The 46141-nt window shown below is 69.0% G+C and carries 39 protein-coding genes, 2 tRNA genes and 1 pseudogene; 15 read left to right on the top strand and 27 right to left on the bottom strand.

The window, feature by feature from the left end; all coding sequences use genetic code 11:
* Positions 1–16: 16 nt before the first annotated feature.
* The 11 genes from ABD298_RS02530 to ABD298_RS02480 all read right to left on the bottom strand — a co-directional run bounded on the left by ABD298_RS02530 (position 17) and on the right by ABD298_RS02480 (position 11236).
* Positions 17–412 carry an FKBP-type peptidyl-prolyl cis-trans isomerase gene (locus ABD298_RS02530; RefSeq protein WP_208712543.1) on the bottom strand — a complete coding sequence of 132 codons (396 nt, stop codon included), beginning with the start codon at positions 410–412 and terminating at the stop codon, positions 17–19.
* A gap of 45 nt (positions 413–457) precedes the next feature.
* Positions 458–1408: an FKBP-type peptidyl-prolyl cis-trans isomerase gene (locus ABD298_RS02525; RefSeq protein WP_344298117.1), complete on the bottom strand. Its 951-nt coding sequence runs from the start codon at positions 1406–1408 to the stop codon at positions 458–460.
* 79 nt (positions 1409–1487) lie between these two features.
* Complete coding sequence (pafA, locus tag ABD298_RS02520) at positions 1488–2864, bottom strand: Pup--protein ligase (protein ID WP_344298116.1); 1377 nt, start codon at positions 2862–2864, stop codon at positions 1488–1490.
* Positions 2865–2867: 3 nt separating this feature from the next.
* Positions 2868–3587: a proteasome subunit alpha gene (gene prcA / locus ABD298_RS02515; RefSeq protein WP_344298115.1), complete on the bottom strand. Its 720-nt coding sequence runs from the start codon at positions 3585–3587 to the stop codon at positions 2868–2870.
* 1 nt (position 3588) lies between these two features.
* The gene (prcB, locus tag ABD298_RS02510) at positions 3589–4398 is read right to left on the bottom strand and encodes a proteasome subunit beta (RefSeq protein ID WP_344298114.1); all 810 of its coding nucleotides are present in this window, start codon (positions 4396–4398) and stop codon (positions 3589–3591) included.
* A gap of 8 nt (positions 4399–4406) precedes the next feature.
* Positions 4407–4613 carry a ubiquitin-like protein Pup gene (locus tag ABD298_RS02505; RefSeq protein ID WP_208712538.1) on the bottom strand — a complete coding sequence of 69 codons (207 nt, stop codon included), beginning with the start codon at positions 4611–4613 and terminating at the stop codon, positions 4407–4409.
* 125 nt (positions 4614–4738) lie between these two features.
* Positions 4739–6385, bottom strand: coding sequence for a depupylase/deamidase Dop (dop, locus tag ABD298_RS02500; protein ID WP_344298113.1), 1647 nt, complete (start codon positions 6383–6385; stop codon positions 4739–4741).
* Positions 6386–6393: 8 nt separating this feature from the next.
* A complete protein-coding gene (gene arc / locus ABD298_RS02495) occupies positions 6394–8145 on the bottom strand; it encodes a proteasome ATPase (RefSeq protein WP_344298112.1) in 1752 nt (583 codons plus the stop codon).
* A 177-nt stretch (positions 8146–8322) separates the two neighbouring features.
* Entirely contained in the window at positions 8323–9327 is a 1005-nt protein-coding gene (locus ABD298_RS02490; RefSeq protein WP_344298111.1) for a tRNA (adenine-N1)-methyltransferase, read from the bottom strand.
* Positions 9328–9353: 26 nt separating this feature from the next.
* On the bottom strand, positions 9354–10493 hold the full coding sequence (locus ABD298_RS02485) for a site-2 protease family protein (protein WP_344298110.1): 1140 nt from the start codon (positions 10491–10493) through the stop codon (positions 9354–9356).
* The gene (locus ABD298_RS02480; protein WP_344298109.1) at positions 10490–11236 is read right to left on the bottom strand and encodes an HAD family hydrolase; all 747 of its coding nucleotides are present in this window, start codon (positions 11234–11236) and stop codon (positions 10490–10492) included. Before ABD298_RS02480 ends, ABD298_RS02485 begins: the two co-directional genes overlap by 4 nt.
* A gap of 59 nt (positions 11237–11295) precedes the next feature.
* On the opposite strand from ABD298_RS02480, the gene ABD298_RS02475 reads away from it, so the two are divergent.
* Positions 11296–12201 carry a PAC2 family protein gene (locus ABD298_RS02475; protein WP_344298108.1) on the top strand — a complete coding sequence of 302 codons (906 nt, stop codon included), beginning with the start codon at positions 11296–11298 and terminating at the stop codon, positions 12199–12201.
* 21 nt (positions 12202–12222) lie between these two features.
* Here ABD298_RS02475 and mshC read toward each other — a convergent pair whose 3' ends face one another.
* The 3 genes from mshC to ABD298_RS02460 form a co-directional block, all read right to left on the bottom strand.
* Entirely contained in the window at positions 12223–13503 is a 1281-nt protein-coding gene (mshC, locus tag ABD298_RS02470) for a cysteine--1-D-myo-inosityl 2-amino-2-deoxy-alpha-D-glucopyranoside ligase (RefSeq protein ID WP_344298107.1), read from the bottom strand.
* Between the two features lie 9 nt (positions 13504–13512).
* On the bottom strand, positions 13513–14352 hold the full coding sequence (locus tag ABD298_RS02465; protein WP_208712530.1) for an undecaprenyl-diphosphate phosphatase: 840 nt from the start codon (positions 14350–14352) through the stop codon (positions 13513–13515).
* Positions 14353–14416: 64 nt separating this feature from the next.
* Complete coding sequence (locus tag ABD298_RS02460) at positions 14417–14725, bottom strand: hypothetical protein (protein ID WP_344298106.1); 309 nt, start codon at positions 14723–14725, stop codon at positions 14417–14419.
* 111 nt (positions 14726–14836) lie between these two features.
* Here ABD298_RS02460 and ABD298_RS02455 point away from each other — a divergent pair, with 111 nt between their 5' ends.
* The gene (locus ABD298_RS02455) at positions 14837–15070 is read left to right on the top strand and encodes a DUF5703 family protein (RefSeq protein ID WP_344298105.1); all 234 of its coding nucleotides are present in this window, start codon (positions 14837–14839) and stop codon (positions 15068–15070) included.
* A gap of 31 nt (positions 15071–15101) precedes the next feature.
* Here ABD298_RS02455 and ABD298_RS02450 read toward each other — a convergent pair whose 3' ends face one another.
* Complete coding sequence (locus ABD298_RS02450) at positions 15102–16256, bottom strand: acyl-CoA dehydrogenase family protein (RefSeq protein WP_344298164.1); 1155 nt, start codon at positions 16254–16256, stop codon at positions 15102–15104.
* 28 nt (positions 16257–16284) lie between these two features.
* Entirely contained in the window at positions 16285–17625 is a 1341-nt protein-coding gene (locus tag ABD298_RS02445) for a M20/M25/M40 family metallo-hydrolase (protein ID WP_344298104.1), read from the bottom strand.
* Positions 17626–17770: 145 nt separating this feature from the next.
* Between ABD298_RS02445 and ABD298_RS02440 the strand changes: the two genes are divergently transcribed.
* The 3 genes from ABD298_RS02440 (at position 17771) to ABD298_RS02430 (ending at position 19183) form a co-directional block, all read left to right on the top strand.
* A tRNA-Leu gene (locus ABD298_RS02440) sits at positions 17771–17854 on the top strand.
* Positions 17855–18019: 165 nt separating this feature from the next.
* A tRNA-Leu gene (locus ABD298_RS02435) sits at positions 18020–18103 on the top strand.
* 126 nt (positions 18104–18229) lie between these two features.
* The gene (locus ABD298_RS02430) at positions 18230–19183 is read left to right on the top strand and encodes a zinc-binding dehydrogenase (protein WP_344298103.1); all 954 of its coding nucleotides are present in this window, start codon (positions 18230–18232) and stop codon (positions 19181–19183) included.
* A 116-nt stretch (positions 19184–19299) separates the two neighbouring features.
* On the opposite strand, the gene ABD298_RS02425 is transcribed toward ABD298_RS02430, so the two are convergent.
* The 3 genes from ABD298_RS02425 to ABD298_RS02415 form a co-directional block, all read right to left on the bottom strand.
* A complete protein-coding gene (locus ABD298_RS02425; protein WP_344298102.1) occupies positions 19300–20796 on the bottom strand; it encodes an HNH endonuclease in 1497 nt (498 codons plus the stop codon).
* Between the two features lie 120 nt (positions 20797–20916).
* Positions 20917–21537 carry a DUF4352 domain-containing protein gene (locus ABD298_RS02420; protein WP_344298101.1) on the bottom strand — a complete coding sequence of 207 codons (621 nt, stop codon included), beginning with the start codon at positions 21535–21537 and terminating at the stop codon, positions 20917–20919.
* A gap of 99 nt (positions 21538–21636) precedes the next feature.
* Complete coding sequence (locus ABD298_RS02415) at positions 21637–22149, bottom strand: hypothetical protein (protein WP_344298100.1); 513 nt, start codon at positions 22147–22149, stop codon at positions 21637–21639.
* A gap of 170 nt (positions 22150–22319) precedes the next feature.
* Between ABD298_RS02415 and ABD298_RS02410 the strand changes: the two genes are divergently transcribed.
* The 5 genes from ABD298_RS02410 to ABD298_RS02390 all read left to right on the top strand — a co-directional run bounded on the left by ABD298_RS02410 (position 22320) and on the right by ABD298_RS02390 (position 32082).
* On the top strand, positions 22320–24317 hold the full coding sequence (locus ABD298_RS02410) for a hypothetical protein (protein WP_344298099.1): 1998 nt from the start codon (positions 22320–22322) through the stop codon (positions 24315–24317).
* Positions 24317–25954, top strand: a complete 1638-nt coding sequence (locus tag ABD298_RS02405; RefSeq protein ID WP_344298098.1) for a class I SAM-dependent DNA methyltransferase — start codon at positions 24317–24319, stop codon at positions 25952–25954. Before ABD298_RS02410 ends, ABD298_RS02405 begins: the two co-directional genes overlap by 1 nt.
* Positions 25951–27102, top strand: a complete 1152-nt coding sequence (locus ABD298_RS02400) for a restriction endonuclease subunit S (protein ID WP_344298097.1) — start codon at positions 25951–25953, stop codon at positions 27100–27102. The genes ABD298_RS02405 and ABD298_RS02400 overlap by 4 nt, the downstream gene beginning before the upstream one ends.
* Positions 27103–27252: 150 nt before the next feature.
* A complete protein-coding gene (locus tag ABD298_RS02395; protein ID WP_344298096.1) occupies positions 27253–30417 on the top strand; it encodes a type I restriction endonuclease subunit R in 3165 nt (1054 codons plus the stop codon).
* Positions 30418–30450: 33 nt separating this feature from the next.
* Positions 30451–32082, top strand: coding sequence for a DUF6119 family protein (locus ABD298_RS02390; protein ID WP_344298095.1), 1632 nt, complete (start codon positions 30451–30453; stop codon positions 32080–32082).
* Between the two features lie 106 nt (positions 32083–32188).
* Here the strand turns inward: ABD298_RS02390 and ABD298_RS02385 are convergent, their stop codons facing one another.
* Both ABD298_RS02385 and ABD298_RS02380 read right to left on the bottom strand, forming a co-directional pair.
* On the bottom strand, positions 32189–33313 hold the full coding sequence (locus tag ABD298_RS02385) for an ISAs1 family transposase (RefSeq protein ID WP_344298094.1): 1125 nt from the start codon (positions 33311–33313) through the stop codon (positions 32189–32191).
* Positions 33314–33373: 60 nt separating this feature from the next.
* Entirely contained in the window at positions 33374–34681 is a 1308-nt protein-coding gene (locus ABD298_RS02380) for an ISL3 family transposase (protein ID WP_344298093.1), read from the bottom strand.
* Between the two features lie 327 nt (positions 34682–35008).
* Here ABD298_RS02380 and ABD298_RS02375 point away from each other — a divergent pair, with 327 nt between their 5' ends.
* Complete coding sequence (locus tag ABD298_RS02375) at positions 35009–35323, top strand: hypothetical protein (protein ID WP_344298092.1); 315 nt, start codon at positions 35009–35011, stop codon at positions 35321–35323.
* Positions 35324–35346: 23 nt separating this feature from the next.
* Here ABD298_RS02375 and ABD298_RS02370 read toward each other — a convergent pair.
* From ABD298_RS02370 to ABD298_RS02360, 3 genes and pseudogenes are all read right to left on the bottom strand, one after another.
* Positions 35347–36123, bottom strand: a pseudogene (locus tag ABD298_RS02370) (IS1634 family transposase); the annotation flags it as partial.
* A gap of 457 nt (positions 36124–36580) precedes the next feature.
* Positions 36581–36805, bottom strand: coding sequence for a hypothetical protein (locus ABD298_RS02365; RefSeq protein ID WP_344298090.1), 225 nt, complete (start codon positions 36803–36805; stop codon positions 36581–36583).
* A 23-nt stretch (positions 36806–36828) separates the two neighbouring features.
* A complete protein-coding gene (locus ABD298_RS02360; protein WP_344298089.1) occupies positions 36829–38151 on the bottom strand; it encodes a hypothetical protein in 1323 nt (440 codons plus the stop codon).
* 139 nt (positions 38152–38290) lie between these two features.
* Here ABD298_RS02360 and ABD298_RS02355 point away from each other — a divergent pair, with 139 nt between their 5' ends.
* Complete coding sequence (locus tag ABD298_RS02355) at positions 38291–38899, top strand: dihydrofolate reductase family protein (RefSeq protein WP_344298088.1); 609 nt, start codon at positions 38291–38293, stop codon at positions 38897–38899.
* A 103-nt stretch (positions 38900–39002) separates the two neighbouring features.
* Here ABD298_RS02355 and ABD298_RS02350 read toward each other — a convergent pair whose 3' ends face one another.
* From ABD298_RS02350 to ABD298_RS02340, 3 genes are read right to left on the bottom strand one after another with little or no spacing between them, the layout of a single operon-like run.
* Complete coding sequence (locus ABD298_RS02350) at positions 39003–39929, bottom strand: MaoC/PaaZ C-terminal domain-containing protein (protein ID WP_344298087.1); 927 nt, start codon at positions 39927–39929, stop codon at positions 39003–39005.
* The gene (locus ABD298_RS02345; protein ID WP_344298085.1) at positions 39926–41335 is read right to left on the bottom strand and encodes a 3-oxoacyl-ACP reductase; all 1410 of its coding nucleotides are present in this window, start codon (positions 41333–41335) and stop codon (positions 39926–39928) included. Before ABD298_RS02345 ends, ABD298_RS02350 begins: the two co-directional genes overlap by 4 nt.
* Before the next feature lie 26 nt (positions 41336–41361).
* Complete coding sequence (locus tag ABD298_RS02340; protein ID WP_344298083.1) at positions 41362–42699, bottom strand: acetyl-CoA C-acetyltransferase; 1338 nt, start codon at positions 42697–42699, stop codon at positions 41362–41364.
* Between the two features lie 63 nt (positions 42700–42762).
* On the opposite strand from ABD298_RS02340, the gene ABD298_RS02335 reads away from it, so the two are divergent.
* The 3 genes from ABD298_RS02335 (at position 42763) to ABD298_RS02325 (ending at position 46140) form a co-directional block, all read left to right on the top strand.
* Positions 42763–43500: a TetR/AcrR family transcriptional regulator gene (locus tag ABD298_RS02335; RefSeq protein WP_344298081.1), complete on the top strand. Its 738-nt coding sequence runs from the start codon at positions 42763–42765 to the stop codon at positions 43498–43500.
* A complete protein-coding gene (locus ABD298_RS02330) occupies positions 43497–45614 on the top strand; it encodes an acyl-CoA dehydrogenase family protein (RefSeq protein WP_344298079.1) in 2118 nt (705 codons plus the stop codon). Before ABD298_RS02335 ends, ABD298_RS02330 begins: the two co-directional genes overlap by 4 nt.
* A gap of 85 nt (positions 45615–45699) precedes the next feature.
* A complete protein-coding gene (locus ABD298_RS02325; protein WP_255405652.1) occupies positions 45700–46140 on the top strand; it encodes an Hsp20/alpha crystallin family protein in 441 nt (146 codons plus the stop codon).
* Position 46141: the final 1 nt, after the last annotated feature.

Genomic DNA, 46141 nt, shown 5'->3' with positions numbered 1-46141 from the left:
CGTGCGGTGCCGCGCCTCAGCGCACGCCGACGAGGTCCACGACGAAGATGAGCGCCTCGTTCGGCTTGATCGCGCCGCCGGCCCCACGGGAGCCGTAGGCGAGCTCGGAGGGGATCTCGAGGCGGCGGCGGCCGCCGACCTTCATCCCGAGGAGGCCCTGGTCCCAGCCCTGGATGACCTGGCCGACGCCGACGCGGAAGTCGAGCGGGGTGCCGCGGTTCCAGGACGAGTCGAACTCCTCGCCGGTGGACCAGGCGACGCCCACGTAGTGGGTCGAGACGGTGTCGCCCGCGGTGGCCTCGCGGCCGTCGCCCTCGATGAGGTCGACGATCTTGAGCTCGGTCGGGACGTCGCCCTCTGGGAACTCGATCTCGGGCTTCTGGCGGTCGTACTGGCGCTGTCCGAAGGACATGGTGCCTCCCTGGTGTAGGTGCTGGGTCGGGTGATGCGCTGAAGGCTACTTGATGCCCAGGATGTCCACGACGAACACGAGGTCACCCTTGGCCTGGCCCTGTCCCTGATCACCATAGGCGAGGGCGGCCGGGATGACGAGGAGCACGCGGGAGCCGACGGTCTTGCCGGCGAGGCCCTTGGTCCAGCCCTGGATGACTCCCTGGAGGCTGAAGGTCGCGCTCTGGCCGCGGTCGTAGCTCGAGTCGAACTTGGTGCCGTCGGAGAGGTTCACGCCGACGTAGTTCGCGACGATGGAGTCGGTCTCCTTGACGGTGTCGCCGTGGCCCTTGATGAGGTCCTGCGAGACGAGCGCGGTCGGCTTCGCTGCCCCGGCGACGTCGACCTGCGGGACGCCCTTGTCGTCCTGGGTGACCTTGGGGAGGCCGGCGGGGAGGTCGGTGACGGTGTCGCCCTCGGGCTTGGACAGCGGCTGGGGGGTGTCCTTCGCGGAGATGACCTTGATGACCAGCAGCGTGGACGACGGCGCGGCGGACGGGGAGGCCGACGGCGACGCGCCGGCCTGCGCCTGGCTCGCCTGGGCGGGGGTCGCGTAGGCGAGGTAGGAGCCCACCTTGGCCCCGACGAACCCGTTGTACACGGCTGCGTTGCCGGACTTGAGCTCGTCGGAGAGCTCGAGCTTCTCCGTATTCCCGGAGGAGAACGTGTCCTCGTAGACGGTGCCGTCGGCGCCGCTGAGCGCCACGTAGCCGATCTCGACCGTCTGGCCTGCCTTGACGGCGTCGCCGTCGCCGTCCTGGACGACCTTGATCGTCTCCTCGTTGACGGCGAGCGGCTTGGCGAAGTCCACGGCCGGAGCCTTGTCCCCGGGGGTGACCTTGAGCGAGTCGAGGGCTGCGACCTGCCCGGCGCTGGACGGCGTGGGGGCGGACGGGGTACTCGCGCAGCCGGCCACGAGCAGGGCAAGCGGCAGCAGCAGGGCGATGATTCGGCGCACTGATCAACTTCCTGTGGGGGTTCCCGCCACGCCACGGTGGCGGCGGACAGGCCGATACGGCCTGTCCAAGCCTACCGTTTCAGCCTGTGAAGGGCCTGAGCGTGTCCAGGAGCTCGTCCACGCGCGGGTCCTCGTTGGCGAACGGATCCTTGCAGAGGATCGTGTGGTGGGCCCTGTCGTTGAGCTTGAGGTGGACCCAGTCGACGGTGTAGTCGACGCCGGCTGCCTGCGCCGCCTTGACGAACCTCCCCCGCAGCCGAGCCCGCGTGGACTGCGGTGGGTTCTGGACCGCGTTGGCGATCGCCGCCTCGTCGACGACGCGCGCCGCTGCCCCGCGCCTCTGCAGGAGGAAGAACAGCCCGCGGTCCGGGCTGATGTCATGGTAGGTCAAATCCAGCTGTGCGACCCGCGCTGAGTCGAGGTCTACGCCGTGGCTTTCGCAGTACCGGTCGATGAGCTTCTTCTTGATGGCCCAGTCAACTTCGGTGTCGATGCCCCGCGTGTCCTGGCTCTCGATCGCGTCGAGCGTGCGCTCCCAGAGTCCGAGGATGCGCTCGACGTGCGGGGTGTGCGCCCCGTTCTCGACGACGAACTTCTGGGCCTTCTCCAGATAGGTCCGCTGCATCGCGAGGGCCGTGGTCTGCTGCCCGTTCGCGAGGCGGATCGGCGCCGCCCCGGTGACGTCATGGGAGATCTCGCGGATGCTGCGGATGGGATTCTCCATGCGCATGTCCCGCATGATCGTGCCCGCTTCGATCATGCGGAGCACCAGGTCCACAGTGCCGAGCTTCATCATGGTCGTGGTCTCGGACATCGTCGAGTCACCGACGATCACGTGGAGCCTGCGGTAGTGCTCTGCGTCGGCGTGCGGCTCGTCCCGGGTGTTGATGATGGGGCGGGACCGGGTGGTGGCCGACGACAGGCCTTCCCAGATGTGGTCTGCGCGCTGGGAGAACGCGTACACAGGGCCCTGGGCGGTGCGGAGGACCTTGCCGGCGCCGCACAGCAGCTGCCGCGTGACGAGGAACGGGATGAGCACCTCGGCAAGGCGTGAGAACTCGGTGCGGCGCGGGATGAGGTAGTTCTCGTGGCTCCCGTAGGAGTTCCCGGCAGTGTCCGTGTTGTTCTTGAAGAGGTAGACGTGGCCGTCGAAGCCCTCCTCGGCCAGCCGCGACTCGGCCTCCTGGATCAGGTCGACCAGGATGCGCTCCCCCGCGCGGTCGTGCGCGATGAGCTGCGCGATGTCGTCGCACTCGGCAGTGGCGTACTCGGGGTGCGAGCCCACGTCGAGGTACAGGCGCGAGCCGTTGCCGAGGAAGACGTTGGAGGACCTGCCCCAGCTCACGACCTTGCGGAACAGGTACCGTGCCACCTCCTCCGGCGCCAGCGGCCGGCCCTGGGGACTCGAGTAGGCGATCCCGAACTCTGTTTCGACGCCGTAGATCCTGCGGTCCACGGCTCAGGCCCGTCCCGGCGCGCCGAGCGCGTCGTCGCCGTCGAGTATCCCGGCCAGCTCGTCCGGGAAGACCCGGCGGAAGGCGCGCCGCGAGCCGCGCGCGGTTTCGGAGTCGCGGTCCAGCACCGCTACCTCGAAGGTCAGCGGCTCGGTACGGTCCTCGCGGAGCGCGCGGGCCGCGAGCCTGATCGCCTCCCCGAAGGAGGCCTCGGAAGTCCACCCGCCGATCACAGCCTCGGCGACCCGCTCGGCGGCGCCGCCCATGACGACGAAGCGGCGCTCATCGGCAATCGAGCCGTCGAATGTGAGCCTGAAGAGGTGGTCGTGGTCGACATCGCTGCCGACCTCGGCAACGGTGAGCTCGACCTCGAAGGGCTTCTGCTCCGCCGTGAAGACGGCGCCGAGGCTCTGCGCGTACACGCTCGCGAGCCCGCGTCCCGTGACATCCTCGCGGTCGTAGGAGTACCCGCGGACGTCCGCGTACCGCACGCCGGCCTGGCGCAGGCTCTCGAACTCGTTGTACTTGCCGACCGCAGCGAAGGCGATCTTGTCATAGATCTCGCCGATCTTGTGCAGGGACGGCGATGGGTTCTCGGCGACGAGGGCGATGCCGTCGCGGCAGCTGACGACGACGACGGAGCGGCCCCGGGCGATGCCCTTGCGGGCGAAGTCTGCCCGGTCCTTCATGAGCTGCTCGGGCGAGACGTAGAACGGCTGGGTCATGTCAGGCCTCCCGTCCTGCGGTGCTCCGCTGGGCAATGACGTCTGCCGCGACGGCCGCGAGCTCCCGTTCGCTGACACGCCGGCTTCCCGAGCGCGTCACGGTGTAGACCACGGGCCACAGCTGGCGCACGGGGTCGGGTCCGCCGGTGGCGGAGTCGTCGTCCGCCGCATCGTAGAGCGACTCGACGGCCACGTGGACGGCGTCCTCCTCGGACAGCCCCGGCCGCCAGAGCTTCTTGAGAGCGCCGCGGGCGAACATCGAGCCGGAGCCCACCGAGTGGTGCTCGATCTCCTCGTACCGTCCGCCGGTGACGTCGTAGGAAAAGAGGCGCCCCACACCGCTCTCGAGGTCGAAGCCGGCGAAGAGCGGGACGGCGGCAAGGCCCTGAAGCGCGAGCGGGAGGTTTCCACGGACCATCGCCCCGAGGCGGGTGGCCTTGCCCTCGAGGCTCAGGAGCGTGCCCTCGATCTTCTCGTAGTGCTCGAGTTCGACCTGGAAGAGGCGGGCGATGTCGATGGCGATCCCGGCAGTCCCCGCGATCCCGAGCACGGAGAACCGGTCGGCGGGGAAGACCTTCTCGATGTGCCGGCTCGCGATGATGTTGCCCATGGTTGCGCGCCGGTCACCGCCCATCAGGACTCCCCCGGCGAACGCGAGCGCGACGATCGTGGTGGCATGGGGGGCCACCGCCGAGGCGTCGACGGGCAGGCTGCGGGTGAAGGGAAGGAGATCTGGTCTTGTTGCCGCCAGATGCTCGGTGAATGACGAGGTCGCGCCTGCAACAACGCGTTCAGCGAGGAAGTCGTTCATACCGGGGCCTACTGGCCGCCCTTCTGGACGAAGCCGCGGACGAACTCTTCGGCGTTGGTCTCGAGGACGTTGTCGATCTCGTCCAGAAGGTCATCCACGCCCTGGGTGCTCGCGGTGTCCTGCGCGCCAGCGGGAGCGGCGGGTGCGGGCGCGTCGGTGTCGACAGCCTCTTCCTCGCCGCGTGGCTGCGTGCTCTTCTGCTCCTGACCGGCCATGGCCGCCTCCTTGCGTTGTGGCGCTGCCGGGGCGGCGGCGCCTCGGTCCCGAAAGACCCCTTCTGCTCCCTATACTGTCACTTTTCCGGCGCGTGTCACGGAGCGGCGCGGACCGGGTCAGTGGCCTACGTCCGGCGGTCCCCGAGCAGCGCGGCGAGGAAGTCCTCGATGCTCTCGTGCTCGTCGAAGAGCCGGTGCGTGAGGGCCTTCGTTCCCCGCAGCGGCTCGCGCGTGGGCACCCTCTGGAGCCGGTAGCTGCCGGGCGGGGCGAACACCACGGAGTCCCAGCTCGCGCTCACGACGCTGCGGGGGAACCTCTTGATGCTCGTGCCGCGGAACCACGCGCGCGTGTCGACGGGGGGTTCGACGACGGCGGCAGCTACGGCAGCGGCGTCCGCCATCGTCTCGAGGGAGCCGCGCGCGGCGAGCCTCAGGGCGATGCCGCGTTCGGGCCGTACATCCGACCACTGGATGTCGACGAGCCCCAGCCGGGCGTCCCCCCATTCGAGGCCGTCGCGGTTCCTGTAGCCCTCGAGGACGCGGAGCTTGGCGAGCCATTCGACGTACCGCGCTGCGGCGTCCTGGTCGCCGCCGAGGTCCGTCAGTGCCCGCTCCCAGTGCCTGAGGACTTCCGCGGTGTGACCGTCGCCGCCCTCTTCGGAGGCCACGCCCTGGTCCACGGCCAGCTTCGCTGCCGCTTCGAAGTAGGCCCACTGGAGTTCGAGGCCGGTCAGGCGGCGCCCGTCGATGAGCCGGACCGTCTCCGTGAGGGACGTGTCGTGGCTGAGGCGGTGCATGGCGTCGACCGGCTCGTGCACGTCGATCTTCGGCGCGCGGCCCGCCTCGATGAGGCTGAGCACGAGGGCCGTCGTGCCGAACTTGAGGTAGTTGGCCACATGGCTCACGTTCGCGTCGCCGACGATGACGTGGAGGCGGCGGTACTTGTCCGCGACAGCGTGGGGCTCGTCGCGGGTGTTGATGATGGGCCGGCGCATGGTCGTCTCGAGGCCGACTTCAGCCTCGAAGTAGTCCGCTCGCTGGGACACCTGGTAGCCGCGTCCGGTCCCGTCCTGGCCGAGGCCCACGCGTCCCGTGCCGCAGATGAGCTGGCGCGAGACGAAGAATGGAGTGAGGCCCGCGACGAGGTCTGCGAAGGGCACCGACCGGGGCACGAGGTAGTTCTCGTGGGACCCGTACGAGGCGCCCTTCCCGTCGGTGTTGTTCTTGTACAGGTTCACGGGAGGAACCCGCTCCCCGCCCGAGGCGAGCGCTCGCACGGCCGCGAGGGCCACGGCGTCGCCCGCGAGGTCCCACACGAGGGCGTCCCTCGGGTTGGTGACCTCCGGGCTCGAGTACTCGGGGTGGGCATGGTCGACATAGAGCCTCGCCCCGTTGCCGAGGACGAGGTTCATGAGCGCCGGCTCCTGGTCGCCGTCGAGCTCGATTTCGGCCGGGCCGTGGGCCAGGGCAACGGCCTCGGCGGTGAGGATCGGCTCGGCGTCAGTGAGCTGGTCCGGCGTCGCCTCGGCCCGGGGCACCGTGAAGCCGCGCGCGTCGCGCAGAGGCGTCTCGTCGGTGTAGTCCCAGCGGGTGCCCGAGTCGGCCGCGTTGGCCTGCCGGGTCAGCCGCGCATACGCCGCGATGACCTGGGAGGACAGGTAAGTCGCGTTCGCGGCCGGAGTGCTGGGCGCGTGGATGCCGAACTCCGTCTCCGAGCCCATGACCCGCAGGGCTCCCCCCGCGGGGAGGGACGGGGTGGTCTCGCTGCTCATGCGGCTCCCTACAGGTATTGGCCGGTGCTCGGCGTGGTCTCGATGGTCCGGCCGGGCTCGCTGCCGCCCTTGCCCTGGACGATCGTGCGGATGTACGTGATCCGTTCGCCCTTCTTGCCAGAGATCCGTGCCCAGTCGTCAGGGTTCGTCGTGTTGGGCATGTCCTCATGCTCACGGAACTCGTCTGCCACAGCCCGCAGCAGGTGGTCCATGCGCAGGCCCTTGGAGCCCGTCGTGAGGAGGTCCTTGATCGCGGCCTTCTTCGCGCGGTCCACGACGTTCTGGATGACTGCCCCGGAGTTGAAGTCCTTGAAGTACAGAATCTCGGTGTCCCCGTTGGCGTAGGTGACCTCGAGGTACTCGGTCGACTTGTCCGTCGCGTACATGGCCTCGACGGTGCGCTGGATCATCATCCCGACGGTGGCCTTGGCGTCGCCCCCGTGCTCGGCGAGGTCCTCTGCATGGATGGGCAGGTCGTCGGTGAGGTACTTCGAGAAGATGTCCGCCGCAGCCTCGGCGTCTGGCCGGTGGATCTTGATCTTCACGTCGAGCCGGCCGGGCCGCAGGATCGCGGGGTCGATCATGTCCTCGCGGTTGGACGCGCCTATGACGATGACGTTGTCGAGCCTTTCGACGCCATCGATCTCGCTCAGCAGCTGGGGCACGATGGTTGTCTCCACGTCTGAGGACACGCCCGTGCCGCGGGTGCGGAACAGCGAGTCCATCTCGTCGAAGAACACCACGACCGGGCTGCCGTCCGAGGCCTTCTCCCGGGCGCGGGAGAAGATGAGGCGGATGTGCCGCTCCGTCTCGCCGACGTACTTGTCGAGGAGCTCGGGGCCCTTGATGTTCAGGAAGTAGCTCTTGACGTCCTGCGCTCCAGGACGTTCCGAGGCCCGGACCGCGAGGGAATTGGCGACAGCCTTCGCGATGAGGGTCTTTCCGCAGCCCGGAGGGCCGTACAGGAGGATGCCCTTGGGCGCCTTCAGGCCGTGCTCACGGTAGAGGTCCGGGTGGAGGAACGGGAGCTCGACGGCGTCGCGGATCTGCTCGATCTGCGAGGCGAGGCCGCCGATGTCGGAGTAGCTGATGTCCGGCACTTCTTCGAGCACGAGATTCTCGACCTCGGAGCGCGGCACCTTCTCGATCGCGCAGCCCGTGCGGTTGTCCACCGCCACGGCGTCTCCGACGCGCAGGTGCTCGAGCTGGAGCGGGCCCGCCAGCCGCAGGACGCGCTCCTCGTCGCCGCGTCCGATCACCAGGACCCGGTCGTTGCCGAGGAGCTCCTTGATGGTCACGAGTTCGCCGGAGCGTTCGAAGCCGAGACCAGCCACGACCTCGAAGGCCTCATTGAGGAGGACCTCCTGGCCCACGCTGAGCTCATTCAGGGAGACGAGCGGGCTGAGTCCCACGCGCATCTTGCGGCCCGAGGTGACGACGTCGACGCTCTCGTCGGTGACCGCGGTCGAGGCTCCGCCAGCCGGACGCTTTCGGTTGAGCTGGACGATGCTGCCGAAGCTGTAGGGCGGCTGGCCCTCGTGCTCGAGCGCAGCCTTGAGCCTGACGATCTCCGCCTTGGCCGCCTGGAGCATCTCGGTCATGCGCGAGTTGTTCCCGGTGGCTGCGGCCAGCTGCCGGTCGACCGCCCGGAGCTTGTCGCGGAGCACGTTGATCTGCCGTTCCGCGATGCTCAGCTGCTCGGCATGTGCAGCGGGCGGGACGGGCTCGTGGCCCGGTCCGGCCTGTTCGTTGTCCACCATCGCGTCTCACATCCTCTTCGACACGGGCGGCTGGCTAGCGGCCACCCTGCATCCGGAACCTGCCCGGATGCGCCCTCATGAAACGACACTAGCGCGCCTTTCGCCTCGTGCTGAGTCAGGGAGACGCTTGGAACCGAAGAGTTACATCAGGGTTTCCGGATGGTGGACAACGGGGGGTCAGGCCTCCGGAGATCCGGCCCTCGCGTCGCGGGCGGCGCGCCGGAGCTTGCGGTCGGAGACCTGCCGCTCCCCCACCGACTCGGGGGTCCAGGCGTTGAGGTCCTCCTCGCTGAACTCGGCCTTGTTCCGCTTCTTGCGCACGAGGGGCTCGACCCCCTCCGCGAGCCGGCGGGTCACGAGGAGGAAGCCGGTGTGGCCCACCATGCGGTGCTCGGGCCGCACCGCGAGCCCCTCGAGGTGCCAGCCGCGCACCATGGACTCCCACGCATCGGGCTCCGTGAAGCGGCCGTCGGCCCGGATCGCCTCCGCGGTCCGGGACAGCTGGGTGGCGGTCGCCACGTAGTTGATCCACACGCCTCCCGGCGCGAGGACGGTGGCCACGGCGTCAAGGCACTCCCAGGGCGCAAGCATGTCCAGCACCACGCGGTCCACGCTGCCGGTCTCCTCAGCCTTGACCACTTCGTCCTGGAAGTCGCCGAGGGAGATCCGCCACGCGGGGTGCGGACCGCCGAAGATCGTCTCGACGTTGCCGCGTGCGATGTCGGCGAACTCCTGGCGCCGCTCGAACGAGTGGAGGTAGCCCCCGTCGCCCACGGCCCGCAGGAGCGAGATGGAGAGCGCGCCGGAGCCGACGCCTGCCTCGACGACGCGCGCACCGGGGAAGATGTCCGCCATGGTCACGATCTGCCCGGCGTCCTTGGGGTAGACCACAGCGGCGCCGCGCGGCATCGAGAGGACGAAGTCGCTCAGCAGCGGCCGCAGGGCCTGGTACTGGTGCCCGGCCGTGTTCGTCACCACGGACCCGTCGGGCCTGCCGATGATCTCGGAGTGGTTGAGGAATCCCTTGTGGGTGTGGAACGCGCCGCCCTCAGCCAGCGTGATGGTGTTCATCCGCCCTCGCTCGTCGGTCAGCTGCACGCGCTCGCCGACACGGAACGGCCCGCGGCGCTGCGCCGCCCCCGTGGGTCCTTCCGCGGCGGTGTGCTGGGTGCTCAGGCTCATGGTGTCCTTTCTCAAAGGTGCCCGGACTAGCGGGCGGGACGGCCGGAGATGGCCGCGACGACGTCGCGCTGGTTCAGGAGCCCCACGACACGCCCGGCCCCGTCGACCACCGCGTACTCGGTGCCCGAGAGCTTGGCGAGGTACTGGATGAGCTCCTGGCCGCCGGCGGTGTCAGGGACGTACGCCCCCGGGGCCAGGGCGTACCCGACGGCGGTGACGGGCGTCGTCGACCATGCTGTCTCGGGGACGCGGGCGACCGCGCTGGGGTCGACCACACCCTGGGGCTTCCCGTCCGGTGCGCAGAGCACGACGGCGGTCCCCGCGGATGCGCCAGCCTGCAGGGCCTGCTCGACGGTGGCGAAGTTCGGCACGCCGACTGCGGGCACGGCCAGACGCCCGGCGACCACGGCTGGCAGGCGCGTGCGGAACCCCGCGTGCCGGATCGAGGCCGACGCTCCCTGCCACAGGAACATGGCGACGAGGAGTGTGACCATCATGAAGGGCAGGTCCGGCGAGGCACCGCTTGCCATCGGCACCACCACGGCGAAGAGCACGAGCCCGATCACGATCGCGCGGCCGGTCCAGCCGGCGGCGATGGTGCCCTTCTCCTGGGAGCCCGTTGCCTTCCACACGGCGCTCTCCACGATGCGGCCGCCGTCGAGCGGCAGGCCGGGCAGGACATTGAAGACCGCGATGAGGAAGTTGGCCCACAGGAAGATGTTCACGAGGATGTCGGCGACACCCGTCAGGTGCACCGTCGTGACCACCAGCCACCCCGCGCCGGCGAGGACGAAGTTCGCGGCGGGTCCGGCCAGCGCGACGACGACCGACTTCCCCGGAGATGCGGTGAAGGACTCGAACTGAGTATGGCCGCCCCACAGGTTCAGCACGATCTTCTGGCTCGGCCAGCCGAACGCCCGCGCCGTGAGTGCGTGGGCGAGTTCGTGGACCAGCACCGACGCAAGCAGCAGGACGGCGTACGCGAAGGCTACGAGGTAGGCCGCCGCCCCGAGCTGGGGCTGCCGCGACTGCAGCGTCGGCCCGTAGACCACCACCGTGAACGCGGCGATGAGGAACCAGGAGTAGGCGAGGACGATGGGAACGCCCGCGATGCGTCCGAGGGGGATCCCCTCGCGCCGGTTCTCGGCCTCGTGGCCGCCGCTCACGCGGGGTCTCCGACGGACGCCGCCTCGATGGCCGCTCGGAGGGTCATCGCGAGGTCTGCCGGGGTGCGGCCCGCGAGGGTCCCCCAGTGCTCCATGCCGAGGTGCACAGGAACCGCGAGGGCGTTCGGCACGACGACGGTGGCCAGGTTCGCGGCGGTCGCGGAGGTCGCGCCGGGGGTCGAGTCCTCGATGGCCACGCATTCGGCCGCCTCGAGGCCCCCGAGCTCGGCGTCGAGGAGCTCGATCCCCCGCAGGTACGGCTCGGGGTGCGGCTTGCCGTTGGCGACGAGGTCGCCGGTCACGACAGCCGAGAAGGTTCCCTCGGGCAGGTGGTCGACGATGCGGTGCGCCATGGGCGCCTCGGACATCGTCACCAGGGCGCACGCCACGCCGGCCTCTCGGAGCCCAGCCAGGAGCTCGCGCGCACCGGGGCGCCAGGGCACGGCGCTGCCGAGCTGCTCGACGACCCGCTCGGTGAGCGTGTCGATGATCTCGCGGACGTCCATCCGGACGCCCCCGTCCTGCAGGAGGCGGGCGGACGTCGGGAGCGCCTGGCCGACAAGGCGCATGGCCTGTTCATGGCTCCACTTCCCGCCGAACCGCTCGACGAGCTCGCGCTCGGCCGTGATCCAATAGGGCTCGGTGTCGACGAGGGTGCCGTCCATGTCCCACAGGACGGCACGGAGCGGCGCGAGCTGGCTGGACACAGGGCTGTCGGCGGAGTTGTCGGCAGGGAGACGCATATGCACCAGTCTACGGTGGCTTCCGATGGCCCTCCGGCGGCTGGCGCTAGTCTGGTGCGATGAACGAGTTCGACGCCGATGCACCGGCCCCGCACCCGGGCCTCTTCGCGCTCCCGGCCGAGGGCGAGCGCGTGACCGTCATGCTCGCAGCCTTCGAGGGCTGGAACGACGCCGGCGAGGCCGCGAGCGATGCGCTGAGGTTCCTGCGTCGGCAGTTCGATGCCCAGAAGGTGGGCGCGATCGAGGCCGACGACTACTACGACTTCCAGTTCACCCGCCCGACCGTGCGCCGCTCGGGTTCGGGGCGGCGCCGTATCAAGTGGCCCACCACGAAGGTCTCGACCGCCCGCGTCCCGGGCCATCCGGTGGATCTGGTGTTCGTGCAGGGCACCGAGCCCTCGTACCGGTGGCGTGCGTTCATCGAGGAGCTGCTGGAGTACGTCGAGGACCTCGACGTGGACTACCTCGTGGTGGTCGGGGCGCTGCTGGCCGACGTCCCGCACTCGCGGCCCATCCCGGTGACGGCGACCAGCGAGAATGACGAGCTGCGCGAGCGGCTCTCCCTCGAGGCGTCCCAGTACGAGGGTCCGACGGGGATCGTCGGCGTGTTCGCTGACGCCGCGGACCACCACGGCACGCCGACCGTGTCCCTGTGGGCGGCCGTGCCGCACTACGTCGCCCAGGCGCCGTCGCCCAAGGCGCAGCTGGCCCTGCTCCACCGGATCGAGGAGATGCTCCAGATCCCGCTCGATACCAACGAGCTCGCGGAGGATGCCGAGGCGTGGGAGCGCGGCGTCAACGAGCTCGCCACCGAGGACCCCGAGGTCGCCGCCTACATCCACCAGCTCGAAGAGGCCAAGGACACGGCCGATCTCCCCGAGGCCACGGGCGAGTCGATCGCGCGGGAGTTCGAGCGGTACCTCAAGCGCCGCGGCAAGGAAGGCCCCGGGCGCGACCTCGGCTGAGCGCGCCCGGGGGCGGCGTGGCTAGAGCGCCACGCCGAGCAGCGCGTCGACCGCCGCGGTGACCAGCGCGCCGTCGTCCGTCTCCGGGCCGCCCGGAGTGCTGGCCGCGCAGTCGTCGGCCCACTTGTCGACCGCAGCGAGGGCGCGCGGTGCGTCCAGGTCATCGGCGAGGGCACCGCGGATCTCCGCCAGGAGCGGTTCGGCGGAGCCGGGCAGGGCGCGCACGACGGCGCCGCGCCAGTTCTCGAGCCGGCGCACCGAGGCGTCGAGCAGCTCGTCGGTCCACTCCCAGTCGGAGCGGTAGTGGTGGGCGAGGATCGCGAGGCGGATCGCGGCGGGGTCGACGCCGGCGGCGCGGAGCTTCGACACCAGGACCAGGTTTCCGCGGGACTTGCTCATCTTCTCGCCCTCGTAGCCCACCATGCCCGTGTGGGCGAAGTGCCGGGCGAGGGGCACGTGGTCCATGCTCCAGGCGTGGCCGGCCCCCATCTCGTGGTGCGGGAAGGCGAGGTCTGAGCCGCCCCCCTGGACCGTGAACGGGGCTGGGAGGAACTTCCGTGCGATCACCGTGCACTCGATGTGCCATCCCGGCCGGCCGGGGCCGAGGGTCCCCCCGTCCCAGTGCGGCTCGCCGAGGCGCGCCTCGCGCCAGAGGATCGGATCGAGCGGGCTGTGCTTGCCGGGCCGCTCGGGGTCGCCGCCGCGGTCGCCGAAGACCTCGATCATCTCGGCGACGGTCAGATGCGAGACGTGGCCGAGCCTCCAGGCGTCCGGCGAGTCTGCACGGCGGGTGGCCTCCGTGACGTCGTAGTAGACGTCGCCGTCCGGTTCGCCTTCGGCTCCGGCGAGCTGGTATGCGAGGCCCGCATCGAGGAGCTTCTCGACCTCGGGGATGATCCACGGGATCGACTCGACCGCGCCGATGTAGTGGTCGGGGGCGAGCACATGCAGCGCTTCCATGTCGGACTGGAACAGCGCGATCTGCTGGTGCGCGAGCGTCCGCCAGTCAACGCCGGTGGCGTCGGCCCGCTCGAGGAGCGGGTCGTCGACGTCGGTCGTGTTCTGCACGTACTTCACGGTGCTTCCCGCGTCGCGCCACACGCGGTTGAGGAGGTCGAAGGCCACATAGGTGGAGGCATGGCCGAGATGCGTTGCGTCGTAGGGCGTGATGCCGCAGACGTAGAACGACTGCTCGGGGGCGGCAGGGATCTCGACCGTGTCCCGGAGCCGGGAATCAAACAGCCGGATCGAGCCGCTCGTCCCGGGCAGCTGTGGAACGGGGGTCTGCCTCCAAGTTTTCACCTCACCAGCCTAGTGCCCGGCCGAGATGACACCGAAACCGAGGAGCACGTACAGGGCGGCACCCAGACCGATCCGGTACCAGACGAACAGGCGGTACGAGCGCGAGGAGATGTAGCGCATGAACCAGCCGATGATGACGAACCCCACAACGAAGGCGATCACGGTGGCCACGGCCGTCTCGCCGAGGCCGTAGGGACCGCTGCCGAAGCCGTCGCGGAGGCTCTTGGCCAGCTGGTACAGGCCCGAGCCGAAGACTGCCGGGATCGCGAGCAGGAACGAGTACCGCGCGGCGGCCTCCCGCGTGTAGCCCATGAACAGGCCCGCGGTGATGGTGCCGCCTGAGCGGGACACGCCGGGGATGAGGGCGAGGGCCTGGGCGAAGCCGTAGATGACGCCGTGGCGGGTGCCGAGGCGGTCCAGGGTGCGCACGTGCCGGCCGAGGGCGTCCGCGGTCGCGAGGATGAGCCCGAAGACGATGAGGGTGGTCGCCGTCAGCCACAGGCTGCGGAAGACCGTTTCGATCTGGTCCTGGAAGAGCAGGCCGAGGATGACGATCGGCACGCTTCCGATGATCACGAGCCAGCCCATGCGGGCATCGGGGTCGTTGCGCGGGATCCTGCCGGTCAGGGAGGCGAACCAGGCGCCGATGATGCGGACGATGTCGCGCCAGAAGTAGATGATGACGGCCGTCTCGGTGCCGAGCTGGGTGATCGCGGTGAATGCCGCCCCGGGGTCCTCCGCGTTGGGCAGGAACTCCCCCACGATGCGCAGGTGTGCGCTCGAGGAGATCGGGAGGAACTCGGTCAGCCCTTGGATGAGGCCGAGGAAGGCGGCTTCGAGGTAATTCACGGGGCCACTCTAGTGGGCCGCCGCGCCCGCGCCCCTCAGGCGGTGCCGCCGCACGGCGAGGCCGTCAGGCGCCGCCACCTTCGCGCGCGGCGTCCTCGTCGTCGTCCTCGTCCTCCTCGCTGGACTCGTCGTCGTCGTCCTCATCCTCGTCGTCGTCATCGTCGTCGTCGTCCGAGTCGAGGAGGTCGATGGGGAGGTCCTCCCCGTAGGCGTCGTAGAGCGCGTCCGCGTAGGCCTCGAAGGCGTCGGCGATGGCGAAGAAGGCGGACTCCACCGCCGGGTCGTCGTCGCCGCGGCGGGATGACGCCGCCACCAGGTGCTCCTCCAGTGCAGCCGTCAGCGAACCGAGGGCCACGCGCGGGTCAATGCTCATGGGTGCCACGGTAGTCTGAATGAGAGGGCGTGCCTAGGGACGTGTCCGGGGACCCGCCGGGGACCTGACGCGAGGTTCGTCCAGTCGACGCAGCAGGAGGAAGCGAGGGCCATGAAGGAACGGATCCTCACCACGATGCCGGACCGCGCAGCGGGCCCGGGCAGGCAGTACGAGTACCTGGTCCTCTCGGTCGCGCCGGGGGATTCCGTGGCGGACGCCCGGCAGCGCGTGCGCGAGCACTCCGAGTACGGACGCTGGGAACTCGAGCGCAGCCGCCTCTACATGGGCGGCGGGCGCCAGTACTGGCTGCGTCGGAAGATCATGCTCGTCGAGCGCACCGCGTAAGGCGGGCCGCGGACGTCGGCCTGCGCCGGCGTCAGTCCTCGAGGGGGCCCAGCAGCGCGGCGGCGACGCTCGCGTGCGCGGACTCCGGGTCGGACGGGTGGTACACGCCTGCGGCCGCGTCCCGGTACAGCCGTTCGAGCTCGCTTCCCCTGAAGTAGGCCGCTCCTCCCCCGACCCTCATGGCGCCGTCGAGCACCGCGCGGGCGGTCTCGGTGGCCCGGTGCTTGAGTCCGCTCAGTGCCGGGAACCAGCGCGGACCCCTGTCGACGAGGGCATCGACGTCGGCCGCTACCGTGCCCAGCTGGGGCAGGATCGCGTCGACGGCGAGGCCCATCTCGGCCACCTGCCAGCGGATGTCGGGGTCCTGGGCATAGGGCCGGCCGCCGTTGCGAGCTGACTTCCGCCGGTGCGCGGCTGCGACGGCCAGCTCGAGCCCGCGCTCGGCGATGCCGGTGTAGACCGCGGCCAGGAGTGTCTCGAAGCACGCGAAGATCGCGAAGATCAGCAGATCCGGGCTCGGACCCACCGGGATGCGCCGGATGACGCGCTCGGGGCGGAGCACAGCGCCCTCCAGGACCGTCGAGTATGACTGGCTGGCACGCATGCCGAGCGTGTCCCAGTCCTCGACGTGGCGCCAGCCGGGAGCGTCGCGGTCCACAAATCCGTACACGAGGCAGGGCTCGTCTCCGCTCGCATCCTTGCCGAAGGTGCCGAGGCGGGTCCACACGGGGGCCAGGGACGTGAAGATCTTCGTCCCCGTGAGGAGGTACCCGCCGTCGTGCGTGGGCTCGGCGACGGTGTTGGCGTCGAAGAGCACGAAGTCGTTGCCGGCCTCCGAGATCCCGAACGCGAAGACCTCGCCGGCTGCGGCCTCGCGCAGGACGAAGTCAAGGCTCGCGTCCCCGCGGTCGGCGAAGACCTTGGCCACGCCCGTCCAGACGAGGTGCATATTGACCGCAAGCGCCGTGGCGGGCGCAGCTGCGGCGAGGCGGCGCTGGAGGCGCACGACGTCGGCCAGGCCGGCTCCCAGCCCGCCCTCGGCCTGGGGGACGAACGCCTTGAGGTAATCGACCGCGACGAGGGCGTCGAAGTCCTCATGCGGGAACTCGTTGCGCTCGTCGTAGCCCACCGCGCGCGAGCGGATCTCCTCCAGCAGGGTGTCGGGGAGGACGGCCTCGGGGTCCAGCGGCATGGTTCTCTCCCTCTGGCGGGTCTCAGTAGGTGGTGAGCAGGCGGCGGAGGACCCGGGTGCCGAAGCGAAGCGACTCGGCGGGGACGCGCTCGTCGACGCCGTGGAACATCGCCGGGAAGTCGAGGTCCGCGGGAAGCTGGAGCGGGGCGAAGCCGTAGCCGGTGATGCCGAGGCGGCTGAGGGACTTGTTGTCCGTGCCGCCCGAGAGGGTGTACGGGAGCACGACCGCGTCCGGGTCCTCGGCCTCGAGCGCGCCCACCATCGCCTCGACGAGCGGGCCCTCGAAGGGAGTCTCGAGCGAGACGTCGTGGTGCACGTAGCTGAACTCGACGCCCTCGCCGGCGAGCTCCTTGAGCTTGGCAAGCAGGAGCTCGTCCTGACCCGGGAGGGTACGGGTGTCGATGCGGGCTTCGGCCGCCCCGGGGACGACGTTGTCCTTGTAGCCGGCCTTGAGGACTGTGGGATTCGAGGTGTTCTGCAGGGTGGCACCGACGAACCTCGCCACCGTGCCGAGCTCCTTGAGGAGGATCTCCGGGTTGTCCGGGTCGAACTCGACCCCCGTGAGCTCGGTGACGCCGTCGAGGAACCGCCGGGTCGTGTCGGTGAGCTCGATGGGCCAGGTGTAGTCGCCGATCCTGGCCACGGCGCGGGCAAGACGCGTCACTGCGTTGTCATCGTTGACCTGCGACCCGTGGCCGGCGCGGCCGCTGGCCTTGAGGCTCAGCCACCCGAGGCCCTTCTCCGCCGTCTGGAGGAGGTAGGCGCGTTTGCCGCCGATCTGGGCGGAGAACCCGCCGACCTCACTGATCGCCTCGGTGGCACCGGCGAACAGTTCGGGGCGGTTGTCCACGGCCCAGCGCGCGCCGTAGGCTCCCCCGGCCTCCTCGTCGGCGAACATCGCGATGACGAGGTCCCGCTTGGGCCGGGTGCCGGTGCGCTGCATCTCGCGGACCACCGAGAGGATCATGGCGTCCATGTCCTTCATGTCCACGGCGCCGCGGCCCCAGACGAGGCCGTCCTTGAGCTCGGCCGCGAAGGGGTCGACGCTCCAGTCCTCCTTCTGGGCGGGGACCACGTCGAGGTGGCCGTGGACGACGAGCGCGCCCGCGCCCGGGTCGGTCCCCTCGATGCGGGCCACCACGGAGGCCCGACCCGGTGCCGACTCGAAGATCTCCGCCTCGAGCCCGACCTCAGCCAGGAGGCCCGCCGTGTACTCGGCAGCCTTGCGCTCGCCCGGCCCGGCGCCGTCGCCGTAGTTCGAGGTGTCGAACCGGATGAGGTCCTGGCAGATCTGCACCACCTCGTCCTCGGCCGCGACGGCGTTCGATACGGCTGCAGGGCTCTGCGTGGGGCGGTCAGTCATGGGTCCTCCTCAGCGTCTCCGGTGGTCCCAGCCTAGACCCGTGCCGTGGCACCCTCGGATTTCAGCAAATGCCCGATTTCGTGTAGAGTCTTACTCGCTGCCCGGGAGGGAAACACATCATGTTTTCGGTTCCCGGTGCCCACCTGCGCGGGTGGCGGAATGGCAGACGCGCTAGCTTGAGGTGCTAGTGCCCGAATAGGGCGTGGGGGTTCAAGTCCCCCTCCGCGCACACTGGGAAGCCCCGGTCTTCGGACCGGGGCTTCCGTGCTTTCCGGACCACCCCCTGCGGCTCCCCGGGCCCCCGTCGTGGTCATCAGCGGGCGGGAGATGGTGTATGGTTGTATATCGCTGCCGGGGACGGAAACACTCCATCTGGAGACCTCGGAAGCCGCCTGCGCGGGTGGCGGAATGGCAGACGCGCTAGCTTGAGGTGCTAGTGCCCGAATAGGGCGTGGGGGTTCAAGTCCCCCTCCGCGCACAGACAGAGCACCCTCGGTCCGATGACCGGGGGTGCTTTTCGTTGTGGGCCCGAAGCCCTTGGCGTGTCGTCCCCTGCCGGGCGTAGTGTCCGGAAGTGTCAATGGCACTGAGAGGAGACTGAGGCATGAAGGCGTGGCAGTTCACCGGCACGAACAAGGCGCTCGAATTCAATGAGGTTCCGGAGCCGCACGCGGGTCCCGGGACGGTGGTCGTCGAGGTCAAGGCAGCGGGCGTCTGCCACTCCGATGTGACCGCGCTGGACGATCCGGGCTGGATGCCCCTGTTCCCGCACCTCCCCCGCACAATGGGCCACGAGAACGCCGGCGTCATCACGGAGGTTGGCGAGGGGATGGAGCAGTGGAAGGTCGGCGACCGCGTCGGCCTCGCGCCAGTCATGAGCGACGGCGACGCTCTGGGCTACGGCAAGTGGGACGGCGGATTCGGTCCGAAGCTCCTGGCGACCTCGGACAACCTGGTCCGCCTGCCCGATGAGGTGCCGTTCGACCTCGGCGCCATGGCCACCGACGCGGGCCTCACCGCCTACCACGCGATCATGGCGGTCGGGGGCGCGAAGGCGGGGATGAAGGTCGGGGTGATCGGCCTGGGCGGCCTCGGGTACATCGGCGCCCGCGTCGCCGCACTGTCGGGCGCGGAGGTCTATGGCGCCGAGATCAACCCGGAGACGCAGAAGCTGGCCGGCGAGATCGGGCTCACGGACGTCGCCGACGCGATCGACGCCTTCAAGGACAAGAAGCTCGATCTCATCGTCGACTACGCCGGCTTCGGCACCACGACAGCCGCCGCAATCGAGACCCTCGGCGAGTTCGGCACGCTCGTCCAGGTGGGCATGGGACGGCTCGAGGCGACGATCAACACCTACCCGATCATCATCAACCAGCTCACGATCAAGGGCTCGAAGTCCGGCACCCGTGAGGACCTCGAGGGCATCTACGAGCTCATGAAGTCCGGCGAGCTGAACCCGCCCATGAACCTCATCACCCAGGCCGACATCCCCGACGCGATCGACAAGCTCCGTGCCGGCGGAGTGGTCGGCCGCTTCATCGCCCTCTACGAGTAGGACCGCCTTCCGCTCCGACGCACGACGTCGCCGCCGCCCACCGCACGCTGTGGGCGGCGGCGCCGTCGCGTCGGCGCATACCCAACGGCGCACGATCCCCCGGAAGCGGGAACGGGTCAGGCTGCGGTGTGGAAGACGTACTCGCCTCCGGGGAACTCGACGCGGTGGCCGATGATCTCCCGGGTGCCAGGCAGCGGAGGCGCGGTCGAGGTGTAGCGGTGGCCGGTCGGCGTCGTGACCATGACGGTGTGCCGAGTGGCAGGGATGGCGCCCTCTGTCCATCCGGGCGCTTCTTTCGCCTGGTTGCACCGTTCGCACAGGCCTTGGCCGTTTGCTGCGGAGGTGGGGCCGCCCCGGGCGGCAGGAGTGATGTGGTCAAAGTGGCGGATCGGAGCGTCGCACCAGGGGTTCCGGCACGTCTGGTCGCGCAATGCGATGAACTCCCGGAGCCCTGTCGGGAAGGTCCGCGAGCGCGAGTCCATCGCCGTCAGGGAACCGGTAGCGGGTGCGACATAGAGGCGCCGGAGGACCGTCCCGGCCCCTGAGCCGAGTGAGCTCAGGATGAGGTCCCTCGCAATCTGGGCCGGAAGGACGCCGTGTCCGGAGAGAACCGCGGGTTCGGCGGAACCGGCGACAAGCGCGGAATCCGCCATCACGACGTTCACTGCGATGCGTACGTCTTCCGCGCGCTTCTGACCGGTCACGCGCTCGATGAGCGTGTCGGCCATGATCTGATCGCGGGTCCTGCGCTCGTGCTCGCCCTCCCCCGCTACGCGGCTCGAGTCGGCGGCCAGGGTCAGCGCCTTGTAGGCGGCAACCCCCTGCGCGGCAGGAACGAGGCACGAGAGTATTGCCATGGAGTCCGGTGCTGGGCGCAGGGTGACGCGTCGCTCGGCCATAGCCCGCCGAGACCGTTTGACCGCAGCTGCCGGATCGAGTCGCTGGGCGTGCTTGCGCGCCTCGGCTGCGAACTGCCGGTCGCCAACGCCTCCCTGGGCGTAGAGCGGCACCATTGCTTCATCGACGCGGGTCCTGTCCTCGAGGTCGAGGCACGCCGTCTCGCGGACGACGAGCGTGGCCCGCCACTCGTTGATCCGGCCTGCGGCAAGCGCATTGAGCGTGTGCGGCATCTCGTTGACTAGCGCCTTGGCCAGTCCGAGGAGACGGCCGCCTTTGGAGGGCGACTCGCCTCGGGCCAGTGCGACGGCATGGCCGGCCTCAACGGCCGGGTCCACCGGTCGCGGACCGATCCCCACCCGCTCGGCGTCGCCCTCGGTTCCATACCCCACTGCCGCATCGTCAACGCGCCGCTCCCCGATGCGCTTCTCGAGAAGCACGCTGTACTGCGCCTGGCTCGCCGAAGCCGCCGCCTTGAGCCGCTCAAGGGAGCCGATCCGCTCCACCAACGCTGCCTCGCTCAGGGAAGCGTAGCTACCAGAACCGGCACCAAGCGCTGTTGCCCACGACGCGATCTCCGAAGCTGTCGGGGCCACCGACTCCCCGACTTCTGCCAGTACCGCCGCGAGGACCCGGGAGAAGTCGACAGGCTCGTGCTGCAGGCGAGTGCCTGCAGCGCTGTCGAGAACCTCCACGCTCCCGGATGATTCGAACATGTATTCGATTCTAGCAGCACTGGCCGGTGCTGCCCACCCTGTGGAGGACCAATGGACCTCGGGGTACCCCGAAGGGCGGCGCCGCCCCCATGTGAACGGCGCCGCCCGGTCGCGTTGGGGCTACTTCCCGTAGCTCCATTCCCATCCGGCGGGCGCGCCCGGGGCGGTGTAGACGAGGGTTCCGGCACCTGCGGGGACGTCGAACGCAATCTTCCCCGTCGCCTTCTCACCGGGGCCCATGGTCGAGGGCAGCTGCTCCGCCGAGTCGAGGCACATGATCGCCACGGGGTTCCCGTTCACGGTCGTGCCGTTCCCGGCGACGGCCTTCCAGCCGAACATGTTCAGGGAGAAGTTCTTCGAGATCGTCTTGGAAAGCGCCGCGGTCGTCTCGACGTTGAAGGTCGCGACGACGATCTGGCCGTTCTTCGGCGCCGAGGCAAACTGCGCCGTGCACCCGGCCGCGGGCTCAATGGCGGCGGCCACGAACGTCGCGACCGTCTCGCCGTTGTAGGTCTGGCTCGCTGGCTCGCCGACCGCCTTGACGAGGTTGCCGCGGCTGCTCTGCGCCGCCTCGGGTGCCGCCGCAGCGGACGACGGCGCCGACGTGGCCTGGGCGGATCCGCCGGCGGCCGCCGGGGCCACCGTGGGGGCCGAGGACGGGGTGCCTGCGCCTGTGCTTCCGCATGCGGACAGGAGCAGCGCCCCGGTGAGGACGGCCGAAGCTGCGAGGATCTTGTTCATGGTTCTCCTTCGATGCTGAGTGAGTGTCGAGCTGTGATGTCGAGTGGGGTGCGTCCCCGCCCGGATGCCCCCAATGCACCCGGGCGGGAAGCCTGGATGTCAGTCGTGGGTGACTTCGAGGAGCAGGTTCATCCCGCTGTCCGGGTGGTACGTCCAGGACGCCTCGAGGTTCTTCCAGCGGCCGGACTGGCGGCCGTCAAGCGCCCGGGTGGAGTCCATCTTCGAGACGACCGAGTCAGGCACCTCGAGTGCGCGCAGCACGCAGGCGACATCGGTCATGTTCGCGCCCGGGTCCTCCTTGCCCTTCGAGCGGATTGTCAGGGACATCCCCTCGTCTCCCGTACGGAAGTAGGAGCTGTCTGTGACCTCGCACTTCTCGAGCGCGGCAGGGAAGGGAGTGCTGCCAGGCAGCTTGATCTGGGCGAAGCCGACGCCCAGGAGCACCCCGAGAACCATGCCGCCTGCTCCAATGGCGACCTGCCGAACCCACCTACGACGGTGCTCTGGCGGCGTTGCCGCATGCTGTTCGCCCACAGACGCGGAAGAGTGGAACGGCTCGGTGTTGCCGGCTTCTTCCGGGCCAGCGGTCGAGATGTCTGGGATGGCGCTCACTGGTGCTCCTTCGGTGCGTTCTGCTGCTGAGAAGGACGCTAAGAGTGAGCGAGCGCCTGCAGATCATTGAATCCTGATAACCCCCCTTATCGGACATCGGCTGCCTCTCCCGGACAAGTCCTCTAGGCTGAACTCAGCACCGCGCTCGCGGCGCATGGGGAGGGGGAACGGTGAAGCATCTCGATGCACCGCTGCTGTCGCTCCCCGACATCGCCCGACTGGCCAGGGTCCAGCGCCCGGTCGTCTCCGTCTGGCGGACGCGCGCGGCAGGCAGCGACCGCCCCTTCCCCGAGCCGCGGGGCAGCCAGGCGGGCAAGGAGCTCTTCGACGCGCGCGAGATCGGCGAATGGCTCGAGGCAACCCGCCGCGGCAACAATCCCGAGGCCCTCGCCGATGCGGACGCGTTCAGCATCCGCAGCGCGCTCGAGCACGGCGACACCCCCATCTCGGCAGGTCTGGAAGCGCTCCTGGTCCTCGCGGGCCTGATCGGGCCGCCCATCGATGCCCTCTCATCGGCCGAGCTCCTCGATGAGGCCGACGACACCGATCCGCACGACGCCTTCCTCTGGTCAGAGGTGGAGGCCCTCGGCGATGACCTCTCGACCGCCGCACGCTATGCCCGCCGCCTGATCGACGCGGCCTACAACCCCGCCGCGGCTTTCGAGCAGCTTGCCTTGGCTGGCCGCGAGCGCCGGCACCTCCTGAGCGATGACGCTGCCATCCTTGCCGCGGTCACCGCCACGGAGCTGCTTCGGGACCTGGGCCCCGGAGCCGCGCTCGCGGACCCAGTGCCGGGCAGCGACGAGGTGCCCCTCGCCGTCGTGCGCATACTGGGGGAAGAAGGCGACGAGCCGCGGCTGCTCCTTGCGGACGACGGCGATCCCTCCTGCCGCGCGGCACGTCGCCGGCTGCTCGCCCACGGGGCGCAGCCGGAGGCACTGCGTGTCGGCCCGAACGGTGAGTTCGAGGTGGAGGGCGAGGCGGTGGTCGTCGCTCACCTGTCCGGCACGGATCCTGAGCGGGTCTTGAACGCCGTCGAGAACATTGCGGTCCAGATGGACGATCGGCAGCGCGCCGTGGTGATGGCGCCGGCTCGTGCCCTCACAGATGCCGTTGGCGGTCCAGCGGAGTCGCTGCGGGCTGAACTCCTGCGCGGAGGGCGGGTGCGCGCCGCCGTCCGGCTGCCGGAGGGGACGCTGCCGGCGCGGCCCCGGGAGGCGCAGGCGCTGTGGGTCCTGGGCCCGGCCCATGGGGACGTGGACCTGGCGGAGCGGTGGACCATGGTCGCCGACCTGACGGGGACCCCGCTCACGCGTGCCGTGCGGGAGGACCTCGTGAGCGACCTCGCGGCGTCGCTGCTCGGCCGCGAGGAGATCTGGCAGCACGCGTACCGGTTCGCACGCATGACGTTCACGCGCAACCTGACGGCGACCAGGGGTTCGCTCGTCCAGCTGTCATCTCTGCCCGCGCGACGGGACCGATCGGCTGCAGAGCTGGAGGTGCGCCTCGAGGCGCTCCGGGCCGAGCTTGGTCCGGAGAGCGTCCCGTTCGCGCTCGCCCGCGGCACCGGCGCCGCGTTTCCGCCGGACACGCTCGAGCGGCTCATGGCCGCGGGGAACCTCGCCTGCCTGCCCGGCATCCGGATGGACGACGGCGAGGCCTCCGCCGTGGGCGGGGGAACCCGGGTGCTGGGGGTACGTGAACTGTCGGACCCCGGGGCTACTGTGCGGACCGTGGACCTGCTCGAGTTCGTTGCGCGCCACCCGAGCGCCCGACTGACCGAGCCCGGGGACGTGGTGTTCTGCACCAGCCCGCACCCCGCCGCGATGGTGGACGAGGAGGGCGCCTCGGTGGTGCCGTACCCCGCGCGCATCCTGCGGATCAGCCCGGCCGATCCGGGCGGCCTCTCCCCTGCCCTGCTTGCCGCGGACATCAACGCGCACCCGCCTGGCGAGCGCCGCTGGAAGCAGTGGCGCGCACGGAGGCTCCCCGAGGCCCAGCGGCGGCCACTCGCCGAGGCGATGGGCGCCGTCGTGCGTGAACAGGCCGAGGCGCGCCGCCGGATCGAGCGGCTCGACGAGCTCAACAGACTTCTGGCGAACGCCGTCGCCAGCGGCGCGCTCGCCCTCGAATCTTCAGAACCAGCAGTACGAGAGGAAGGACGCTGATGCCACCGCGCAAAGCGAAGGCCGAGGCCGCGCCGTCGACCATGAAGGAGCTCAAGGACACTCTGTGGAAGGCCGCGGACAAGCTGCGCGGCTCCATGGATGCGTCGCAGTACAAGGACGTGATCCTGGGGCTCGTGTTCCTCAAGTACGTCTCGGACGCATACCAGGAGCGGCGGGCGCAGATTGAAGAGGAGCTGCGCGCGGACGGCATGAGCGAGGACCAGATCGGCCAGTTCACGGACGATGTGGACGAGTACACGGGGCACAGCGTGTTCTGGGTGCCGTGGAGCGCGCGGTGGGAGTACCTCGCCGAGCACGCGAAGGGCCTGCCGGCGATCGACGGGGCGGCGCCGAAGTCGATCGGGCAGCTCGTGGACGAGGCAATGGAGAAGCTCATGGCCTCCAACGAGTCGCTCCAGGGCACGCTCCCGCGCATCTACAACCGTGACAACGTCGACCAGAAGCGCCTGGGCGAGCTGATCGACCTGTTCAACGCGCGGAACCTGAGCTTCGCCGGGGCGGGGGCGCGGCGCGCGCGGGACCTCCTCGGGGAGGTGTACGAGTACTTCCTCGAGAAGTTCGCCCGCGCGGAGGGAAAGCGGGGCGGGGAGTTCTACACGCCGGCCGGCGTGGTGCGGGTGCTCGTGGAGGTGCTCGAGCCGGACCACGGGCGCGTCTACGACCCGTGCTGCGGCTCGGGCGGCATGTTCGTGCAGGCGGAGAAGTTCCTCGACGCGCACCACCGCGACCGCACCGCGATCTCGGTGTACGGGCAGGAGCTCAACGAGCGCACGTGGCGGATGGCGAAGATGAACCTCGCGATCCACGGCCTCAACGGGAACCTGGCCTCGCGCTGGGGCGACACGTTCGCCCGCGACCAGCACCCGGACATGATGGCCGACTTCGTCATGGCCAACCCGCCGTTCAACATCAAGGACTGGGCGCGCAACGAGTCCGACCCGCGGTGGGCGTATGGCGTCCCGCCGGCCGGGAACGCGAACTACGCGTGGATCCAGCACATCCTGTCCAAGCTGGCCCCGGGCGGGTCCGCGGGCGTGGTCATGGCCAACGGGTCCATGTCCTCGAACTCGGGCGGCGAGGGCGACATTCGGGCGCAGATCGTCGAGGCGGACATGGTCTCCTGCATGGTCGCGCTGCCGACGCAGCTGTTCCGCTCCACCGGCATCCCGGTGTGCGTGTGGTTCTTCGCGAAGGACAAGTCGGCCGGGGCGCAGGGGTCTGTGGACCGTCGCGGGCAGGTGCTGTTCATCGACGCCCGGAACATGGGGCACATGGTGGACCGCGCCGAGCGGGCTCTGTCCGACGAGGACATCGCCAAGATCGCGGGCACGTACCACGCGTGGCGCGGCAAGCACACGGCGGTTGAGCGGAGCGAAGCGGAGCCGAAACCATACGAAGACATCCCAGGCTTCTGCTACTCAGCAACGCTCGCGGAGATCAAAGCAGCCGACTACGCGCTCACGCCTGGCCGGTACGTCGGCGCGGCCGAGGTCGAGGACGACGGCGAGCCGATCGAGGAGAAGATCGCCCGGCTCAAGAAGGAGCTGTTCGAGCAGTTCGAGGAGTCTGAGCGGCTCGCGGCTGTCGTGCGGGAGCAACTGGGGAGGGTTTCGTGAACGATCGACTAGCCACGACCTGGGGTGAGATCGGCGAACTTTTCGACGGTCCACATGCTACGCCGAAGCGAATGAGCGACGGCCCCTACTTCCTCAATATTTCCAGTCTTAATGCCGGGCGTCTCGATCTAAGCCAGTCGGACCACGTATCCGAAGAGGACTTCGCCAAGTGGACTCGGCGCGTCACACCGCAGCCGCTGGACTTGCTGTTCTCCTACGAGACCCGACTTGGTGAAGCAGCCCTCATGCCTGACGAATTGAAAGCATGTTTGGGTCGCCGCATGGCGCTCTTGCGACCGAATCGACAGATCGTTGATCCACGCTTCCTGCTCTACTTCTACCTGTCGCCGGCGTTCCAGAGGACGCTTCAAAAGCACACAATTCACGGGGCAACAGTCCCACGCATCCTGCTCTCAACGATGGGATCGTGGCCGATCGAACTCCCAAGTCTCGGTGAACAACAGGCCATCGCGGAGGTCCTGGGCGCCCTCGACGACAAGATCGCCGCCAACACCAAGTTCAGTGAAACGCTGCTCGAACTGACGGGCGCACGCTATGAAGAATCGCTTGGTGCGTCCACCATCGCGTGCACGCTTGACGACGTTTCAACGTTCCACAACCGTCGACGCGTACCGCTGTCCGCACAGGAACGGGATTTACGAATAGGAAACATCCCCTACTATGGCGCCACAGGTGTATTCGGATTCGTTGACGAATTCCTCTTTGATGAAATTCTTCTACTCGTTGGGGAAGATGGTTCCGTAGTGAATGACGATGGCTCTCCAGTCACTCAGTACATCTGGGGGCCGTCTTGGGTGAACAATCATGCACATGTCTTGACGGGCAAAAGCATAACGACGGAATTGCTGTATTTCGCTGTACGACGCACAAACGTTACCTCACTGGTCACGGGGGCTGTTCAGCCGAAGATCAGCATGGGGAACCTAAAACGCCTTGAGCTCCAGATTCCAGGGGAGGACAGGCGAAATCAACTGGAGGGTGAGTTGTCGAACTCGATGGCCCTATGTCGCTCGTTGTCTAGCGAGAACCGAACCCTCGCCGCCACCCGCGACGCTCTGCTCCCCCAGCTCACGTCGGGGAAGCTGCGAGTCAAGGACGCCGAAGCACTCGTTGCCAGCGCCGTCTGAACGCGCCCACCGACGAAAGGAGGCCGCCGCAGCGACCACCGCGCAAGCCGCGCCGACAAGCCGCGGCGGCCTCCCGCCGTCGTCCGCAATACCAACCCTGCAACGAACTGTTGCAGGATTGACGTGGCACAAACCATCCATGGGGGATTCATGACTACGACGTCAGCACCGTTCACCGAGGCCGATTGGGAGGGCCTCGCGAAGGAGTCGCTCGCCGAGCTCGGCTGGGCGCCGAGAAACGGCGAGGAGATCGCACCCGGCTCGGGCGAGCGCGAGACCTGGGACGACCTGCTCATCCGGCCGCGGCTGCTCGCGGCGATGCAGCGGTTCAACCCCGAGATCCCGGTCCACTACCTCAAGCAGGCCCTCGCCGAGCTCGCGGCGCCCGCCTCCCAGGACGCGATAGCGGAGAACCACCGCGCCCACGAATTCCTCGTCCACGGCTACCGGCTGACCTACCTCGACGCGGACGGCACGGAGCGGAACCCGACCATCCGGCTCGTACACGCGGACCCCGACCAGAACGACTGGCTCGTCGTCAATCAGGTCACCATCGCGCAGGGCGACTATCGCCGCCGCTTCGACCTGGTCCTGTACTGCAACGGCCTGCCCGTGAGCGTCGTCGAGCTCAAGGCCGCCGGCGCCGAGGAGGCCACCGTCGCCACCGCGCACGCCCAGCTGCAGACGTACCTGCGCGAGTTCCCGCTCGCCTTCCGCTTCACCGTGGTGAACCTCGCCTCCGACGGAATCGACGCGAAGTACGGCACCCCGTTCACGCCCCTGAACCACTTCTCGCCGTGGAACGTGGACGACGACGGCGTGCCCGTCCCGCCGGACGCGACCCTCGACGGCGACGCGGTCACCCCGCTCGAGACCGCACTCTCCGGCCTGTACAACCAGGAGCGCTTCCTCCAGCTGATGCGCTGGTTCACCGCGTTCGACGGCGGGGCCGAGGGCCTCGTGAAGCGCATCGCCAAGCCGCACCAGTACTTCGCCGTGACCAAGGCCGTCGGCTCCACCGCCCAGGCGGTCGAGAGCAACGGCAAGGCCGGCGTCGTCTGGCACACGCAGGGCTCGGGCAAGTCCATGGAGATGGAGCTGTACACGAACCTCGTGATGCACCACCCGCGGCTGCGGAACCCGACCGTCGTGGTGATCACCGACCGCAACGAGCTGGACGGGCAGCTGTTCTCCGGGTTCGACCGCAGCCTCCTGCTGCCGGAGAAGCCCAAGCAGATCCGCCGCCGCGCCGAGCTGCGCGAGGAGCTCTCCCAGCGCACCACTGGCGGGATCTACTTCACCACGCTGCAGAAGTTCGGGCTCAGCAAGGCCGAGAAGGACGCGGGCGCCGACCACCCGCTGCTCTCCGACCGGAAGAACATCATCGTCGTGGTCGACGAGGCGCACCGCAGCCACTACGACGACCTCGACGGCTACGCCCGGCACCTCCGCGACGCCCTCCCGCATGCGACGCTCATCGCGTTCACCGGGACGCCGATCTCGTTCGACGAGCGCAACACCCGCGACGTGTTCGGCGAGTACATCGACATCTACGACCTCTCCCGGGCCGTGGACGACGGCGCGACCGTGCCCGTGTACTTCGAGCCGCGGCTCATCAAGGTCGAGAAGCAGGTGGACGACGACGCGCTGGACCTGGCCGCCGACGAGGCCACGGTGGGCATCGACGACACCGAGCGCGCGCGGATCGAGGCGAGCGTCGCCGTCGTCAACGCGATCTACGGCGCGCCTGAGCGGATCCGGGCGCTGGCCGCAGACCTCGTGGTGCACTGGGAGGGGCGCCGGGCCCAGATGCAGAAGTTCATCGAGGCGCCGGGCAAGGCGCTGATCGTCGGGGCGACGCGCGAGATCTGCGCGAAGCTGTACGCGGCGATCGTGGAGCTGCGGCCGGAGTGGCATTCGGACACGTTGGGCGGTGGGCGGATCAAGGTGGTCTATTCCGGGACAGCGGCTGACCAGCCGCCCGTCTCCAACCATGTGCGCCGCGACTCCGAGAACGCCGCGATCAAGGAGCGGCTCAAGGACCCGGACGACGAGCTCGAGATCGTGATCGTCAAGGACATGATGCTCACCGGGTACGACTCCCCTCCCCTGCACACCCTGTACCTGGACCGGCCGCTCAAGGGCGCGCTGCTGATGCAGACGCTCGCGCGCGTGAACCGGACGTTCCGGGGCAAGGAGGACGGGCTGCTCGTGGCGTATGCGCCGCTCGCGGACAACCTCGCGAAGGCGCTCGAGGAGTACACCGTCACGGACCAGGCGCGGAAGCCCGTGGGGCGGAACGTCGACGAGGCCGTGGCGCTGACCGTGACGGTTGTCGAGCAGCTGCGTGGGCTGCTGGCCGGGTACGACTGGCGGGCGGAGCTGGCGAAGCTGTCGCGCCGGGCGTTCCTCAACGCGGCGACAGGGGCGACGGCGTACCTGCGGTCGCCGGGGCACGGCACCGGCCCCGATTCGCTCGGGGCGCGGTACCGTAAGCTGGCCGGGCAGCTCGCGCGGGCCTGGGCGCTGTGCTCCGGTGCCCAGACGCTCGCGGAGCTTCGGCCGGAAATCCGCTTCTACGAGGAAGTGCGCGTGTGGATGGCGAAGTTCGACGCCGCCGACCGCCAGGCTTCCGGTCAGCCCGTGCCTGAGGAGATCGAGCGGATGCTCGGCGAGCTGATCGCGACGGCGACGGCTTCCGGCGAGGTGCTGGACATCTACGACGCCGCCGGAATGCCGAAGCCCTCGCTGGACGACCTCACGCCTGAGTTCGTGGCGAAGACGCGGCAGGCGCGGAACCCGCAGCTCGCGCTCGAGGCGCTGCGGAAGCTCGTGGCCGAGGAGTCTGCCCGGGCGACGCGGAACAACATCGTGCGGCAGCGGGCCTTCTCGGAGCGGATCACCGAGCTCATGCGCAAGTACACGAACCAGCAGCTGACCTCGGCGGAGGTGATCGCGGAGCTCATCGAGCTGGCGAAGGAGGTCGCGGCCGAGGGCAACCGCGGAGCGCGGTTCACTCCCCCGCTGAACTCGGACGAGCTCGCGTTCTACGACGCGGTGGCGCAGAACGAGTCTGCTGTGGAGGTGCAGGGCGAGGGTGTGCTGGCGGAGATCGCACGGCAGCTGGTTGGGGTCATGCGGCGGGACGTGCGGACCGACTGGACTGTGCGCGAGGACGTCCGGGCCAAGTTGCGGACCTCGATCAAGAGGCTGCTCGTCAAGAACGGCTACCCGCCGGACAAGCAGCCGGCCGCCATCAAGCTCGTGATGGAGCAGATGGAGACGATGGCGGGGCGGTACGCCGCGCCTAACTAATTCTTGTACTAACCACTACACATTGGGGGGAAAATGCCATCCAATCAAGCACCGAAGTTGCGGTTCAACTGCTACCTTCTGCGTCCGGGGATAACAAACGTGGAGATCGCTCTACGTCCGAAATATCGACCAGGCGGCGCCACGCAACTCAAACGAATCCCCGCGATAACCGCGACGCTCGGTGGCGCCGTTGCATACGTGGGCGAATCGGTCGAGAAGACGCCAAAATGGGCAGAGAACTTAGATCGAACCTTTCCCGGAGTCGGCGCCCTGGTTACCCGCTCCAATCGAATGGTCATATTTCTACCAGCAGGAGAACGCTGGTTCGCTGTGTGCTTCGGTTATGGCGCTGGGGTCCTTGAATGGGACCGGATCGAAGCCAATTTTGGCCTACGGGTGGCCGCGCGGAAATTTGATCATGAAGCCGTTACCGAGCTCCGTAGCCGGCGAATTGATGCGAGCGCCCGGACACAACTCGTGCAGATTCCCTCGGGTACCGAATTAAGGGATCTGGGCGTTCAATTGGACGGCGAATTTGTCCGTCGCATGGCGGGAAGGATTGCGGCATCCGACGGGTCGGGGTTAAGTGGTCCGATAGCCGCCAGCGACTCGATTGCCTTTCGATCACAAACTGATTTGGCCCACGTTCAGCAAGTGCTACGTCAACTCCTCACAGATATAGAAACGACGGCGGCACAGGACGAGTTTGAATTTATCGATTCGCTCGAGCCCCTCAGGGAGAGTGAACAGGAAACCAAGGACCTGAACGATTCCCTGGCAAAGTCGATCCTGGATCCACAAGAGACCGGAACCCCATACCTGTTAGAGTTTGCACCCCCAGACGATGTCCAAATCGACGAAGTAGAGGAGATCATCGCGACCCGAGGTGACAAGTCGGAGACACTTGAGGAATACACCGTTCACGGACTGCGTAAAGCACTCCAGACTTTGGGTGTGCGGAGGGGAACCAATTTCCTTACTAATGTGAGGCTCATGGCGAAGGGCCCCGAAGGCGAACCGAAAAGCATGATGCTCCCCTTGAAGCAGTGGGTAATCTTCGAGTCGGGTCACGAAGATTTTAGATTTGTACTCACGATCGGAAGATGGTTTAGGCTCAAGGAAGCATACACGCAAAAGTTGAACCTCGATCTGGCAGGAATACATGATGTTACGGCGCTCTTGAACTTGCCCCCGTCATACCTTGGTGAGCCTGAGGGGTCCTATAACGAACGCGCAGCCGCAGGAACTCCGAATCTGCTCCTGATGGATAAGGTAAACATCCAGACTACGGACGGAAATCGATTTGAAGCCTGCGATCTCCTCCATTGCGATGGATACCTGGTTCATGTAAAGCGGTACACCGGAAGCCAAACATTGAGTCACCTATTTTCACAGGGTGCGGTGTCTGCGGAATTGCTAAATGAGGATGCAGTAGCCCGGGAAGACTTTTCGAACCAAGTGTTACAACGAAATGATGGTCGTGAAATTAGCTGGGAGAGTTCACCGAGGTCGGTGACGTATGCCATCATTTCTCCCACAGGACGCACTATTCCAGCAGATCTGCCAACGTTCAGCAAGGTGAATCTCCGGGATTTCGCTCGTCGATTGCGACGGATGAGCTTCGAGCCGTCGATTGCAGCAATCCCACTTGTTGCGGAGGTCTGATGCGTGCTTGCTAGCTCTGTGAAGGCGGCTGGCGCAATAGGAAATGGCGCCCGGAGGACTCCGGGCCCACTGCATTGTCGCCACAGGGCATCGGCAAAGTCCGCTCTCAGCAAGTGAGTAGGTGTTCGATGGCTTTGCCGGGGTGCCTGGCGTGGTGCCGGAGGGCCTTGGCGATGTTGGACGTGCCGGTCAGGCGCAGCAGGCTGATTGCCGTGTTTCGCAGTGTGACCATGACTTGTGGAGCGCTGCCGGTCCGGATCTGTGAGCGGTCCTCATCGTAGGTGACGTCCCGTACCCAGTGGAGCCGGTTCTCGATGCCCCAATGCCCTCGGATCCAGGGGGCCAGGGTTTCCGGCGGGGCTTGGCGGTGGCCCGCGGAGGTGATCAGGCAGACAACTTCAACGCTCTTCTTCCCAGCTCGGGTGACGGTGCGGCGCAGCTGGGCGATCTGTGCGGCGCTGGCGAAGCCGACCCATGCGGGGGCGTCGATGACTTTGAGCGTGCGGGTGGCTCGGCGGCCGTGGCCGGTCTCAGTTGTCCGGTGGGCCGGAACCTCTGTCCAGGGCAGGGCCTTGCAAGCGGCGTGCAGGGAGGGCTGGTTGCCGTTGACGGTGACGACGTAGTGCCCGCCGGTGGCGGTGATGAACTCGGCGGTGTCGGTCTGGGTGTGCATCGCATCCACGGTGACCACCGTGCCCGTGAGGTCGAAGGCCGCGAGCAGGTCCCGAACTGCGGGGATCTCGTTGCTCTTCGCGGCGACCGCGAGCTGGCCGAGCACGGCGCCGCTGCCGTGGTCGAATGCCGCGACCAGGTGCGGGGCACCCGTGGCGCCGGTACGGGCGCCGCGGACTGTCTTGCCGTCGACGGCGATGACGCGGCGTCCCTGGACACGGTGGGTGCGCGTCCACAGGAATGCGCTGATCGCCCGGTCCAGGGCATCGGCGTCCAGGCGGGCGAACGCGCGCCTGATCGTGGACTCCTCCGGGCGGCGGCCGTCCGGGACGCCGAGTCTGGCGAGCGCCGCCCCGGGCTGGTCGGCGACCCACTCGCCGATAGCGGCGAAGGAGCGCGCATAGGCCAGCACCGCCGCAGCCCCCACGGCCAGGACCGAGGGCAGGGTGTGCCTCACGCCGCGCCGGTGCCGCGGGTCAGGCACCGTCCCGAACACGGCCAGCAGGCCCGAAGGCTCCGGGAGTTGCGCGCGGGCAGGGACGATCGGCGAAGATGGCATCGGCGGGTGTGGTCCTCGGGCTGGGCGGTCAGCGTGAGAACTTCCATCCAAACCGGCTCTTCACAATGCGGGGTGTAGTTGGGGTCTGAATCCGCTGGCTTCGAGCAGGGATCTGGCGGTGCAGTTGGTGATGTTCCGGAAGCCGAGTGCTGAGCCGCGGAGGTGTTCGAGCCTGCGGTTGATCGCCTCGGTGGGCCCGTTCGAGGTTCCGGGGCGGTCGAAGTAGGCCAGGATGTCGGCGGCCCTGCGCTTGAGGGTGCGCCCGAGGGCGATGAGCTCGGTCAGGGCGGCGGGGACGCCGGTGCTGAGGGAGGCGATGACGGCTTCCATGAGCTCGCGCCCGCGGGGGCGGTCGGGGTGCCGGTAGGCGGCGACCATGCGCTGGTAGATGCCCCAGGTCGCCTCGACCTGCACGTGCTCCTCGCCCGCGAAGAGCTTGGCCAGGCGCTCCTGCTGCGTCTCCGTGAGGAGGTCGGCCCCGGTCTGCAGGGTCCGCCGGGCGCGGTAGAGGGGGTCGTCCTTGTGGCCGCGGTGCCCGAGGGTGTCCTGCTGGACCCGCCGCCGGCACGCGTCCAGGGACTCCCCGGCCAGGCGGACGGAGTGGAAGGGGTCCATGACCGGGACCGCGTCGGGGACCTCCTCCGCCGCGGCGGACTTGAACCCGCTGAAGCCGTCCATGGCCACGACCTCGACCCCGTCCCGCCAGGCCTCGGGGCGGGCGGCGAGCCATTCCTTGAACACCGCCTTGGAGCGTCCCCGGACCGTGTCCAGCAGCCGCGCGGGCCCGGTGCCGTCGCGGATCGGGGTGAGGTCGATGATGACGGTGACGTACTTGTCCCCGCGGCGGGTGTGCCGCCACACGTGCTCGTCGACGCCGATGGTGGTGACGCCGTCGAACCGGGCCGGGTCGGCGATCAGGACGCGCCGGCCCTCGGCCAGGACCGCGTCATTGGCGGTGTTGCACGCCACCCCCAGCCCCTCGGCCACCCGCGCCATAGTCAGGTGCTGGACCACGATGGCCTCCAGCGCCCAGCGCAGGGCGCGGCGGGAGAGCTTGGGCTTGGGCTCGGCCGCCTGGGTCGTGTCCTGCCGCCAGACGTGGGCGCTGTCGGGGCACCGGTACCGACGCACCCGCACCAGCAGAGTGGTGGGGCGCCAGCCGAAGGGCTCGTGCGCGAGCCGGCGCGCCACCGTCCCATGCGGGACGCCCTCGGCACCGCACCGACGGCACCACGGATCCGGCTCGGCCACCCAGCACTCCAGCACGGCCCGGCCCAGCTCGAGACGCTGCCCGACGGCCTCGAGGCCAAGGCCGTCCAAGCGGGTGAACGTGGAAAGGTCAGGGAGGCAGAAGGTACCGTGGGACAAGTCGAGGTCTTCATGATGGCGAGCGTAGGAACTTCCATCATCGGAGGGCCTCGACCCCTACCAGGCCACCGACGCGCCCACCCCGACTACACCCCCAACTGTGAAGAGCCTCATAATGAACGAAGGTGGTGTTGGACGCGTGGGGTCTTTCGGATTGACGACGTAGGACCGGCATCATCCGGCCCATCGGCGCGTCCGCCTCACCTACGCGCCAAACTCTCAAGAGACGAGTATTCTTTGGACATGGATTGCGGATATAGAACACTATCTGTCAAAGAATTTATTTATTCCCTCGACTCGTTAACAGTCGACGAATGGGAGCGGGGAGTGGACGCACTAGTGAGGGGGCTCCCCGGCCTTGACCGCGTTAGCAGTGATGCCACTTACCTCATTGACATAACAGCGCTTCAAAATCCGGTAGTCGATGCGCAGATGTATGCGGCCAGGCAGGCCGCTTGGGAAGCCATGCAGCGAATCTCTTGGTCGCAAACAAATCAGCGCATGGTCGAGAGCGTGCTGAAAGCCGTTTCTGCAATTGTAATCATGGACATTGTCCCGTTTGAAAAAATCTCAATCGCATTCGCCCCTTTCCGCTTCTCGAATGTCTGGTTGCCAGTCTCGTGGGGCAGCTCGGATGCCTAAGCCATAAGCGGCTCTTCTCAGTGCGGGGGTATGGTGGTCTGCTCGGCCCGGTTCCCCTCGTAGCAGCCGATCTCCAGCGGGAACCCGTTGCGGTCTACGAGCAGCCCGACGACGATCTGCGGGTCCACGCGGCGTTCCTTGGAGTAGCCGACCTTGCGCAGCTCGTCCTCCTTCTCGGCCTCGAAGTACAGGGTCGTCACGTCGTAGAGGCACAGCGAGACGTCGCCGCTGGCCGCGGCGTGCTCGAAGCACAGCTTCGCGACCTGGTCCCGGTAGGTGCCCTTGTGCGCCCGGGACAGGGTGCGGCGCATCGTCTTCTCGCTCGCCGCACGGACGCCGAGGTCGCCCAGTACGCGTCCCGTGTCCAGGATCGAAGTCGGCTCCACGATCCGGGCGATCACCAGATCCCGGAACACCCCATCGGCCAGGGCATCGAAGCCGAGATCGTCGAACACCTCGGCGAGGACGTCGAAGAGCACCCGCGAGGAGGTCCCGACCACCCGCGGCGCCGCGACCGCCGGCCGCCCCGGCACTGGCGTCCCCGAGGCCTCGAACAGGGCCGCGGCGCTTGGAGTGCCGATCAGCGCCGCACCGGGTGCCGTCGGCTCGAGGCCGAGGTCGAACTCGCCCTGGCCCGGATCGTCCAGCAGCTCCCGCGCCCGCTCGATCAGGAGCCCGAGCTCAGCCTCCGTATGCGCGGAGCCGACATGGGCCACGATCCGCCGCCGCCCGTCCACGGACGCCGCGATCTGCACGGCAGTCGCCCCCGAGGCCGTCCGCACCCGCCGAATCCATGCCACAGCCCCCACAGTAGAGCACCAATTAGTGCCTCAGAACCGCCCCATAGCGGACATCACCGCAGGTCAGAACGGGGTCAGCGCAGAAAACGCCGCCAAGTGACCAACTCAGGTCTGATACTCGCCAGCGCCCAGTGGTCGGCTGGCGCCGGCCCCGACAACGACCAGGATCCGCCGCTGATCACTCGTCATGCTTTCCCTTCTACCCCATCGTGCGTGTCATGGCGGTGTTTCGGCGTGTTGTGGGCCTACTGGCGTACGCCGGCACTCGAAGTGCTTGACGTCCGCGCTGACGCGGCGGACGCCGCTGGCCGCCCCGGCTGAGGTGACGCTCGCGGCCATGGTGAGTGACGCCGTCGTGCGTCACCGGCCAGCGCTGCGCACCTGCTTACCGCTCGCGCAAAACGAAAGGGACCAGCCTCAGGCGGGTCCCTTGCCGTTTCCGCCCGTCCCCGTCAGCTCAGGATGCTGCCGCGCGGGGGTTCGAAGCCTTGGTTCCACTCGGCTGCGCGCCCATGCCGCCGATACGGGCGAGGATCGTCTGCATGCCCTTATCAGCCTGGGCTCGGCTCAATCCGCTGTTCTTGCCGATGAGCGAACCGGCGCCGAGGTCGATCCGGGCATCGGACAGGATAGACCGGCGCGGTGATTCGTGACGGCTGGTTTTCTTGCGGTTCAGTGCCATGGCGACCTCCTTCTGCCCCGAGTCTACTGTGAGCGGGCCCGTTTCCACAGGGATCTGGCCATCCGCCGCGCGTTCACGAGGTACAGGACAAGCCCGATGAGGTTTGCCACCGCGACGACCACGACCACGAGCCAGAGAAGATCCCACCACCACGGCTCGAGCGGAACCCCGACGCCGATCCCAGCTGTGAGCAGCACTCCGGCGCAGGCGATGAGCAGCAGCCTGAGAGGCAGCAGCATGGCTGCCAGCGCTCGGTGTTCGGGGGCGCGCGCCATCCACGACAGGAACAGGGCTGGTCCTACGAGGAGCAGCGAGACCGCCTGTGACGGCACCGTGAAGCGGGGCGAGAGGATCGGAGCGCCGAAGAACTTCTCCGCGGCCACCGCCACGGCGAACAACAGCACGACCAGCACGCCCACGACCGTGAAGGTGAAGACACCCGAAGCCGCCGGGACGAGTTCGACACTCACCTCCGCCCCCGAATAGGTCTCCGACGGCGCGAACGCGACATGGGCGGTGCTCCGCGGCTTGGCGGGGACGTCCTCGCGAGGGTCCGCGACATACTCGTCGCCAGCCGTCTCCTGCACGCTGAGCCGGCGGACGACCAGGCCAGCAGGTGCAGTGAACTCGACATGCTGGCTGTGCGCCAGACCCGCGTCGGGGAGGTCGAACTCGATGATCCCGACCCTGTTGCCGAGATCCGGGATCGGCAGGCTGCGGTCATAGGAGAACTTGACCACGATCCTCTTCCCGACGAGGTCTCCCTCGACCTCGACCACGAGGAGAAACTGGTCCAGAAACCCCTTCACCATCCGCGCGACCACCGCCCTGCTCTCCGGGTCGGCGATGCCGCTCCAGGGCATGAGCTGCCGGTCGACCGCGTCCTCGATTGCCCTCCTCGCCTCTGCGGACACCTCGGCGGGGTTGAACCCGACGACGCGGCCTATGAGGTCCCGCATCTGCTCGGACTCCTCGGTCGGGCGGGGCATCCCGGGGCTCGTGATCTGGACCAGCATCTCGACGGCGAGCTGCGTGTTGTCGTCACGGCCCAGCACGGGCATTGGATGGTCCGCCGGCCCGGTGGCCGAGACACGGCGAAGCGCGCCCTTCTCGATCAGAGCGAGCGGCACCAGGATGCGGCCGTCGGAACCAGGCACCGCAACGTCCGAGGGAAGCGTGAAGTCAAAGGAGATCGCGCGACGGGTGGCGCCGGCGACACCGAGGCTGATCGAGTCAACCCGCCGGTGCACCCAGAGGGGCGCCCCGAACAGCAGCGCGGCAATGCGCCTGCCCCTGTCTGGAGAGTCGCCCAGTCCCGGCCAGTTGATCTCATCGCTCTCCACCACGCCCCAACCCTATCGACCGCGAGTAGGTGAAAGACCCGCGAACGTGAGGAGCGGCCCAGAACGGACCGTCCATGGGCCCCTTGACCGGTCGGTCGAAGGAGCCGAACCATGGAGCCGAGATGAAGTGGAGGACCACCCAGTGACCCGTTCCGTGCTGTACATGTCGATGTCTCTGGACGGCTTCATCACAGGCCCCGATGATGGGCCGGAGAACGGCCTCGGCACCGGCGGTGAGGCACTGCATGCCTGGCTGTTCGACGGCGACAACGAGGTACGCGCCGGAGCCGGCGTCCCAGTCATCCGCACCAGTGCGGCCAGCCTTCCCGTGGTCCACGAGATGCTGGCCACGGGCGCAGTCCTGACGGGACGGCGCACGTTCGACGCCGCCCGCGGCTGGGGCGGCGACCACCACAACGGCGTCCACATCGAGGTGCTGACCCGCACAGAACCGGGTGCCGACGACGTCCAGGGCCCCAGCATCCGCTACGCCACCGACGGCATCGAGGCGGCGATGGCACGCGCCAAGGCCGCCGCCGGAGACCGCGACGTGATGGTCCATGGAGCGACGACCGCGCAGCTCGCACTGCAGGCAGGGGTGCTGGACGAGATCCAGATCCACCAAGTCCCCTTGCTGCTCGGATCCGGCCGGTCTCTGTTCGGCACGCTGGGCTCGCCCCACCCGCTCGAGCTCCTACGCGTCATCGACGCCCCGGGTGTCACGCACCTGCGGTACCGCGTGCTCCGCTGAACACGCCTGGCACTCTCCGGGAGCAGATCCTCGCAGCCAGGCTCCGCGTCACGGCGCCGCCCACCACGAAGGTGGGCGGCGCCGTCGAGCGTCAGCCGGGGGCTCACTCGAGCCGGGACACCGACCCCACGAAGTGCCGCCGACCCGACTTGGCGTTCCAGCCGACGAACTCCGACCGTTCCCAGGCCTCCTCGGCACCGGGGATGTCCGTGATGTTCACGGCCACCCGAGCGGGCAGGAAGACGGGCGCCTCGAACTTGATGTCCCACGCGAACGCGTCGCCCTTGGCCGTTCCGACCTCGGCGAGCGCGCGCGAGGCGAGGTACATCCCGTGCGCGATCGACCGCTGCATGCCCAGCGCCCGGGCGGAGAGGGAGCTGAGGTGGATCGGGTTGAAGTCGCCAGACACCGCTGCATACTCTCGGCCGATCTCGGACCCGAGCTGCCAGAGCGCCGTCGGCAGCGGGGGCCGGAAGTCCTCCCGCGGCGGGGCGGCAGCGGGCTTGTCGACGCCGGGCAGGAAGACGCCCTTCGCGATCGAGGTGGCTACCCCGCGCCACACGGGCTCGCCTCCCCCGGGCCGCCGGATCTCGACCACGCTGTCCACGAGCGTCCCCGCCCGGTGCCCGGCCAGGTTCTCCGCCCAGGCCACGACCTCGAGCTCATCGTCATACGACACCGGCTCGCGGTACTCGATGTGGTTGCGCACGTGCACCATGCCGAGCAGCGGGAGCGGGAAGTCCTCGCGGGCCAGGACGCTCATCGCCACGGGGAACGCGAGGGTGAACAGGTACCCCGCGGGCACCACGTCGCGTGCGGCCTCCCCGAGCAGGTGCTGGTACGCGGTCAGCTTGGCCAGGTCAGGACGCACGACGGCGACGCGGTGCCTCGCGCGCGGCAGCCGCCTCGTGCCGTTGCGCTTGGCGATCAGCAGGCGCGCTGACGCGGCGGCTGCTCCCGCGAAGAGCTTTGCGAGGCTCGGCACCTCGGCAAGCTCGACCGTCTCGATCCCCCGCGCCGGCGCGCTCACTGCCCCATCCAATACTGGCCGCACACGCGCAGGACGTTACCGGAGATCCCTCCCGCCGCATCAGAGGCCAAGAACCCTATCGCCTCCGCGACGTCCACGGGCTGGCCCCCCTGCTGGAGCGAGTTGATCCGGCGCCCGACCTCGCGCATCCCGAGGGGAATCCGGGCCGTCATCTCGGTCTCGATGAATCCCGGCGCCACCGCGTTCGCGGTCCCTCCCGTCGCGGCGAGCCGCGCCGCCGTCGAGCGGACCATGCCCATGACCCCGGCCTTGGAGGCCGCGTAGTTCGTCTGCCCACGGTTCCCCGCAATGCCCGACGTCGACGCGACCGAGACGATCCGGAACCCCTCGCCGAGCTTGTCCGAGGCGAGGAGCGCGTCGTTGATCCGCAGCTGGGCCGCGAGGTTCACCGCGACGACCGCGTCCCACTTCGCCGCGTCCATGTTGGCCAGGAGCTTGTCCCTCGTGATGCCGGCGTTGTGCACGAGGATGTCGAGACCGCCGTGGCGGTGCAGGGCGTGCTCGAGGATCCGCTCCCCCGCGTCCGGCCTGGTGATGTCCAGCTGCAGCGCCGTGCCCCGGACCTCGTTGGCGACCTTTGCGAGTGCATCTCCGGCGGCCGGAACGTCGACGACGACGAGCTTTGCGCCGTCGCGCGCGAGCGTCCGGGCGATCGCCGCGCCGATGCCCCGCGCCGCTCCGGTCACCACAGCGACCTTCCCGGCAAGCGGCTTCTCGGGGTCGGACGGGAGCTCGCCCTTGGCCGTGCCGACGGTCAGGAACTGCCCGTCGACGTAGGCGGCCCGTCCGGACAGGAGGAACCTCAGCGCACCGAGCGCGCTCGGCGCATCGACGGGAACGCCCTCGGCCAGCAGGATCCCGTTGCCGGTCGCCCCGTTGCGGAGTTCCCGTGCCAGCGAGCGCAGCGCTCCCTCGACGCCGGAGCGCGCCGCCGCGATGGCGGGCTCGTCGGCAGTGGAGGAGCGCCGCGAGACCGTCACGACCCGTCCGCTCGGGGCAAGGGACCGCAGGTGGCGCCCTGCCGCGAGGAACAGCCCTGAAAGGTCCTCCGGTCGGGCGATCCCGTCGAGCGCTAGGACAATCGCGCCCAGGCGAGCGCCGCCCTTCCCGGCCCCTGCCCTGGCGGCAGGCGCGCCGGACGACGCCGCCGCCGCACCGCCGTCGTGCGTCTCGCCAAGGTCACGGAGGACCTCGACGTCCCAGCCCTTGAGCGCGGTCTCGAGCGCGTCGGCGCCCGGACCGGCGCCGACGAGGAGCACGGGCCCCGGCACGAGCGGCGCGCCGGGCTCGTGCCGCCGGAGCGTCACGGGCTGCGGCAGGCCCAGCCGCTTGGCGAGGTCGCGGCCCCAGCCGCGCGAGACGAAGTCGGTGTACTTGTCAGCCATGTCTGCTCCTCGTTCCCCGGATCCGCTCAGCGTCCCTCGAGCACGGCCACGACGCCCATCCCGCCCGCGGCGCACACGGAGATGAGGCCGCGCGCCGGCCGGTCGAGGTCGCCGGCCTGGGTGCGCTCGTGCAGCTGCTTCGCGAGCGTGGCGACGATCCGCCCGCCGGTCGCCGCGAACGGGTGTCCCGCGGCCAGGGACGAGCCGTTGACGTTGAGCTTCGCGCGGTCCACCTTGCCGAACGCGCCGTCGAGGCCGAGGCGCTCGCGGCCGAACTCCTCGTCCTCCCACGCCGCCAGCGTGGCGAGGACGGTCCCGGCGAAGGCCTCGTGGATCTCGAAGTAGTCGATGTCCTCCAGCGTGAGCCCGAGCCGGCCCAGCAGACGGGGAACAGCGAACGCGGGTGCCATGAGGAGCCCGTCCTTGCCGTGCACGAAGTCGACTGCGGCGGCCTCGCCGTCAACCACCTCGGCGAGGACCGGCAGGTCGCGCGCGGCAGCCCAGTCCTCCGAGGCCAGCAGGACGGCGGCGGCGCCGTCGGTGAGCGGCGTCGAGTTGCCGGCCGTCATCGTCGCCTCGCTGCCGAGGTGCTTGCCGAAGACCGGCGAGAGCTTGGCCATCTTCTCCGGCGTCGTGTCCGGCCGGAGGTTGCCGTCCTTGGCGAGACCGCGGTACGGGGTCACGAGGTCGTCGAAGAAGCCGCGCTCGTAGGCGGCGGCGAGGTTGCGGTGGGACGCGAGCGCTAGCTCGTCCTGGGCCTCGCGCGAGATGCCCCACTGCTTGGTGGTGAGCGCCTGGTGCTCGCCCATCGAGAGGCCTGTCCGCGGCTCGGCGGTCCCGGGGGCGTCCGGCACAAGGTCCTTGGGCCGCAGCCTGGAGACGGCCTTGAGCTTCTGCTGGAGCGTCTTGGCGCGATTGAGCTCGAGGATGGCGTCGCGGAGGCCTTCGCTCACCACGATGGGGGCGTCCGAGGCCGAGTCCACGCCACCGGCGATGGCCGACTCGATCCGGCCGAGCTTGATCTTGTCGGTGAGCTGCAGGACCGTCTCGAGGCCGGTGGCGCAGGCCTGCTGCACGTCGTAGGCCGGCGTCTCGGGGCTGAGCGCGGAGCCGAGGACCGCCTCGCGCGTGAGGTTGAAGTTGCGGGGATGCTTGAGGACCGCGCCCGCAGCGACCTCGCCGATCCGCTCGTCCTGAAGCCCGAAGCGGGCGACGAGCCCGTCGAGGGCGGCCGTGAGCATGTCCTGGTTGGAGGCCTTGGTGTAGGCGCTGTTCGCGCGGGCGAAGGGGATGCGGTTGCCGCCGACGACGACGGCCTTGCGGACGGTCGTAGCGGGAGCAGTCGGGCGCGGGGTCGTGGGCATGGCGTCCTCCGGTGGATGTGACCTTGATTACCGATACCTAGCGTACCTGATACGCTGGGTATCGTGAACTTCCCCACACCGCCCCCCGAGGGCGCCGCAGCGCACGACGTCGGCGCCTCACCCGCCGTCGACGGCCGCGCCGCCCGCTGGGCGAACCACCGCGAAGAGCGCCGAGCCGAGCTCATCCGCTCCGCCCGCAAGGCGATCCACCGGCTGGGGGCCGATGTCCCCATGGAGGACATCGCGGCTGCGGCGAGCACCTCGAAGTCCGTGTTCTACCGGTACTTCCGCGACAAGTCAGGGCTCGCCGCCGCCATGGGCGAGCTCGTCCTCTCCCAGATGCAGGAGCGCATCGCCCAAGCCGCTGCCTCGGCGGAGTCCCCCTACGAGGGCCTCCGCGCCATGGTGCGCGCGTACCTGGCCATGGCCGTGCGCTCGCCGAACGTGTACGAGTTCGTCACCCGGGTTCCAGCGGGCGCCGGTGCCGCAGGGACCAACGCGGCCGCGCAGGAGGCGGGAGCCGCGTTCGGGACGTTCTTCGACGCCGTGGGCGCCATGATCGAGGCGCCCATGCGCCGCCACCTCGCCCCCGGGACGCAGGCCACCCTCGACTACTGGCCCCCCGCGGCCATCGGGCTCGTGCGCGCCGCCGGCGAGCGCTGGCTCACCGCACCCGACTCCCCCGCGAAGCCCTCCCTTGAAGACATGGCCGGGATGATCGCCGACTGGCTCTTCGCCGGGATCGCCGCCCAGGCCGCACCGCCCTCTCCCGCCCTCTCCCCCGCAAAGGAGCTCTCATGACGCAGTCCACCGATTCGCTCTCCGCCACCGGTGTCGGCCCCTCCGACCCCGCGGCCGTCGCCGCTGACGGCAGCAGTGCCGACCTTCCCGACGTCGCCGACACCGAGGAGGCGCCCGCCGTCGACGTCGCCGCCCTCGGCGAGCTCCTGCTGGGCACCTGGGCCGACGTGCGCCGAACCGCACGGGAGCTCGCAGCCCGGCCCGAGCTGCACAAGGTCGAGGGCCTGACCCACACGGAGCACCGCGAGCGCGTCTTCGGCCAGCTCAAGATCCTCGTCGACGAGGGAGCCATCAAGCGGGCGTTCCCGAAGGAGCTCGGCGGCGAGGACAACCACGGCGGCAACATCGCCGGGTTCGAGGAGCTGGTCACCGCCGACCCCTCGCTGCAGATCAAGTCCGGGGTCCAGTGGGGCCTCTTCGGCGCAGCCGTGCTCCACCTCGGAACAGCCGAGCACCACCGACGGTGGCTGCCCGACATCATGGACCTCACGGTCCCAGGCGCCTTCGCCATGACCGAGATCGGCCACGGCTCCGACGTCGCATCCATCGCCACCACGGCGACCTATGACGAGACCACTGGCGAGTTCGTCCTCAACACCCCGTTCCGCGCGGCGTGGAAGGAGTACCTCGGCAACGCCGCGAAGGACGGGATCGCCGCCGTCGTGTTCGCCCAGCTCATCGCCAAGGGCGTCAACCACGGCGTGCACGCGTTCTACGTCCCCATCCGCGACCCGCAGACCAAGGACTGCCTCCCCGGGATCCGCAGCGAGGACGACGGCGTCAAGGGCGGCCTCAACGGGATCGACAACGGCCGGCTCGCCTTCGACCACGTCAGGGTCCCCCGGACGAACCTGCTCAACCGCTATGGTGACGTGGCCGAGGACGGCTCCTACTCGTCGCCGATCGCGAGCCCGGGTCGCCGCTTCTTCACGATGCTCGGAACGCTCGTGCAGGGCCGCGTCTCGCTCGACGGCGCTGCGGTCGCCGCGGCGAAGGTCGGACTCGCCGCGGCCATCCGCTACGCGACGGAACGGCGCCAGTTCAACGCCTCCTCCGACACGCAGGAGGAGGTGCTCCTGGACTACCAGCGGCACCAGCGCCGGCTGCTCCCCCTGCTCGCCGCGACCTACGCGATGGGCTTCGCCCACGAGGAGCTCCTGGCCAAGTTCGACGGCGTGTTCTCCGGAGCCCAGGCCACCGATGAGGACCGCCAGGACCTCGAGACCCTCGCGGCGGCGCTCAAGTCGCTCTCCACGTGGCATGCGCTCGACACGCTCCAGGAGTGCCGCGAGGCGTGCGGCGGGGCCGGCTTCATGATCGAGAACCGCTTCGCGTCCCTGCGCGCGGACCTCGACATCTACGTCACCTTCGAGGGCGACAACAACGTGCTGCTGCAGCTCGTGGCCAAGCGGCTCCTGAACGACTACGCCAAGGAGTTCCGCACCATGAACGTCGGGGCGCTGGCGAAGTTCGCGCTCGGGCAGGCCCGGGGCATGGCCTACAAGACCGGCCTCGGAGCCGTCGGCCAGTTCGTCGCGGATTCCGGACGCGCCGAGCGCTCGGCACTCGCGCTGCGGGACCCGGACATGCAGCAGTTCCTGCTCGCAGAGCGCGTCCAGACGATGGTCGCCCAGGCCGCACAGGCCCTCGCCGGCGCCAACCGGCTCCCGCAGTCCGAGGCCGCGGCGCGCTTCAACGCCCACCAGGACGAGCTCATCGAGGCCGCCCGCGCCCACGGCGAGCTCCTGCAGTGGGAGGCGTTCACGGCCGCGCTCGAGAAGGTCCAAGACCCGGGCACGAAGCAGGTCCTGACCTGGCTCCGCGACCTCTTCGGCCTCACCCTCATCGAGAAGCACCTCGCGTGGCACCTCATGAACGGGCGGCTCTCCATGCAGCGCGGCCGCACCCTCGGGGAATACATCAACCGGCTTTTGGTGAAGCTCCGGCCGCACGCGCTCGACCTCGTCGACGCCTTCGGCTACACCCAGCACCACATCCGCGCGACCGTCGCCAGCGGCGTCGAGGCCACGCGCCAGGCCGAGGCCGCGGCGTACTACGCGGAGCTCCGCGCCTCGGGTACGGCGCCGGTGAAGGAGAAGAAGGCCGGGAAGTAGCGCCCCTTCCCCCACCGGTGCGGCCGGACTAGCCTGAAGGCAAGCCCGGCCGCACCGGTGCCGGGGGGCACTCCAGGAGGAACGCATGGCCGAAGGATGGGGCCGCCGAGGACCGTGGGACATGATGCCGGACTTCCGCCGCTTCGGCATCCCGGATTCATTCAAGCGGTTCGTCGACGAATGGGAGACGGCGTGGCTGCGCGTCGAGGAGTTCCGCGAGCCGGACGCCCTCGTCGTGCGCGCGGAGCTTCCCGGCATCGACCCGGAGAAGGACGTGGACATCACTGTTCAGGAAGGCGTCCTCTCGATCAAGGCCGAACGGCACGAGAATGCCGAGAACAAGAGCAAGAACAGCTACCGCAGCGAGTTCCGCTACGGCTCGTTCGCACGCACCCTCGAGCTTCCGCGCGGGGCTCGGGGCGAGGACATCACCGCCTCCTACCACGACGGTGTCCTCGAGGTCCGCGTCCCGACCGTCTCGGAGACCGGGCCCGGGCCGACGAAGGTCAACGTCAGCCGCAGCTGAT

Source organism: Sinomonas flava (genome assembly GCF_039531875.1).
GTDB lineage: Bacteria > Actinomycetota > Actinomycetes > Actinomycetales > Micrococcaceae > Sinomonas > Sinomonas flava.
Note: the sequence above shows the minus strand (reverse complement) of the source record. Positions and strands in the feature narration are given on the sequence as shown.

What these genes read in the sequence shown, in the direction of transcription:
- ABD298_RS02325 (WP_255405652.1), top strand. Translation starts at nt 45,700, where the DNA reads ATGGCCGAAGGATGGGGCCGCCGAGGACCGTGGGACATGATGCCGGAC.
- arc (WP_344298112.1), bottom strand. Translation starts at nt 8,145, where the DNA reads ATGGTGGACAACGAACAGGCCGGACCGGGCCACGAGCCCGTCCCGCCC.
- ABD298_RS02345 (WP_344298085.1), bottom strand. Translation starts at nt 41,335, where the DNA reads ATGGCTGACAAGTACACCGACTTCGTCTCGCGCGGCTGGGGCCGCGAC.
- dop (WP_344298113.1), bottom strand. Translation starts at nt 6,385, where the DNA reads ATGAGCAGCGAGACCACCCCGTCCCTCCCCGCGGGGGGAGCCCTGCGG.
- ABD298_RS02475 (WP_344298108.1), top strand. Translation starts at nt 11,296, where the DNA reads ATGAACGAGTTCGACGCCGATGCACCGGCCCCGCACCCGGGCCTCTTC.
- ABD298_RS02420 (WP_344298101.1), bottom strand. Translation starts at nt 21,537, where the DNA reads ATGAACAAGATCCTCGCAGCTTCGGCCGTCCTCACCGGGGCGCTGCTC.
- ABD298_RS02460 (WP_344298106.1), bottom strand. Translation starts at nt 14,725, where the DNA reads ATGAGCATTGACCCGCGCGTGGCCCTCGGTTCGCTGACGGCTGCACTG.
- ABD298_RS02390 (WP_344298095.1), top strand. Translation starts at nt 30,451, where the DNA reads ATGCCATCCAATCAAGCACCGAAGTTGCGGTTCAACTGCTACCTTCTG.
- ABD298_RS02395 (WP_344298096.1), top strand. Translation starts at nt 27,253, where the DNA reads ATGACTACGACGTCAGCACCGTTCACCGAGGCCGATTGGGAGGGCCTC.
- ABD298_RS02480 (WP_344298109.1), bottom strand. Translation starts at nt 11,236, where the DNA reads ATGCGTCTCCCTGCCGACAACTCCGCCGACAGCCCTGTGTCCAGCCAG.
- ABD298_RS02365 (WP_344298090.1), bottom strand. Translation starts at nt 36,805, where the DNA reads ATGGCACTGAACCGCAAGAAAACCAGCCGTCACGAATCACCGCGCCGG.
- ABD298_RS02430 (WP_344298103.1), top strand. Translation starts at nt 18,230, where the DNA reads ATGAAGGCGTGGCAGTTCACCGGCACGAACAAGGCGCTCGAATTCAAT.
- ABD298_RS02425 (WP_344298102.1), bottom strand. Translation starts at nt 20,796, where the DNA reads ATGTTCGAATCATCCGGGAGCGTGGAGGTTCTCGACAGCGCTGCAGGC.
- ABD298_RS02445 (WP_344298104.1), bottom strand. Translation starts at nt 17,625, where the DNA reads ATGACTGACCGCCCCACGCAGAGCCCTGCAGCCGTATCGAACGCCGTC.
- ABD298_RS02455 (WP_344298105.1), top strand. Translation starts at nt 14,837, where the DNA reads ATGAAGGAACGGATCCTCACCACGATGCCGGACCGCGCAGCGGGCCCG.
- ABD298_RS02385 (WP_344298094.1), bottom strand. Translation starts at nt 33,313, where the DNA reads ATGCCATCTTCGCCGATCGTCCCTGCCCGCGCGCAACTCCCGGAGCCT.
- ABD298_RS02330 (WP_344298079.1), top strand. Translation starts at nt 43,497, where the DNA reads ATGACGCAGTCCACCGATTCGCTCTCCGCCACCGGTGTCGGCCCCTCC.
- ABD298_RS02405 (WP_344298098.1), top strand. Translation starts at nt 24,317, where the DNA reads ATGCCACCGCGCAAAGCGAAGGCCGAGGCCGCGCCGTCGACCATGAAG.
- ABD298_RS02505 (WP_208712538.1), bottom strand. Translation starts at nt 4,613, where the DNA reads ATGGCCGGTCAGGAGCAGAAGAGCACGCAGCCACGCGGCGAGGAAGAG.
- ABD298_RS02340 (WP_344298083.1), bottom strand. Translation starts at nt 42,699, where the DNA reads ATGCCCACGACCCCGCGCCCGACTGCTCCCGCTACGACCGTCCGCAAG.
- ABD298_RS02530 (WP_208712543.1), bottom strand. Translation starts at nt 412, where the DNA reads ATGTCCTTCGGACAGCGCCAGTACGACCGCCAGAAGCCCGAGATCGAG.
- prcA (WP_344298115.1), bottom strand. Translation starts at nt 3,587, where the DNA reads ATGACCCAGCCGTTCTACGTCTCGCCCGAGCAGCTCATGAAGGACCGG.
- ABD298_RS02490 (WP_344298111.1), bottom strand. Translation starts at nt 9,327, where the DNA reads ATGAGCCTGAGCACCCAGCACACCGCCGCGGAAGGACCCACGGGGGCG.
- prcB (WP_344298114.1), bottom strand. Translation starts at nt 4,398, where the DNA reads ATGAACGACTTCCTCGCTGAACGCGTTGTTGCAGGCGCGACCTCGTCA.